The sequence below is a fragment of the Nesterenkonia muleiensis genome, from assembly GCF_003600155.1.
Classification (GTDB): domain Bacteria; phylum Actinomycetota; class Actinomycetes; order Actinomycetales; family Micrococcaceae; genus Nesterenkonia; species Nesterenkonia muleiensis.
The window spans coordinates 56,422-113,544 of record NZ_QWLD01000014.1 but is presented as its reverse complement, the minus strand read 5'-3'; the positions used below and the strand labels follow the sequence as shown (position 1 = coordinate 113,544).

General features: G+C 64.8%; 52 protein-coding genes (2 of these 52 cut by a window edge). 41 read left to right on the top strand and 11 right to left on the bottom strand.

From position 1 onward, the window contains the following. The 6 genes from DVO78_RS04740 to glmM all read left to right on the top strand — a co-directional run. A protein-coding gene (locus tag DVO78_RS04740) for a mannitol-1-phosphate 5-dehydrogenase (protein WP_120003663.1) crosses the window boundary here: on the top strand, positions 1-884 show its 3' portion. The gene continues 274 nt to the left of window position 1, outside the view; only the last 884 of its 1,158 coding nucleotides appear in the window; its start codon lies beyond the left edge, outside the window; its stop codon occupies positions 882-884. Between the two features lie 221 nt (positions 885-1,105). After that, positions 1,106-1,978, top strand: coding sequence for a DNA-methyltransferase (locus DVO78_RS04735; protein WP_120003662.1), 873 nt, complete (start codon positions 1,106-1,108; stop codon positions 1,976-1,978). A 337-nt stretch (positions 1,979-2,315) separates the two neighbouring features. Further along, on the top strand, positions 2,316-2,759 hold the full coding sequence (gene rplM, locus DVO78_RS04730; RefSeq protein WP_120003661.1) for a 50S ribosomal protein L13: 444 nt from the start codon (positions 2,316-2,318) through the stop codon (positions 2,757-2,759). A 34-nt stretch (positions 2,760-2,793) separates the two neighbouring features. Next, positions 2,794-3,291 carry a 30S ribosomal protein S9 gene (rpsI, locus tag DVO78_RS04725; protein ID WP_120003660.1) on the top strand — a complete coding sequence of 166 codons (498 nt, stop codon included), beginning with the start codon at positions 2,794-2,796 and terminating at the stop codon, positions 3,289-3,291. Between the two features lie 92 nt (positions 3,292-3,383). Continuing rightward, on the top strand, positions 3,384-4,022 hold the full coding sequence (locus tag DVO78_RS04720; protein WP_120003659.1) for a LysE family transporter: 639 nt from the start codon (positions 3,384-3,386) through the stop codon (positions 4,020-4,022). A gap of 99 nt (positions 4,023-4,121) precedes the next feature. Continuing rightward, positions 4,122-5,474, top strand: coding sequence for a phosphoglucosamine mutase (gene glmM / locus DVO78_RS04715; protein WP_120003658.1), 1,353 nt, complete (start codon positions 4,122-4,124; stop codon positions 5,472-5,474). A gap of 174 nt (positions 5,475-5,648) precedes the next feature. Here the strand turns inward: glmM and DVO78_RS04710 are convergent, their stop codons facing one another. The 4 genes from DVO78_RS04710 to DVO78_RS04695 all read right to left on the bottom strand — a co-directional run bounded on the left by DVO78_RS04710 (position 5,649) and on the right by DVO78_RS04695 (position 9,533). After that, positions 5,649-6,395, bottom strand: a complete 747-nt coding sequence (locus DVO78_RS04710; RefSeq protein ID WP_120003657.1) for an IclR family transcriptional regulator — start codon at positions 6,393-6,395, stop codon at positions 5,649-5,651. Between the two features lie 43 nt (positions 6,396-6,438). After that, entirely contained in the window at positions 6,439-7,911 is a 1,473-nt protein-coding gene (locus DVO78_RS04705) for a tripartite tricarboxylate transporter permease (protein ID WP_120003656.1), read from the bottom strand. Positions 7,912-7,977: 66 nt separating this feature from the next. Then, positions 7,978-8,523, bottom strand: coding sequence for a tripartite tricarboxylate transporter TctB family protein (locus DVO78_RS04700; protein WP_120003655.1), 546 nt, complete (start codon positions 8,521-8,523; stop codon positions 7,978-7,980). 38 nt (positions 8,524-8,561) lie between these two features. After that, positions 8,562-9,533: a Bug family tripartite tricarboxylate transporter substrate binding protein gene (locus DVO78_RS04695; protein ID WP_120003654.1), complete on the bottom strand. Its 972-nt coding sequence runs from the start codon at positions 9,531-9,533 to the stop codon at positions 8,562-8,564. A gap of 286 nt (positions 9,534-9,819) precedes the next feature. On the opposite strand from DVO78_RS04695, the gene DVO78_RS04690 reads away from it, so the two are divergent. Together DVO78_RS04690 and DVO78_RS04685 are read left to right on the top strand one after the other, a co-directional pair. Continuing rightward, entirely contained in the window at positions 9,820-11,040 is a 1,221-nt protein-coding gene (locus DVO78_RS04690; protein ID WP_120003653.1) for a CaiB/BaiF CoA transferase family protein, read from the top strand. Continuing rightward, a complete protein-coding gene (locus DVO78_RS04685) occupies positions 11,037-11,861 on the top strand; it encodes an enoyl-CoA hydratase/isomerase family protein (protein WP_120003652.1) in 825 nt (274 codons plus the stop codon). Before DVO78_RS04690 ends, DVO78_RS04685 begins: the two co-directional genes overlap by 4 nt. A gap of 203 nt (positions 11,862-12,064) precedes the next feature. On the opposite strand, the gene mscL is transcribed toward DVO78_RS04685, so the two are convergent. From mscL to coaA, 3 genes are all read right to left on the bottom strand, one after another. Beyond that, positions 12,065-12,595: a large conductance mechanosensitive channel protein MscL gene (gene mscL, locus DVO78_RS04680; RefSeq protein ID WP_120003651.1), complete on the bottom strand. Its 531-nt coding sequence runs from the start codon at positions 12,593-12,595 to the stop codon at positions 12,065-12,067. A 124-nt stretch (positions 12,596-12,719) separates the two neighbouring features. Then, entirely contained in the window at positions 12,720-13,598 is an 879-nt protein-coding gene (locus tag DVO78_RS04675) for a M15 family metallopeptidase (protein WP_157983877.1), read from the bottom strand. A gap of 2 nt (positions 13,599-13,600) precedes the next feature. After that, on the bottom strand, positions 13,601-14,641 hold the full coding sequence (gene coaA, locus DVO78_RS04670) for a type I pantothenate kinase (protein WP_420799052.1): 1,041 nt from the start codon (positions 14,639-14,641) through the stop codon (positions 13,601-13,603). Between the two features lie 96 nt (positions 14,642-14,737). On the opposite strand from coaA, the gene glmS reads away from it, so the two are divergent. The 20 genes from glmS (at position 14,738) to DVO78_RS04570 (ending at position 36,317) form a co-directional block, all read left to right on the top strand. Continuing rightward, complete coding sequence (gene glmS, locus DVO78_RS04665; RefSeq protein WP_120003648.1) at positions 14,738-16,603, top strand: glutamine--fructose-6-phosphate transaminase (isomerizing); 1,866 nt, start codon at positions 14,738-14,740, stop codon at positions 16,601-16,603. A gap of 148 nt (positions 16,604-16,751) precedes the next feature. Then, entirely contained in the window at positions 16,752-17,102 is a 351-nt protein-coding gene (locus DVO78_RS04660) for a holo-ACP synthase (protein WP_120003647.1), read from the top strand. Positions 17,103-17,141: 39 nt separating this feature from the next. After that, on the top strand, positions 17,142-18,833 hold the full coding sequence (locus DVO78_RS04655; RefSeq protein ID WP_120003646.1) for an NAD(P)H-hydrate dehydratase: 1,692 nt from the start codon (positions 17,142-17,144) through the stop codon (positions 18,831-18,833). 89 nt (positions 18,834-18,922) lie between these two features. Beyond that, complete coding sequence (gene alr / locus DVO78_RS04650) at positions 18,923-20,152, top strand: alanine racemase (protein ID WP_120003645.1); 1,230 nt, start codon at positions 18,923-18,925, stop codon at positions 20,150-20,152. Then, positions 20,149-20,922, top strand: a complete 774-nt coding sequence (tsaE, locus tag DVO78_RS04645) for a tRNA (adenosine(37)-N6)-threonylcarbamoyltransferase complex ATPase subunit type 1 TsaE (protein WP_120003644.1) — start codon at positions 20,149-20,151, stop codon at positions 20,920-20,922. The genes alr and tsaE overlap by 4 nt, the downstream gene beginning before the upstream one ends. A gap of 6 nt (positions 20,923-20,928) precedes the next feature. Beyond that, positions 20,929-21,630 carry a GntR family transcriptional regulator gene (locus DVO78_RS04640; RefSeq protein ID WP_120003643.1) on the top strand — a complete coding sequence of 234 codons (702 nt, stop codon included), beginning with the start codon at positions 20,929-20,931 and terminating at the stop codon, positions 21,628-21,630. Positions 21,631-21,752: 122 nt separating this feature from the next. Beyond that, positions 21,753-22,199, top strand: coding sequence for a phosphonate C-P lyase system protein PhnG (locus tag DVO78_RS04635; RefSeq protein WP_120003642.1), 447 nt, complete (start codon positions 21,753-21,755; stop codon positions 22,197-22,199). Then, positions 22,196-22,879 carry a phosphonate C-P lyase system protein PhnH gene (gene phnH, locus DVO78_RS04630; protein WP_120003641.1) on the top strand — a complete coding sequence of 228 codons (684 nt, stop codon included), beginning with the start codon at positions 22,196-22,198 and terminating at the stop codon, positions 22,877-22,879. Before DVO78_RS04635 ends, phnH begins: the two co-directional genes overlap by 4 nt. After that, on the top strand, positions 22,876-24,039 hold the full coding sequence (locus tag DVO78_RS04625; protein WP_120003640.1) for a carbon-phosphorus lyase complex subunit PhnI: 1,164 nt from the start codon (positions 22,876-22,878) through the stop codon (positions 24,037-24,039). The genes phnH and DVO78_RS04625 overlap by 4 nt, the downstream gene beginning before the upstream one ends. Continuing rightward, positions 24,036-25,850 carry an alpha-D-ribose 1-methylphosphonate 5-phosphate C-P-lyase PhnJ gene (locus DVO78_RS04620; RefSeq protein WP_120003639.1) on the top strand — a complete coding sequence of 605 codons (1,815 nt, stop codon included), beginning with the start codon at positions 24,036-24,038 and terminating at the stop codon, positions 25,848-25,850. Before DVO78_RS04625 ends, DVO78_RS04620 begins: the two co-directional genes overlap by 4 nt. A 15-nt stretch (positions 25,851-25,865) precedes the next feature. Continuing rightward, a complete protein-coding gene (locus DVO78_RS04615; protein ID WP_120003638.1) occupies positions 25,866-26,708 on the top strand; it encodes an ATP-binding cassette domain-containing protein in 843 nt (280 codons plus the stop codon). Then, positions 26,705-27,940: an alpha-D-ribose 1-methylphosphonate 5-triphosphate diphosphatase gene (locus DVO78_RS04610; RefSeq protein ID WP_120003637.1), complete on the top strand. Its 1,236-nt coding sequence runs from the start codon at positions 26,705-26,707 to the stop codon at positions 27,938-27,940. Before DVO78_RS04615 ends, DVO78_RS04610 begins: the two co-directional genes overlap by 4 nt. Positions 27,941-28,240: 300 nt before the next feature. Beyond that, a complete protein-coding gene (locus DVO78_RS04605; protein WP_120003636.1) occupies positions 28,241-29,248 on the top strand; it encodes a phosphate/phosphite/phosphonate ABC transporter substrate-binding protein in 1,008 nt (335 codons plus the stop codon). Positions 29,249-29,356: 108 nt separating this feature from the next. After that, complete coding sequence (phnC, locus tag DVO78_RS04600; protein WP_238385147.1) at positions 29,357-30,223, top strand: phosphonate ABC transporter ATP-binding protein; 867 nt, start codon at positions 29,357-29,359, stop codon at positions 30,221-30,223. Positions 30,224-30,259: 36 nt separating this feature from the next. Beyond that, complete coding sequence (gene phnE, locus DVO78_RS04595) at positions 30,260-31,975, top strand: phosphonate ABC transporter, permease protein PhnE (protein WP_202912085.1); 1,716 nt, start codon at positions 30,260-30,262, stop codon at positions 31,973-31,975. A gap of 5 nt (positions 31,976-31,980) precedes the next feature. Further along, entirely contained in the window at positions 31,981-32,817 is an 837-nt protein-coding gene (locus DVO78_RS04590) for an FAD-dependent oxidoreductase (RefSeq protein ID WP_157983876.1), read from the top strand. A 39-nt stretch (positions 32,818-32,856) separates the two neighbouring features. Then, positions 32,857-33,417, top strand: coding sequence for a hypothetical protein (locus tag DVO78_RS04585; protein ID WP_120003634.1), 561 nt, complete (start codon positions 32,857-32,859; stop codon positions 33,415-33,417). Between the two features lie 166 nt (positions 33,418-33,583). Then, a complete protein-coding gene (gene tsaB, locus DVO78_RS04580; protein ID WP_120003633.1) occupies positions 33,584-34,261 on the top strand; it encodes a tRNA (adenosine(37)-N6)-threonylcarbamoyltransferase complex dimerization subunit type 1 TsaB in 678 nt (225 codons plus the stop codon). Positions 34,262-34,402: 141 nt separating this feature from the next. Beyond that, positions 34,403-35,026, top strand: coding sequence for a ribosomal protein S18-alanine N-acetyltransferase (gene rimI, locus DVO78_RS04575; protein WP_120003632.1), 624 nt, complete (start codon positions 34,403-34,405; stop codon positions 35,024-35,026). 46 nt (positions 35,027-35,072) lie between these two features. After that, positions 35,073-36,317: a tRNA (adenosine(37)-N6)-threonylcarbamoyltransferase complex transferase subunit TsaD gene (locus tag DVO78_RS04570; RefSeq protein WP_120003631.1), complete on the top strand. Its 1,245-nt coding sequence runs from the start codon at positions 35,073-35,075 to the stop codon at positions 36,315-36,317. A gap of 136 nt (positions 36,318-36,453) precedes the next feature. Here DVO78_RS04570 and DVO78_RS04565 read toward each other — a convergent pair whose 3' ends face one another. Continuing rightward, positions 36,454-37,605 carry a glutamate--cysteine ligase gene (locus tag DVO78_RS04565; RefSeq protein WP_120003704.1) on the bottom strand — a complete coding sequence of 384 codons (1,152 nt, stop codon included), beginning with the start codon at positions 37,603-37,605 and terminating at the stop codon, positions 36,454-36,456. A 249-nt stretch (positions 37,606-37,854) separates the two neighbouring features. On the opposite strand from DVO78_RS04565, the gene DVO78_RS04560 reads away from it, so the two are divergent. Next, entirely contained in the window at positions 37,855-39,708 is a 1,854-nt protein-coding gene (locus DVO78_RS04560; protein ID WP_238385146.1) for a glycoside hydrolase family 3 protein, read from the top strand. A 122-nt stretch (positions 39,709-39,830) separates the two neighbouring features. Here DVO78_RS04560 and DVO78_RS04555 read toward each other — a convergent pair whose 3' ends face one another. Continuing rightward, entirely contained in the window at positions 39,831-40,277 is a 447-nt protein-coding gene (locus DVO78_RS04555) for a TA system VapC family ribonuclease toxin (protein WP_202912084.1), read from the bottom strand. 5 nt (positions 40,278-40,282) lie between these two features. Then, a complete protein-coding gene (locus DVO78_RS04550) occupies positions 40,283-40,540 on the bottom strand; it encodes an antitoxin (protein ID WP_120003629.1) in 258 nt (85 codons plus the stop codon). A gap of 123 nt (positions 40,541-40,663) precedes the next feature. On the opposite strand from DVO78_RS04550, the gene DVO78_RS04545 reads away from it, so the two are divergent. Together DVO78_RS04545 and DVO78_RS04540 are read left to right on the top strand one after the other, a co-directional pair. Beyond that, positions 40,664-41,350 carry a hypothetical protein gene (locus DVO78_RS04545; protein WP_120003628.1) on the top strand — a complete coding sequence of 229 codons (687 nt, stop codon included), beginning with the start codon at positions 40,664-40,666 and terminating at the stop codon, positions 41,348-41,350. Between the two features lie 80 nt (positions 41,351-41,430). Then, positions 41,431-42,111, top strand: coding sequence for a copper resistance CopC family protein (locus tag DVO78_RS04540; protein ID WP_157983875.1), 681 nt, complete (start codon positions 41,431-41,433; stop codon positions 42,109-42,111). 9 nt (positions 42,112-42,120) lie between these two features. On the opposite strand, the gene DVO78_RS04535 is transcribed toward DVO78_RS04540, so the two are convergent. Continuing rightward, positions 42,121-43,449 carry a class I SAM-dependent methyltransferase gene (locus tag DVO78_RS04535; RefSeq protein ID WP_120003626.1) on the bottom strand — a complete coding sequence of 443 codons (1,329 nt, stop codon included), beginning with the start codon at positions 43,447-43,449 and terminating at the stop codon, positions 42,121-42,123. Positions 43,450-43,589: 140 nt separating this feature from the next. Here DVO78_RS04535 and DVO78_RS04530 point away from each other — a divergent pair, with 140 nt between their 5' ends. The 10 genes from DVO78_RS04530 to glgX all read left to right on the top strand — a co-directional run. Next, entirely contained in the window at positions 43,590-44,669 is a 1,080-nt protein-coding gene (locus DVO78_RS04530; protein ID WP_120003625.1) for a siderophore ABC transporter substrate-binding protein, read from the top strand. A 119-nt stretch (positions 44,670-44,788) separates the two neighbouring features. Beyond that, positions 44,789-45,832, top strand: coding sequence for an ABC transporter permease (locus DVO78_RS04525; RefSeq protein ID WP_120003624.1), 1,044 nt, complete (start codon positions 44,789-44,791; stop codon positions 45,830-45,832). Then, complete coding sequence (locus DVO78_RS04520; protein ID WP_120003623.1) at positions 45,832-46,923, top strand: iron chelate uptake ABC transporter family permease subunit; 1,092 nt, start codon at positions 45,832-45,834, stop codon at positions 46,921-46,923. The genes DVO78_RS04525 and DVO78_RS04520 overlap by 1 nt, the downstream gene beginning before the upstream one ends. Next, on the top strand, positions 46,920-47,678 hold the full coding sequence (locus tag DVO78_RS04515; protein ID WP_120003622.1) for an iron ABC transporter ATP-binding protein: 759 nt from the start codon (positions 46,920-46,922) through the stop codon (positions 47,676-47,678). The genes DVO78_RS04520 and DVO78_RS04515 overlap by 4 nt, the downstream gene beginning before the upstream one ends. A gap of 130 nt (positions 47,679-47,808) precedes the next feature. Further along, on the top strand, positions 47,809-49,248 hold the full coding sequence (locus tag DVO78_RS04510) for an MFS transporter (RefSeq protein WP_120003621.1): 1,440 nt from the start codon (positions 47,809-47,811) through the stop codon (positions 49,246-49,248). Positions 49,249-49,331: 83 nt separating this feature from the next. Continuing rightward, a complete protein-coding gene (locus DVO78_RS04505; protein WP_120003620.1) occupies positions 49,332-51,767 on the top strand; it encodes a glycogen/starch/alpha-glucan phosphorylase in 2,436 nt (811 codons plus the stop codon). A 4-nt stretch (positions 51,768-51,771) separates the two neighbouring features. Further along, positions 51,772-53,640, top strand: a complete 1,869-nt coding sequence (gene glgB / locus DVO78_RS04500) for a 1,4-alpha-glucan branching protein GlgB (RefSeq protein WP_120003619.1) — start codon at positions 51,772-51,774, stop codon at positions 53,638-53,640. Between the two features lie 25 nt (positions 53,641-53,665). Then, positions 53,666-54,940, top strand: a complete 1,275-nt coding sequence (glgC, locus tag DVO78_RS04495) for a glucose-1-phosphate adenylyltransferase (RefSeq protein ID WP_120003618.1) — start codon at positions 53,666-53,668, stop codon at positions 54,938-54,940. Between the two features lie 7 nt (positions 54,941-54,947). After that, positions 54,948-56,405, top strand: a complete 1,458-nt coding sequence (gene glgA, locus DVO78_RS04490; protein WP_120003617.1) for a glycogen synthase GlgA — start codon at positions 54,948-54,950, stop codon at positions 56,403-56,405. Then, positions 56,402-57,123, top strand: the start of a protein-coding gene (glgX, locus tag DVO78_RS04485; RefSeq protein WP_120003616.1) for a glycogen debranching protein GlgX. Its footprint extends 1,393 nt past the window's final position; the window shows 722 of its 2,115 coding nt (coding positions 1-722); the start codon lies at positions 56,402-56,404; its stop codon lies beyond the right edge, outside the window. Before glgA ends, glgX begins: the two co-directional genes overlap by 4 nt.

The following is a 57,123-nucleotide window of genomic DNA, read 5'->3' as shown; positions in this document are numbered from 1 at the left end:
CAATCCTGAAGTTCATCGCCCCGCATGTGGTGGCGGGTCTGCGGCAGCGCTCTGCAGGCTCGCCGCCGCTGCAGGTGATGGCCTGCGAGAACGCTGTCGGCGCCACGGACACCCTGCGCGCCGAGATGGAGCAGCTCGTCGGCAGAGACTGGGCCCAGCTTGGGTCCAGGGCGGTCTTCGCCAATACTGCGGTGGACCGGATCGTCCCGGGGCAGGCGCCGGCGGCCGGAGTAGACGTCACTGTGGAGCCGTTCTACGAGTGGGCCATCGAATCCGAGCCCTTCGGCGAAGAGCGTCCCAACATCCCTGGTGCGCACTTCGTGAAGGACCTCAGCCCCTACATTGAGCGCAAGCTGTTCACCGTCAACACCGGCCATGCCACGGCCGCCTACCTGGGTCACGCCGCATCGATCAGCACCATCGCCGAGGCCCTGGCCGCCCCCGAGGTTTACGCGGGGGTGGAGGCGGCTCTGGAGGAGACCTCGTCGTTGCTGATCGCTAAGCACGGGTTCAGCGCCCTGGAGATGGCTGACTACCGCGAGACCATCCTGGAACGGTTTCGCAACCCTTTGCTGCCGGACACCACCGCCAGGGTCGGGCGGCAGCCCCTGCGCAAGCTCTCCCGTCACGAGCGGTTCATCGGCCCGGCGGCCCAGGCTGCCGAGCGCGGTCTGGAGGTGGAAGGGCTGCTCGCCGCCGTTGGCGCGGCCCTGCGCTTCGACTTGCCGGAGGACGAACAGTCAGTCGAGCTGCAGAAGAAGCTGGCCGAGGTCGGCGCAGGGTCGCTGAGTGCGGGGAATTTCACCGCCGAGGTGACCGGGCTGGAACCGGAGCACCCGCTGCACAGTCAGGTCGCAAGCGTCGTCGCCGCCGGTTCGTCCTGAGGGCGACTGGATCTGCTGCTTTGCCCCTTCCGCCTGAGGCATTGCCCCTGCGTTCTCCCGCCGTGACCTCACCTCGCTGCCAACCCTTTTTCCCTGCTGCCAACGTGATCCCCGTTGGCAGCGAGAACAAATGGTTGGCAGCACAGAGTGACAGGGTGCGGTGCGAGACAAAAAGGTTGGCAGCACGGATGGCAGGGGCTCTGGGCCGCTAACATAGAGCGGTGACCCAACCGCTCTGGAGCCCGGAGGCGCCCAACACTGTGATCGCCGGGGACAACCTGCCGGTGCTCCAGGCGTTGCCGGGGAGCTCTTTCCAGCTGATCTGCATCGACCCGCCCTTCAACACCGGCCGGCAGCAGCGCGCTCAGCCGATGCGTACCGTGCGCGACGCTGCGGGAGACCGTGTCGGGTTCAAGGGACTGACGTATCAGACCATCAGGGGAGTGCTGACCGCCTACGACGATGCCTTCACCGACTACTGGGACTTCCTGGCACCTCGGCTGGAGGAGGCCTGGCGGCTGCTGAGCCCTACCGGCACGCTCTACCTCCACCTGGACTACCGCGAGGTCCACTACGCCAAGGTGATGATGGACGCGCTCTTCGGCCGGGAGTGCTTCCTCAACGAGATCATCTGGGCCTATGACTACGGTGCCCGCTCCAACCGGAAATGGCCCACTAAGCACGACAACATCCTGGTCTACGTCAAGGACCCCAAAAGCTACTACTTCAACAACGGCGAGGTGGACCGGGAGCCGTATATGGCCCCGGGACTGGTGACCCCGGAGAAGGTGGCCCGGGGGAAACTGCCCACCGATGTCTGGTGGCACACCATTGTGGCCCCCAACGCGCGGGAGCGCACCGGGTATCCGACCCAGAAGCCGGTGGGAGTCGTCAAGCGCATGGTGGCCGCCTCCTCCCGACCCGACGACTGGGTGCTGGACTTCTTCGCCGGCTCCGGAACACTCGGGGCGGCAGCAGCGGAGCTGAACCGGAAGTACCTGCTCATCGACTCCAGTGCGGAAGCCGTGAACGTCATGCGCCGCCGGCTGGACAGCACGACGGCGCCCCCGCAGTTTCTCCGGCACGCAGAGTGAGTTGGCGGCGTCGTCGTCAACCCGGTATAGTTAGTCGCTGTTGTGCGTGTCCAGTTCTGCCTGGATTCGTGTCGAGGCGGTCCAGTTGCATGGCCACCGAAGCCTCCACGGAATCCAGCGGGAGACAACGGGCCCCGAACCTTCCCGGCCCTCACCCGGGAATCGGGCAGCGCGCTGAAAACAGCAGTCGCCCAAGGCGGCTGCGACCTGAAAGACGCGGAAGCCGGTGGTTTCCGCATCTGAGACCAAGTGCATCATGCGCTGGCCGGCAGTGAATCTCACACTCTGCCGAACAGCAGTATGAACCGTAGAAGACCGACCGTAAGGCATACCAACCGTGCGTACGTACACCCCCAAAGAAGGCGACGCCGACCCGCAGTGGCACATCATTGATGCCACCGATGTGGTCCTGGGCCGTCTGGCGACCCACGCAGCCCAGCTGCTGCGCGGCAAGCACAAGCCCACCTTCGCCCCGCATCAGGACATGGGCGACTTCGTCATCATCATCAACGCTGAGAAGGCCGCCGTCACCGGCGACAAAGCAGCCAAGAAGACCTACTACCGCCACTCCGGCTTCCCGGGCGGCATCAAGTCGATCACCTTTGAACAGATGGTCGAGCGTTACCCCACCCGAGCAGTGGAGCAGGCCGTCAAGGGCATGCTTCCGCACAACAAGCTCGGCGCCGCACAGCTGAAGAAGCTGCGCGTCTACGCAGGCAGCGAGCACCCGCACGCCGCCCAGCAGCCGAAGCCGTTCGAGATCACCCAGGTCGCCCAGTAATTCGGGCCCGACTCTAGAGACTTTTAGGAGAACCGTGGCTCAGAACACTGAAGAGCTCACCGAAACCGAGGAGCTGACCAGCTACACCTCGGAATCTGCCCAGACCACCACCGAGGAGCCTGCCGCCGAGCGCGCTCCACTGACCGTCCCCGGTGCGGCCATCGGCCGGCGCAAGCGTGCCCGTGCCCGTGTCCGCATTGTGCCCGGCACCGGCACCTGGACACTCAACGGCCGCAGCCTGGAGGACTACTTCCCCAATAAGCTGCACCAGCAGGAGGTCAACGACCCCTTCACCCTGCTCGGCCTGTCAGGTGCCTACGACGTCATTGCCCGCATTGACGGCGGGGGCCCCTCCGGCCAGGCCGGAGCCCTGCGCCTGGGCATCTCCCGTGCGCTCAACGGCATCGACCGTGACCACAACCGCCCGGCCCTGAAGAAGGCAGGATTCCTGACCCGTGACGCCCGTGCGGTGGAGCGGAAGAAGGCCGGCCTCAAGAAGGCCCGCAAGGCCCCGCAGTACTCCAAGCGTTAATCACGCTGCTCATACAGAGCTCAGACAGAAGTTGCCCCGCTCGGTACTCCAGGCGGGGCAATTCTGCATCATAGCTCCGGTGCACTGCTGACATGCTGAACATCATCCTCACCGGGCTCTGGATCGGCCTGGTCTTCAACGTCGCCCCCGGCCCGGTCTTCACCGAATCACTGCGCCGCGGTGTGCGCGGCGGATTCCGGCCCGCCCTCGCCGTACAGATTGGCTCACTGGTCGGAGACACCTTCTGGGCGGTCCTGGGACTGGCAGGTGCTGCGGCGTTGCTGACTCAGCCTCAGCTGCACATCCCCATCACTCTGGCAGGCTGCCTGGTGCTGCTGTTCCTCGGTGGGCAGGGAGTCTATGCGGCGCTGAAGCCCCCGGTGGCGGACGACGCGGCGCAAACAGTCAGTGCCACCAGCACCGCAGCGGGTGGCCCGCTGGTGGCCGGGGCGCTCATGTCCCTGGCAAGTGTCTGGAACGTCGTCTACTGGGGCGGGGCAGGTGGAGCCGTCGGCGGTGCATTGGGAGAGAACGCCGCGTTGGGCTCACTGCTGATCTTCTTTGCCGCCTTCATGGTGACCTCACTGGCCTGGTGCTTCATCTGTGCCGGGTTCATCGCCGGACTGCGGCGGGCCATGAGCCAGCGGTGGACGAGGCTGGTCGAAGGCGGTGCCGGTGCAGCGCTGATCGTCATGGCCGTCCTGTTGGTAATCCCGGTCTTCGAGGCCTAAGCCTGCGGCGGCCCCATCGTCACAGATCCATACCGAATTGCACTACTCCGGCTCTGAGCGGGGAAATTTTATGCCACGGGCATTAGACTCACGTTCGATATGACCAGATTGTTTGGAACCGATGGGGTTCGTGGTGTGGCCAATGGGCTGCTGACTGCGGACCTTGCCCTTCGTCTCTCTCAGGCCGCCGCAGTGGTGCTGGGACACCGTCGCAGTGCTGAGGGGAAGCGTCCGGTGGCGGTGCTGGCCCGGGACCCGCGCCTCTCAGGGGAGTTTCTCTCTGCTGCGGTGGAGGCCGGTCTGGCCTCCTCCGGCGTCGATGTCTATGACGCCGGAGTGCTGCCGACTCCTGCCGCGGCCTTCTTGGTGGCAGACTTCGAGGCCGATTTCGGTGTGATGATCTCGGCGTCGCACAATCCGGCCGCCGACAATGGGATCAAGTTCCTCGGTGCCGGCGGGCATAAGCTCAATGACGCGGTGGAGGACGAGATCTTGGCGCAGATGGGTCAGGCGCCGCTGCTGCCCACCGGCGCGGACGTCGGCCGGGTGAGGCGTTTCTCCGATGCGGAGGACCGCTATGTGGTCCATCTGCTGCAGTCTCTGGGCGGGGTGAGCCTGGAAGGCCTGAAGATCGTGCTGGACTGCGCCCACGGTGCTGCCTCCGGCTGTTCCCCCGAGGTCTTCGCCGCCGCAGGAGCCCAAGTGGTGGTGATCGGGGCCGACCCTGACGGTCTGAACATCAATGAGGGGTACGGCTCCACCCATGTGGAGAAGCTGCAGGACGCTGTGGTGGCAGAGGGAGCAGATCTGGGGATCGCCCATGATGGGGATGCTGACCGGTGTCTGGCGGTGGATCACACCGGTGCGGTGATCGACGGCGACCAGATTATGGGTGTGCTGGCCTTGGCGCTGAAGGAGGCCGGCTCGCTGCGTGATGACACTCTGGTGGTTACCGTGATGAGCAACCTGGGGCTGAAGCTGGGGATGGCAGCGGCCGGGATTCAGCTGGTGGAGACCGCCGTCGGGGACCGTTACGTGCTGGAGGCGATGCGTGCTGGGAGCTACTCCCTGGGCGGGGAGCACTCAGGACATCTGATCTTCGCCGACTATGCGACCACCGGCGACGGCGTGCTGACCGGTCTGCAGCTGGCCGCCCGGGTCGCTGCCACCGGCCGGTCCTTGCATGTGCTGGCCCAGGAGGCGATGACCCGGCTTCCGCAGGTGCTGATCAACGTCAAAGGGGTGGACCGGGCCAAGGTCAAGACCCATCAGGCGGTTCAGGAAGCGGTGGCGGCGGCCGAACTGCGCCTGGGGGAGGACGGCAGGGTGTTGCTGCGGCCCTCGGGCACTGAGCCGGTGGTGCGGGTAATGGTCGAGGCTGCTACCGCTGACCTGGCGCAGACCGAGTCCGAAGCACTGGCCGAAATCGTCAAAGCTGAACTTGCGCTGTGACGCTCCTCCCCACCCTCAATCGGAGGTGTGGAGCCGGTGGTGCTGCCGGGGGAGATTTGTCCCGCGGTACTGGGGCCCGTGTAAACCTCATGGACCGTCTGCGTGGCGTTGCCTCGGAGTGCACCGGCCCGTGGGTGCCGTTTCGGCTCAGAACTCAGGGAAGCTCAGAGTGGATCAGCCTGGAAGGGCCATGCTGATCTGACGGGCCGTCGCAGCAACAGCTGTGCCGTACTCCTCGAACTTGTCGGGTGTGATTCTGCTCGACGGACCGGATACTGATATAGAACCCACAGGGCCGAGCTCTCGGCTGATCAGGGCAGCGCCGATGGCGGTGATTCCCGAACTGAGGCCACCGGGGTTGATGGAGTATCCTCGGCGGCGAACAACATCGAGCTCGGCTCGTACGTCCTGGGGGTCGACCATGGTGTCAGGCGTCGACGCAGCTAAAGGACGTTGCAGATAGGCGTGGACAAACTCATCCGGTGAGTGCGTCAGGAAGGCGAGTCCGGTGGCCGAGGCATGCATGGGGATTCGCGATCCCAGGGCGAGAAATGCGCGCAGAACATGGGGAGTGTCCAGCCGCTCGATGACCACCATGCGAAAATCATCGGGCACTGCAAGGTGAATGGTTTCCCCCGTCTCAAGCTGCAGAGCGCTCAGGGGCCCAATAGCCACATCACGAATGCGGGAACCGCTGCTGCCCCGGCTGGTCACCGCATAGGCATGGACGGCGATAGACCATTTTCCGCTGTCCCGCTCTGCTCGTTCGATCCATTGAAGTTCTTCCAGAGTGACCAGGATGCGTTGGACCGTTGCCTTCGGCACCTCAACGGTCCTGCTCAGCTCGGAAAGTCCGACAGGTTGGAGTTCGGCTACGGCTTCTAGTACACGTATGGCAGTGGTCACACTTCGTGTACTCATCGGTTACTCCTAGCGGTTGCTGTCCCACAACCTAACAGATTCTTCATGCGTCCAAGGCCTTGGAAGTCCTCGGTGTCACCAGGCGCGATACAAGTGGCTTGATGAAGGGATAGACCAGGATTGCTGCCGCGATCAAGATGATGGTCAAGGAGATCGGCCTGGTGAGAAACACGGTGGCATCGCCACCGGACATCATCAGTGCGCGGCGGAAATTAGATTCGGCAATGGGCCCCAGGACGAAACCGAGGACGATGGTCCCCACCGGAAAGTTGTACTTCATGAGGAGGTAGCCGACCACGCCGAAGAGCAGCATAACCCATACGTCGAAGACAGAGTTCCGCAGACTGTAGGACCCAATGATGCAGAAAATCACGATCGCGGGCCCCAGCAGTGCATAGGGGATGTTCAGGACGTTGATGAGAACTCGGATCAGAGGTTTGGCGAAGATCAGAGCAAGAACATTCGCCACCAGGATCGCGGCGAAGATGGTGTAGACGAATGTCGACTGGGTAGTCATTAGGTTGGGGCCCGGTTGAAAGCCGTGCAGGATAAAGGCCCCGATCAGGATCGCGGTGGTGGCGCTGCCTGGGATGCCGAGTGCGAACAGGGGCACCAAGGAACCTACCGCGCCAGCGTTGTTCGCGCTCTCTGGCCCTGCCACGCCGCGGGGATCCCCTTTGCCGAACCTGGACTTGTCCCGGCTGAAGCGAACGGCCTGGGTGTAGCCCAGGATCGCGGCGGTGACTGCTCCGGCGCCAGGCAGGATGCCGATTGCTGTGCCTATCACGCCAGAGCGTCCCACCGTCGGGCCCACTGATGTGAGGTTTCGCCGGCTCCACACCTCCACTTTGCCGTACTTGGTATTGAATGTGAGATTGGTGTCCAGACGTGACCGGCGCAGCACTTCAGGGATGGCGAAGAGTCCGATCATCACGGGGATCAGCTCCAGTCCGGCACCGAGATCAGCAACGTTGAACGTCATGCGCTGGGTTGCTGTCATCGGATCATTCCCGATGCTGGCCAGAAGCATACCGAGGCCCACGCCGAAGACGCCCTTGGACACCTGGCCCGAGGACAGGGAGGCGACGATGGAAAGGCCCAGCAGCGCGATGGCAAAGAACTCCGCCGAGGAGAAGTTCATGGCCAGGGCAGCCAGCGGGGGAGTCAGCAATATCATGGCCAGGGTAGCGATGATCGCGCCGGTGCCGGAGGCGAGGATGCCGACGCCGAGGGCGCGCCCGGCTTGCCCGTTCTGTGCCATCGCATAACCATCGAGGACCGTCATCGATGACTCTGGGGTGCCCGGTGCCCGAAAGAGAATCGCCGTGACCATTCCTCCGTAGACTGAAGCCGCATAGATCACGGTAAGGAGAATGAACGCCTGTGTGGGTTCGAAAGCGTAGGTGATGGGAAGGAATACCACGACCATCATGGGGCCGCTGACGCCGGGAATCACGCCTCCGAGCAGACCGATAAGAGTTGCCAGGACGAGGATCAGCAGGTTCTCCAGACTCATCAGAGCCGAAAATCCTTCTGTGACAGACGATAGAAGTTCCATGAGGTGTGGACTACTTTCCTTGAACTAGAAGAAGAACGTGCTGATCTCGACGAAAGGCCCGCGTCCGCGGGGCAGCGGCACGTTCATCAGAATGCCGAAGATCACCGTTGTCAGAGCGACGTAGGTGATGCTCGCCAGAGTCGCCGAGAGAATCTTGCGGACACCGATGGTCCAGGCAAGCACCCATGCCATGACAAAGGTTGCGACCACGTACCCGAGGTAGGGCAGTGCTGCGACGTATGCGGCGATGATCCCTATCAGAAGTAAATGGTTGTACCTCCGCAGGACCTCCGGATCTGCTGCGGCAGGCTTCCCTGATGAGTCCTGAGGCTGAGCTGCCACAGGGTCGGAAAGGGCTCGCCGACTGCCTGCCAGCGCATTCGACGCGATCAACAGTCCTGCCACAAGCATGATGACCGCCGCTGCAGTGGGCCAGAAGCGAGGAGTTTGCAAGGCGGTGGCCGTCGATGCCGGAACCCCGGCGATGACGACGATGAGCGCCACGACGCCAAGCCCTGTCCACACCAGCGGCTCCAGCTGCAGCCTCTGTCTTCGTGAGGTGCGGTTCATAGGTGATCTGTCTGTGGTGGGGGAGGGAGAGGAGTGCACTACTGACCTGACTGTTCCAGCAGAGAGGACACTCGGTGGTAGTGCTCCTCCACAGACTCCTCATACTCCTGGTGGTCCAGCCATCCCTCACGCAGGTGGATGAACTGAGACTCCTCATGCTCCTTGTACTCCTCAGAGTCATAGACAGCCTGGAGAACTTCTTCGATCGCGACTACGGTCTCATCATCGGTGTCGGCGTGGACCATGATTCCCCGGGTTCCTCCGGTGGTGACGTCGTAGTCGTGTTCTAGAGAGGTCGGGATGTCCTCGAACCCCTCAATCCTCTCCTCGTTCATCGCAAGGACCGGAAGGACCTCTCCGGAATCGATTTGGTCCACCCAAGCCCCGATCTCCTCGGAGGCACCATGGACATTGCCGCTGAGCAGAGCCGCCAGCAGCTCTCCGGCTCCGTCAAAAGGCACATAAGAAATGTTCAGGCCGCTCTCTGCTGCCAGTTCCATAGTGGCGATATCAGCTTGGGCGCCCACACCCACGCCGCCAAGGCGAATCTCTTCCTCCTCAGCCAGATCGGCGAGCTCCTCCCAGCTCTCGTAACGATCGGGGTCGACCATCACGTGGACGATCTCATCTTGGAAACGGGCCACAGGCCGCAGGAAGTCGTACCCTGGATCGCCGAACTCTCCCTGCGCGGCAAGGGCGGCTAATGAGACGTCGATGAGCCACGTGTAACCGTCGGAAGCTCGGTTGTCTGCCTCCCGGATAGCGTTTGCGCCGCCGGCACCCTCCATATTGACGACTTGGACCCGCACCTCGTTCTGGTCTTCCACGATTGCGGCCACTTGGCGAGCGAAGACGTCAGCGCCGCCACCTGGACCGAAGCCCACCAGAATCTCGATGTCCTGCTCAGGATATGCCGCTGGGTCCCCGCCAGCCTCCTCGCCGCAGGCGGTGGCAGCAAGGATGCCTGCGATTCCTATCCCGGCACAGAGCCGTGCAATGGAAGATTTCATGGTTACTCCTTTGATCGCTCAGGTGAGCGTTCATGACGCTCATGATCGGTCCACTCTGTGAACCATCGTCTCATTTATATCGAACGAATGTAACGTACACCACAGATGAGGGCGTGACAATCCCCTGTTTTCGAGCAAAATTACCAGTTGCTCCAGCATGTGGAGTGATGTAGCTTACTGCTGTCATAAGATAATGATCCATCGGTTCATTCAGTGGACCAAACGCCTCTGGAGGCGTCGCCCGGTGAGCTTGACCAAGCGTCGTCTGATTCAGTGAAAGGGAACTATGAACTTACCTTTGTCCTCGGTGCGAGTTCTCGACCTCAGCCGGGCCCTCGCGGGACCGTACTGCACAGCCCTCCTAGCGGATATGGGCGCCGACGTTGTGAAGGTGGAGAGCATCCGGGGTGGTGACTCGGCGCGTCAGTGGCCGCCGTTCGAGGAGGAGCACAGCCTCTACTTCGACTCGACGAACCGGAATAAGCGCTCCATTGCGCTGGATCTGTACTCCGCTGAGGCGAAGGACCTGCTGCAGCGGCTTGTGGCTTCCTCCGATGTGTTGGTGGAGAACTTCCGTCCTGGAACCTTGGCCAAGATGGGTTTGCCAGAAGAGAAGATCCGGGCGCTTAATCCCGACATAGTGGTCGCTTCCATCTCGGGGTTCGGAGATGTCGGACCGCTGCGCAACATGGCCGGATTGGACCAGGTGATCCAGGGAATGAGCGGGTTGACCTCTGTGACGGGTCCGGATCGAGATCATACCTATCGGACCGGTGTCTCCATCATTGACATCACCACCGGTATGATCAACGCCTTCAACGTCGTGACTGCTTTGTTAGGACAGCGCTTTGGCTCCCCTGTGGGCAGGATGTCCACTTCGCTTCTGGAGACCGGACTTGCGCTCTCCGTCTTTCAGGGCCAGAGAGCCTTGAGCCTTGGCGCTGATCCTGAGCCGCAGGGCAACGATCACCCCACCATCACCCCGTATGGTGTTTTCGACACGGGATCTGTTCCCATCACGCTAGCTGTTGCGAACAATAAAGCCTGGGCGCGTTTCTCCGCATTGATCGGCTCGCCCGATCTTGCTGCCGACGATCGCTTCAGCAATGGTCAGCTGCGATCCGAAAACCGACACGCCCTCAAACCTCTGATCGAAGAACAGCTGATTCGCCGCAGTGCAGAAGCGTGGGTGGAGGACATACGTGCCTTAGGCATTCCCTGCGGCCCCATCTATACCTACAGTGAAGCTTTCGCAACAGACCAAGTTGCTGCGCTGAATATGGTCCACAAGGTTCAGCGGTTCGACGGTTCGGCCCTGCCTTTGCTGCGTGGTCCCATCACTGTCGACGGTGAGCCGGCCCCAGTCCGCATGCCACCGCCGGCTCTGGGAGAACACACTTTTGAGATTCTCCAGGAGATCGGTCTGAGCGATGATGAGATTGAGGCCCTCGAAAACAAAGGGCTTGTTCACGCGCCGGCGGCCGGAAGGCTGGTGGAACGAAAGTGAGTGCTGCGGGCGTTTCCCCAGCGGATCAAGGTGTTGTCGAGTGTACTGTCACCGACCGAATTGCTCATGTTGTCATCAGCAATCAGTCCAAGCGGAATGCGCTGACACAGCACATGTGCCTCGAGCTGAAGGATCTGATGCACTCCCTGACTGATGATCCCTCAGTGGCTCTCGTTGCGGTCAGCGGGGCCGGACCCGACTTCTCGGCAGGAGCGTCAATCGAGGAGCTTCCTTCGATCCTTTTTGAGCAAATGCCAGATGGTGGCTATGTAGACCACTTCTCAGCTGCAGACTCAGCGCTCACCCAGGTGAAGAAACCTACGGTGGCTCTGGTTCAGGGAGTGTGCATGGGAGGTGGGTGGCAGATTGCCTCAGCCTGTGACTTTATCGTGGCTTCGTCGAACGCCACGTTCGCCGTTACCCCTGCCAAAATCGGCATCCTGTACCCTCGTTCTGGGGTCGACCGGCTGGTCCGGCACGTTGGACCAGCCCGCGCCAAATACATCCTGATGACGGGAAAGACCTTCACGGCATGTCAAGCCCAAGACCTCGGCCTGATTGCTGATGTGGTGAAGCAGGATGAGTTCGGGGCCCGAACCAACGAGCTTTTGGAGGTGCTCCTCAAACGGTCACGCTTCACGCAGATCAAGACCAAGGAGTACATCGATGCCCCCTCTCCCGCTGCGCAGCAGGCCGACGCAATCTGGTCTCGAAACTGGAGCGAAATGATCGAGGGAGAGGACAGGCAGGTGGGAGTCGAGGCATTCCGGCAGCGAATCGAACCCCGGTTCACCTGGACTGCTCCCGCAGAGCAGCGATAACTGTCCGTTGTGAGACCCCGGTGAGCTCACCCTGGGAGGCAAACATCGTTCTTCTTAGGGGTGGGGAAAGGGGGCGTTGGGGTCGGTGGCTGGTCTTTTGGCAGCCTGGTGCAGTTGCTTGGTGCCTTCGTCGGGCTCCCCCGGTCAGCCGCTTCTACGATTGCTGGCTGCGAGCACAGCGATGATGGAGGCTCCTCAGGTCTTTAGTCCTTGCCCCAAAGGATGCCCTTGGCCCTGCCCAGCACGGACTTGTCCTTTGCCGCTGCCTCGGCCGCTTGTTGCGCCTGTTCCTCCAACTGGCGCTCTGCCTCCACAGCGGAGGCGAAGGCTGCGGGGTTGACCACCTCGGTCTGGACCTTGAGCTGGTCGCGGATCTCCTTCAGGAGGGTGACGTTCTCATCCTCTTCCTCTTCCGGGTCGCCGAAGGCCTTGTTCCGGGCCTCGATCATCTTGTTCATCGGCAGGATGACGAAGAAGTAGATCGCAGCGGCGATCAGCAGGAAGTTGACCACTTCGGTGACCAGCATGCCGAATCGGATCGGCGGGCCGTCCAGCAGAGTCACCGCCCAAAGATTGTCGAAGTCCGGCTCATCGACCAGGCTGGCGATCAGCGGCATCAGCACCGATTCGACCAGAGCGTTGATCACCGCTCCGAAGGCGGTGCCGATGACCACCGCTACGGCAAGGTCAATGACATTGCCCTGCCTGATGAAGGCGAAGAATCCCTTGAACATGTGCCCATCTTAGACCTGTGCTGCCCCTGTCCGGCAGGTATGCGGAAAACGACGCCGTGTCGGCACCACGGTGGAGATCACCACCAATCACTGCGCGGCCAGTTCGCGCTCTCCGCACCAGCTCTCAGGGGCTCAGATGCTCGGGATTCGGCTCGGGCTCGTCATACTCTGGTGCCGGGTCCTGCTCCCAGTACTCCTCCAGGGTGAGCTGTTGGTCAAAGACCTCCGCTGCAGTCTCTTCACCCACATAGCGCAGGTGCCAGGGCTCATACGGATAGCCGGTGATGTGCTCCATACCGTCGGGGTAGCGGATGACAAAACCGTGCTCATGGGCGTATTCGGCCACCCACTGCCCCTCCGGGGTATCCGCGAAGCACTCACCCAGCATGCAGTCCTGGTTGGCGATGGAGATGACATCGGCGGCCAGGCCCGTCTGGTGCTCAGAGTACCCGGGACGGGCCATGTAGAGATCGGTCTGCTCGGTGCCCACTTCAGCGTGCCGGGCGCCATAGATCTGCACCTGATAGTCGAAGGAGCGGTATCCGCTGACGAATCCCAGATGCATATCCTCCTCCGCCCCGGCGGCGAACAGCTCCTCCAGGGAGTCTGCGGCCTCCTGACGCAGCATCATCGCATCCTCTGGACCGTACTGCGGCACCTCCGGGTAGACGAGGTCCTCCGGGGCGTAATCCGGCGGGTCGAGGCGATTCTGCCGGTTGGCCAGCACATGAATCGAATCCGGGTCCCAGCTGGGGTCCGAGGCGCGGGTAGGGGTCGGGCTCGGCTCAGGGCTAGGGGTGTGCGGTGCCAGCGTAGTACTCGATCTGCCCGGTGTGTCGGTGGCTTCCGGCCCTGTGCTTTCCGGCCCTGAGACGTCAGGCCCTGTGATGTCCGGACCCGGGATCGTCGGCTCCGGATCCGCCTCAGCGCTGCAGGAGGCAAGCCCGAGTGCGCCGAGGCAGGACAAGAGCACGACGGCGCCCGCAGGTCGTCTGTGATCCACGCTCACACTTTCCTCAGCAGCACCCGGGAGACGCTGTGGTCATCGTCTTTGGACATCACCAGCCGGGCCCGGGAGCGTGTGGGCTGGATGTTCTCCCGCAGGTTCGGCCCGTTGGTCCGGTTCCAGATATCGGTGGCCTTGGCCACCGCCTCACCGTCGGTCAGCCGGCTGAACTGGTGGAAATACGCATCGGGATTGGCGAAGGCGCCGTGCCGCCAGCGCATGAACCGGTCGACGTACCACTGCTGGATATGGCGCTGCTTGGCGTCGACATAGATGGAGAAGTCGAAGAAGTCGCTCAGTGCCAGCCCGGCAGTGCCGTCGGCGCGCACCCGGGCGGGCTGAAGCACATTGAGCCCCTCCAGGATGAGCACATCCGGGCGGCGCACTGTGTGCTCTTCGCCGGGGATGATGTCGTACTTCACGTGGGAGTACACCGGTGCGGACACCTCAGGGCGGCCCGACTTGACCTCGGCGACGAACCGCAGCAGGCGGCGCCGGTCGTAGGCCTCAGGGAAGCCCTTGCGGTCCATCATGCCCCGGCGGTTCAGCTCTGCGTTCGGATAGAGGAAGCCGTCGGTGGTAACCAGCTCCACCCGCGGGGTGGAGGGCCAGCGGCGCAGCATCTCCTGTAGCACCCTGGCGGTGGTGGACTTGCCCACCGCCACTGAGCCGGCCACACCGATGATGAACGGTGTGCGCCGGGTCGACTCGCCGAGAAAGTCATTGGTGGCTGCCCGCAGCCGAGCGGCGTTCTCCACATAGATGTTCAGCAGCCGGGACAGCGGCAGGTAGACCTGGGCGACCTCATCTAAGGAGAGGTGCTCTCCGATGCCGCGGAGGCGGTCGACGTCGTCCTGGTTCAGCGGCTGCTCAATGGCCTCGGCGAGCCTCGCCCAATCCTTACGTCCCAATTCCACGAACGGGGAGAACGAGGAGGGGTCGTTGCCCACCGGCGGCGAACCGGCCCAAGGAGCGGTTCCGCTGACCTCCGGAGGCACGGGCACAGGGGAGGTAGGGGTGTCATCAAGCGGCGAGTGCACAGACCACACCATACAGGGCTGAGGCACCGGCCTTCATGCGTGAACGTGACGGCGATGTGCGCCGGACACTCATCTGCGGACGGTATTGTGTGCCGCATGTGTGGAATCGTTGGTTATATCGGTGTGCCGGAGAAGATCGCTGAGCATCAGGCGTTGGATGTGCTGCTGGAGGGTCTGCGGCGGTTGGAGTACCGGGGGTATGACTCTGCCGGGGTGGCGACGGTGGCCGGAGGCAGGGTCGAGGCGCGGAAGAAGTCTGGGAAGCTGACGAACCTGGTCCAGGAGCTTGAAGACGCCCCCCTGGCCCCGGCTTCGGTGGGGATCGGCCATACCCGGTGGGCCACCCACGGGGGGCCCACTGATGCCAACGCCCATCCGCATTTCGGTGATCAGGGCAGGCTGGCGGTGATCCACAACGGGATTATCGAGAACTTCGCGGAGCTGAAGGAGAAGCTGGCTGCTGCCGGGCATGGTTTCGAGTCGCAGACTGATACTGAGGTGGCGGCGAAGCTGATCGGTGATGCCTACCAGGGCACAGGGGATCTGACGGAGGCGATGCGGCAGGCGGTCAATGAGCTCGAGGGTGCGTTCACCTTGTTGGCGGTCCATGCTGATCAGCCTGACCGTGTGGTGGCCGCCCGGCGGAACTCCCCTCTGGTGGTAGGACTCGGTGAGGGAGAGAATTTCCTGGGCTCTGACGTCTCCGGGTTCATCGACTTCACCCGGGAGGCGGTGGAGCTGGAGCAGGACCAGATCGTGACGATCACCACCGATGAGGTCGCCATCATCAGTTTCGACGGCGCCCCGGCCCAGGGCAAGCGGTTCCACATTGACTGGGATGCCTCGGCGGCGGAGAAGGGCGGGTACGCCTCCTTCATGGAGAAGGAGATCAACGAGCAGCCCAAGGCGGTGGAGGACACCTTGCTGGGCCGCACTGATGCCTCGGGGAGGCTGACCCTCGATGAGCTGCGGATCAGCCCGGATCAGCTGAAGGACACCACGAAGATCATCGTGCTGGCCTGCGGGACCGCGGCCTATGCCGGGACGGTGGCCAAGTATGCCATTGAGCACTGGACCAGGATTCCGGTGGAGGTGGAGCTGGCCCATGAATTCCGGTACCGGGACCCGATCATTGATGAGTCCACCTTGGTGGTCTCGATTTCCCAGTCGGGGGAGACGATGGACACGTTGATGGCGGTCCGCTATGCCAAGGAGCAGGGGGCCAGGACCCTGTCCATCTGCAATACCAACGGGTCCACGATCCCGCGGGAGTCTGATGCGGTGCTGTATCTGCATGCCGGCCCGGAGATCGCGGTGGCCTCCACCAAAGCGTTCTTGGCGATGATCGCCGCCAGCTACCTGCTGGGCCTGTACCTGGCGCAGCTGCGCGGTCAGCTGTTCTCCGGCCAGATCAGTGACATTCTGGCCGATCTGCATAAGATCCCGGCCAAGATCCAGACCATCCTGGATGGGGCTGAGGCCATCAAGGAACTGGCCCGGAGCATGGCCCAGACCCCCAGTGTGCTGTTCCTGGGCCGTCATGTCGGTTTCCCGGTGGCCATGGAGGGCGCGCTGAAGCTCAAGGAGCTGGCCTACATCCATGCCGAGGGCTTCGCCGCCGGTGAGCTCAAGCACGGCCCGATCGCGCTGATCGAGGAGGGCCAGCCGGTGTTTGTGGTGGTGCCCTCCCCGCGGGGCCGGGACTCCCTGCACAGCAAGGTGGTCTCCAATATTCAGGAGGTCCGCGCCCGCGGGGCCAAGACCATCACCGTGGCCGAGGAGGGCGACGACGCGGTCGGTGAGTTCTCCGAGAACGTGTTCTTCGTGCCCGAGACCCAGCCGCTGCTGATGCCGCTGCTGACCACCGTGCCGCTGCAGATCTTTGCCTGTGCCCTGGCCACGGAGAAGGGCTACGACGTCGATCAGCCGCGCAACCTCGCGAAGTCTGTGACTGTGGAGTGATGAGTCGCACTACACCTGCTCCGTCATGTCCCTCCAGCGGCCCCAAGTTTCCTACTCCTCTTGAGCAGTCCGACTCTCATGGCAGTAGGAGAGGTCAACTAGAATAGGACCAGTCAACTGGATGAGGTCAATTCGGTCAGGAGGCAGGGTGATTATCGGAATCGGCGTTGACGTGGTGCTGGTGACTCGGTTCGGGCATCAGCTGAAGAAAGCACCGGCGTTACGGAACCGGCTGTTCGTCTCTGCCGAGCGTGAGCTGAGTACCCGGTCCCTGGCCGCCCGGTTCGCCGCCAAGGAGGCCGTGGCCAAAGCCCTGGGCGCACCGGCGGGGATGAACTGGCAGGACTGTCAGGTGGTGCTCGACGCCGCAGGCGCACCCACGGTGCACGTAGAGGGAACGGTAGCCAGGGTTGCAGAGGCCAAAGGCGTGAAGCGCTGGCATCTGAGCCTCTCCCACGACGGTGATGTCGCCACCGCCATGGTCATCGCCGAGGGCTGATGCGAGTTCGGTGACTAGAGTAGTCACCAGGAGGTGCCGATGCTCGTCCCTGTCTACACCGGAGACCAGATCCGTGCGGCGGAGAAGCCCCTGCTCGACTCCGGCCACGGCCCAGCCCTGATGCGCCGAGCCGCCTACGGACTGGCCCAGCAGATCGCCGGGGTGCTGAAGGGCGCAGTCTACGGGGCGCAGATCACCGGGCTGATCGGTTCGGGGAACAACGGCGGGGACGGACTCTATGCCCTGGCGTTCCTGGCCCGGCGGGGAGCCGCGGCACGGGCGGTTCTGGTCCGCCAGAACGTGCATCACGAGGCCCTGGAGGCATTCCGCGCCGCCGGCGGTCAGGCGGCTGATGCCGTCCCGGCCGGCACCCAGGTGCTCATCGATGCAGTCCTGGGCACCGGCTTCCGCGGTGAGTTCAGCACACCGGAGATCCCCGGGCTGGCCGGGGCGCTGAACACCCATCACGACGCCGCGGCACCGCCTCCTGTGGTGGTCGCCTGTGATCTGCCCTCCGGAGTCAACGCCGATACCGGGGCAGCCGGGCAGGGGGTGATCCGCGCAGACCACACCGTGACCTTCGGCGGGCTGAAGCAGGGGCTGCTGGCAGGGCGCGGAGGGCTGCTCAGCGGCCAGCTGCACAGTGTGGACATCGGGCTCGGTGAACACCTCCCCAGGACGCCTGTGCACTGGGCCGCCGGGCCCGCGCAGCCCACCGGGCCGACTGCGGCGGACCACAAGTACTCCCGCGGGGTCGTGCACGTGGTGGCAGGCTCCCAGGCATACCCCGGCGCGGCCCAGCTCACTGCGGGTGCGGTGCTCAGCACGGGTGCCGGAATGGTGACCCTCCAAGCACCGGTCTCTGTCCGTGAGCAGGTGATTGCCGTGCATCCAGAGGTCGTCGGCGTCTCAGGACCCGCCAGCTCAGGGGCAGTGAGCCGAGCCTCCTGCGTCGTCGTCGGTCCTGGCATCGGCGAGGATCCGGAAAGGCTCGAGGAAGCAGAAGGAGTGTTGGAGCGGGCCCTGGAGACCGGCACCGCCTGCGTGCTGGACGCCTCAGGGTTGGGACTGATCCGGGGGCAGCTGCGCCGGGGTGGGGGACTGAACAAGAACGTGCTGATCACCCCCCATCTGGGTGAGGCCAGGCAGCTGGCAGCAGTGATGCGCGACCGTCTGCTGAGCAGCATGCTGGAGAGCGCCTCGCCCAAAGCCGATCCGGTGGAGGTGGCACGGCGGATGGCCGGCAGACTGGACTGCACCGTGCTGCTGAAGGGGGCCTCCACAGTGATCGCCTCACCGCAGGGCGAGGTGGTCCTGCACCGGGCTCAGGCACCCGGGCTGGCCACCGCCGGCACTGGTGATGTGCTCAGCGGGATCCTCGGTGCGCTGGCCGCCAGCAGTGCTGGTCCCGCCGGCGGAGAAACCCCGCTTGGTCCACGACGTGGCCCGCGCAGCCGCGAGGCGCCTCCACGGGTCCTCCCTGACATGGCCCCCTCGGATACCGACGCGTCCGTGCGGGTCCCGGATGTCAGGAGCCCCGACGCCGCGGCTCCCCTCGGCTCGGGGGCAGCGGCACCGGCCTTAGCGCCTGAAGCGGACTGGCTGCAGGTGGCAGCGTTAGGGGTCGGGATGCACACCGCAGCAGCGAAGCATATCGACCCGGACGGGCGTGGCCGCTTCGGCGCCTCCCAGCTCATCACCGCACTGCATACCGCCGGTGATCCTGCATAGAGGCATGGAACTGCGCCGAATCAGCACCTGTAGGCCAACAGCTGCGGGCAAACATCTGCAGCAGAACCGTCACCGGTAACCTGGAGCCTATGGATCTCCCGGAGCGTGCAGCCATCATCGATGCCTCAGCGATCGCCCATAACGTGCGGACCATCGCCAATTATGTCCGCCCCAGCAAGGTGCTGGTCGCCGTCAAGGCCGACGGCTACGGACATGGTCTGGTCACCGCCGCGCACGCAGCTCTGGCCGGCGGCGCCGACTGGTTGGGTGCTGCGCATATCGCCGAGGCCCTCGAACTGCGCGCAGCCGGTATTGACGCACCTCTGCTGGCCTGGCTGCACACCCGGACCTCCGACTTCGCCGCCGCGCTGGAGGCGCATATCGACCTGGGAGCCTCCGGGTGGGAGCTCGAACACATTGCGGAGGCCGCCAACACCCTCCACGAACCGGCCCGGGTGCACCTGAAAGTCGACACCGGACTGGGGCGCAACGGCGCGACCATGAGCCACTGGCCAGAGGTGGTCCACCGTGCTGCCGAACTCCAGAACCAGGGGCTGATCAGTGTGGAAGGCGTCTTCACCCATATGGCGGTGGCCGATGAGCCTGATCGTAGGGAGACCGATGAGCAGCTGGCAGCCTTCCGGGAGGCCCTTGCCGTCGCTGAGGAGCACGGCGTAGTCCCTGACCTGCGGCATATGGCCAACACCCCGGCGGCCCTTTCCCGGCCCGATGCGCACTTCGACATGGTGCGGGTCGGGGTTGGGGTCTACGGGCAGAGCCCCTTCGCCGACCGGACTGCGGCCGAGCTGGGGCTCAAACCCGCAATGGAGTTGCGCACCACCGTGGCCAACGTCAAACACGTCCCCGCCGGCCAGGGCGTCAGCTACGGGCTCACCCACCGGGTCGAGACGCCCACCCATCTGGGGTTGATCCCGCTGGGATACGCCGACGGCATCCCCAGGATCGCTGTGGGAGCCCCGGTCCTCATCGGCGGACGCCGTTACTACTCCGCCGGCCGGGTGGCGATGGATCAGTTCGTGGTGGACTTAGGTGAGCACACGGAGGTGCAGGTCGGTGATGAGGTCACCGTCTTCGGCGGGGACTCCGGCATCGAGGCCGCCGACTGGGGAGCCGCCGCCGGAACCATCAACTACGAGATCATCACCCGTATCGGCACCCGCGTTCCGCGGGTGGTGATCAACGCCGCCTCGGACCGGCCGGACTCGGCGGAGACCCCGGCTGGCGCGGTGACCTCCGACCCGATGCGGAAAGTGAGCCGGAGGCTCGCCGACGCCACAGTTCAGGAGCCGAACCGGTGAGCGCTGCCGACTCACTCGGTGCGCCTCTGCCCGGCGAGAGCTGGCAGCGGGAGACCACACTGGCTGACCTTGAGGCCACCGCAGAGTTCGCCCATGATCTGGCTGAGCATCTGCGCCGCTGGGACCTTGTTGTGCTCACCGGCGGCCTTGGGGCAGGTAAGACCACCTTCGTCCAGGCGCTGGGGGAGGCGCTGGGGGTGGAGGGCCAGATCAGCTCGCCGACCTTCGTGCTCTCGCGGATCCACCGCGCCGTCGCTGACGGGCCAGATCTGGTCCACGTGGACGCCTACCGGACCGATGCCCAAGGGCTGGAGTCCCTGGACCTGCTGGCCACCCTGCCGGGATCTGTCACCGTGGTCGAATGGGGCCGTGGGCTGGTGGAGCATGCGCTGGTTGGCAGCGGCGGCTCCTGGCTGGACCTGGAGCTGAGCAGTATTGGTCCCAGCGGCCAGGGAAGCGTACTCGCCTCTCGGCCAGCTGACGCTGGTCATCGCCCCCTGAAACCGGCTGCCAGCGGAGCGGGCGAAACTCAATCGCCTCAGGATGTGCCGCGCGAGCGCGACGTTCCGCGCGGCTCAATCGGGTCCCGCTCATTTTGCTCCGAGCCTCACAGCGCCGGCACTCCTGAATCGGAGGCAGCAGGTATGGTTGCGGGAATCCAGACCGACTTCAGTGAGACTGACCAGGACACCGACGGCACTCCGCGCCGGGCAGTGCTGCGCGGATACGGGCCGCGCTGGCCGGAACCCCGCTCAGGTACGATGAGTTGAACCCTGGTGGCTGATCCGACTGTCGCCGACATCGCCGCCGCGCTTGCCGCCGAGCACGCGCAGGCGCCCGACGGGGACAGGATTCCCGGCGAGAACCAGCTCGCGGCCTTCTTCGGTGTCACCCGTGCCCGCATCCGCACGGCGCTCACCCTGCTGGAGGACAGACACCTCATCCGCCGGGTCCGCGGAGCCGGCACCTTTGTCAACCGTCCTTTTGACTATGTGATCGCCGGGAACCTGCCGCCGTCGCTGACCTCCACCGTCACAGCGGCAGGCGGGCTGGTCAGATTCGACCTGCGCGACGTCGTCGAAGTTCCTGCGCCTGCGGACATTGCCCCGCTCTTGGGCTGTGCACCTGAAGATCCGCTGATGATGACCTCCCGGCGGAGTTGGATCAACAATCGCATCGCCACTTGCGGACATGTCTGGTTCCGCACCGAGGTGCTTCCGGAGGCCGAAACCGCGCTCCGCACGGTGGACTCTCTCTACGAGACGCTCCGGCTGGCCGGCTACCACCCGGTACGCAGCCGTTGCCGAGTCTCTACTGCGCTCCCGCCTGTGGAGATCGAGCAGCTGCTCGAACTGACCAAACCCGCCCCGGTTTCGACAGTCGAGACGCTCAGTGCAGAGTCGACCACCAGCGCTCCGTTGATTCTCTCCCGCAGTTGGATGCGACCGGATGCGATTCGGGTCACTGTTGAATGGTGAACCTTCCCGGCGCCTCCACTTGTTGAGCTATCGCAACAGGTGACGGGAAGTTTACGAGTTCGTTCACCCTCCGTTCGCCACTGCTTATCGGCGGTGTCATCGGACAAGGGTGTCATAGCCTCATGACTCATGGAGAGAACATCGCCGAAGGCCTCGCGCTGGCTGAGTCGCAGGCCGTCATTGAGGTGGCCGACCGGATTGTGGCGGGTGCAGAGTCAGATGGCGTGGTAGTCCACGTGGTCAAGCCACCAGAGACCGGCATCGTCGTCGCCCAGATTCGCGAGCCGCTGGCACAGAAACGGTTCATTCTCGCCGATGTCCAAACCGTCCAGGCGGAGGTCGAGATCGCGGGCGTGCGCGGATGGTCGATGCGTATGGGATCGGATAGGCATGCCGCAATGGCCAGCGCTGTCTGCGAGGCAGAGTACTTCCGCAACGGACCGCACAGAGGCCAGGTCCAGGATCTGGCGGCCAAAACCCTCAGAGCCCGGGAGCAGAAGCGCGCGCAGCAGTGGCGCAGCCTTGTCCCGACCATCGTCGAATTCGAAGAGGTGTTGGAGAGGTCATGAGTCAGAGCACTCTCGCCCCTGCCCCCGCGGTCTGCCACCAGAAGGAGCAGCAGGACATCACCCCGGGCCAGAGGCCCTCTGCTCCGCTGTCCCCGGCAACGCCCGCCCAGGCTCAGCGGATCTACCGGGCTGTTCTGCAAGCCACCGCCAGGCCGGGAAACATCGGGAGTCTCCCTGACACCCTCGCGCTGGGAGAGCGCCCGTCTGCTGCGGCGCCACTGTGGGTCCTTGCAGATCTGATGAGCACGCTGGCTGCCGCAGACGATGAGGCCGGAAAGACTGTCACCGAACTGGCTGTGGTCACCGGGGCGCCTGTGGTCTCCGTCCATCTGGCCCGCCTCATCCTGGCACTGACCGAAATCGCACCCGAGGACCTGATGTCGCTACACCGTGGAACGGCCCGGGAACCACATCTGGGCGCGCTGCTCGTGCAGCAGGTGCGAGGCATCGGCAGAGGCTTGACCTGTGGTCACAGCGACCAGGCCGTGGGGTTGCGCATGACAGGCCCAGGCATCGACGGGTCAGCGGAGATCCACCTCTCAGGGGTCAGTGCCGAATTCTTCATAGCACGTCAGGCGGCAATAGCGGACTTCCCGCGGGGGATCGATCTACTGCTGGTCAACGGCGACGGGCGGTTCATCGCTATTCCGCGCACCACCGGGCTGGAGGTCTGCTCATGAGCTACGCAGGAGGAAACCGTGGCGGAACGGAGGCCATCGTGGCAGCGGAGGCTCTTCGCGCAGAACAACGCACCGTCCACCAGAGGACGCTGAGTGTCGAAGCAGTCCTCGGGGCATTACCAGAGGCCGTCGACCGAGTCATGGGGGAGGCTGGCCTCTGGGACGAGGAGACCGCAGCCGTGGCGTTCCTTCAGGCTGCCGGGGACAGTGCTGAGGCCGTTCATCTGCTGCGCGCCCACCGGTCCACACTCACACGGTTCGCTTTCAGTGAGCCCATTGAGCCGGACGCCATAGTGCTGGACCGTCGCATCTGCTCGGCACATCGCAGTCCGGACGGTCCTCAGCTGCTGGGCTCCACAGTCGACTATTCACCCCGGCTGTTGCGCAGATCCGGTGAACCTGACCCGCTTCCGCCCAATGATGAACTGCTGGCGGCGATGGCCTCCGCAGAGGCCCGGACCTCAGCGGAGCACCCGGACCGCACACCTCAGCGTTTCACCCGGTATCTGGCAGAGAACAATCTGCTGAGCCCTCACTCGGAGTCGGGAGTCGACGCTTCGGGTCTTGAGGATCCCGAGCCCTATGACCTGGCTCTGCAGCCGGTTCGGCTGCCGGCCTCCCGCTCAGCGCTGCTCTCAGCCATGGCGCTTGCCGAGACCGGTGCCCTGGTGGGCATGTGGTACCGCTCAATCACCGGCCCAGACGGTTACACCGATGAGACGGTGACCGTCGGGGAAGTTCGGCACGGTGAGGTTGATCTGTCTGTCCGGCACCCGCACACCGGGGAAGCACTGGTCATTGGGCAGGTCAGGATGACCGAATGCGAGGCCATCGACCACCTCAACGACCGTGGTGAAGACCCTGGGAAGTTCACCGCCGGTTATGGGCTGGCGCTGGGCCACAATGAGCGCAAAGCCATCTCGATGGCGGCCCTGGACTCAGCGGCTCACCGCATTCGCGGCACGGCGCTGGGTGATGAGATGGAGCAGTCCATCATGCTCACCTTGGACGGATTGGCAGCCAACGGATTCCTCGAACATCTCAAGATGCCGCACTACGTGACCTTCCGGTCGATGATGGAGCGCGCTGAAGCCGCCCAGGCCGTCGCTGTTCCCCCTGTGAGCACCGAGGACGACACTCGAGAGGATTATGCCGAATGAGCACCGCAGCAATACTCGACAAGCTCGACCACGACGCCGGGGCTCGGCAGAATTCTCCGCGCCCCACCGTGATGGATGAACAGGGCAAGCGCGAGGTGCGCAGGGCCAGCCTCGCCGCTGTCGCCATCCCTGGCCACCAAGTGCCTTTCGGCTCTCGTGAAATGCCGGTTGCCCGCGGCTGGGGCTCGGGTGGGCTGCAGGTGACCCTCGCCGTCGGGGGAGAGGACGATACGGTCAAAGTCATCGACCAGGGAGACGAGGAGGGCGTCAACGCCGTCAATCTGCGCCGGCTCATCCGCGGTGCCCTGGGCTGCGCGGGCACTGGAGACACCCGAGAAGCCACTATCGTTCAGTCCCGCCACCGCATCCCCGAGGACCGTATGCGCGTGGGACAGACCCTGGTGCTGCAGGTCCCTGTCTCCGAGCCGCTGCGCAAAGTGGAGAAGTCCGTGCTCGAATGTCAGCGGATGCATGCTGAGGCCGATTACTCCCGGATCTGGGTCGCCATGTACGAGGAGCTCGCCGTCGGTGGCATGATCACCACTGGAGCCAGCTATCCGGTGATGGTCAACCACCGCTACCTCATGGCACCCAGTCCGATTCCGCGTTGGGACATCCCGCGACTGAACCACAGTGAGCACCTGACTATTCTCTGCCACGGCCGGGACAAGAAGATCTACGCGGTTCCGCCACACACTCCGGTGGCACCTGTGGTCTTCGACGACGTTCCCTTCGAAGTGGAGCACACCCCCGGAAGTCGTTGCGAACTCTGCGGATCGGAGGACACCTATCTGGTGCCCGTCCAGGGCGGAAACTTCCTGTGCAGCGACGTTGAATGGTGTTCTCGGGTCAGGCACAGAGATGTCGATGCTGTAGAGCACGCCGCCCTGGCGCCTCAACAGTACTACCCGGACGCCGCCCGGAGACAGAGCCTACGGACCATCGGTGTCAGCGACCCCGACCGGCAGGCGCTCACTGTGGGGGGCGCCCAAGCCCAGACTGCACTGGGACCTGACGGCACCCGCCAGGAGTGGTCGCTCAAGGTTAGCGGGCTGACCAAGGTCTATCCCGGAAGCTGGGGCTCCAGCGAGGTGGTGGCCGCCGCCGACGTCAGCTTCGACGTCGCACCGTCTGAGGCGCTGGGCATCATCGGTGAATCCGGTTCCGGGAAGTCCACGGTGATGCGCTGCATCATCGGCGATGAGACTGCCAGTGCAGGAGAGGTCCGGCTGGCCGGACTCGAGGACGGACGACGCAACGTGTTCGACCTGGATCTTTCGGCCCGGCGAAGGCTGCGTATCGGCACACTCGCGGTGGTCTATCAGGACCCGTCACACGGCCTGGACATGGGGATCTCCGCAGGCGGCAATATCGCCGAACGGCTGACCGCAGCCGGCTGGCGGAAGTATCACGAGATCCGCAGCCGTGCTGCGGCCCTGCTGGAGCGAGTCGAGGTGCCATTGGACCGCATGGACGATGTCGTAGGGCAGTTCTCCGGAGGTATGCGCCAGCGGGTACAGATCGCCAAGGCTCTGGCCACCGATCCTAAAGTGCTGCTGTTGGATGAACCCACCACCGGGCTGGACGCCTCTGTCGCCGCCGGAGTGCTGGATCTGCTGCGTGAGCTGCTGGCGGAGCGGAACATCGCCGTCGTCGTGGTCAGTCATGACTTCTCGGTGGTCCGCGCACTGACCGATCGGGCCATGGTCATGCACAGGGGCCAGGTCGTCGAAACCGGGTTGACCGACCAGCTCTTCGCCGACCCGCACCAGGCCTACACCCAGCGACTGGTCGCTGCAGCAAGGAGCTAGGGAGGAACATTCACCATGACGTTACCGATTCTGACGGTGGTCGATCTGCGCAAGAGCTTTACCCTCCATGGGCTGGGCGGGCAGGTGATTGACTCTCTGCACGGGGTCTCACTACACCTGGAGGAGGGTGAGCATGTGGCGATCGCCGGTTCCTCCGGCGCCGGCAAGTCCAGCCTGCTGCGCTGCCTGATCCGCAACTATCTGCCGGATGCGGGTCAGGTCCTGCTCCACAGTGCTGGTCCCGCGGGCGGGGAGACCCCGCCACGCTCTCGGCCGGCTGCGGCGGTGCCTGCCTTCGCGCCTGAGAGTGTTCCCGGCGGCGCGACGATCGAGCTCACTGCCCTCGACGATCGTTCCATGGCCCGGCTGCGCGGTCGCGAGATCGGCTATGTCTCCCAATTCCTCAGTGCTGGTCCACGGAACTCACCGAGGCAGCATGTGCTCACCTCCGCCCGACGCCGCGGTCTCGAGGGAACGACGGCGGAGCAGGCCGTGGGTGAGGCGCTCACCGGGCTGGGGCTCGAGGAGGAGCTCTGGGGCGTGGACTGCTCTGTGCTCTCCGGGGGTGAGCGCCAGCGGGTGAACCTGGCGGCCGGCATCGTCAGTCCACCCCGGCTGCTGCTGCTGGACGAGCCAGTCTCAGCGCTGGACCCGTATAACCGAGAGAAGGCCCTGGTGATGATCGAGCGGCTCGCCTCCCAGGGAGTGAGTGTGCTGGCCGTCTACCACGATATGCGTATCATCCGGCGCGTGGCCAGCCGGGTCCTCGTCATGGCGAAGGGACGTATCGTGGACGAGGGAACTCCCGGCGCTGTGCTGGAGAAACATCACGCGGCACTGGAGGAGGCAGCAGCATGACTGTCCCGGTCACCGAAGCTCAGTCACCGGGCAGGCCACAGGTCTCGGAGCAACTTGTCGGTTGGCCGCTGGGTGCGCCACCTGCTGACTATGCCATCCGTGGTGTGCGGGCGGTGATGCCGGACCGCATCCTCGACAATGCCACCGTCGTGGTGCGTGAGGGGCGGATCGCCGGCGTTGTCGAGAGTCTCGTCGATACCGCGGCGGATCTCGACGGTTGTGATCTGCTGCTGACGCCTGGGTTCATCGACGTGCACAGCGACGCCCTGGAGAAGGAGCGCAGCCCGCGCGCCAATGCCGAAGTCCCTGTCGAATTCGCCATAGCCTCCTATGAGGGTCGTATCGCCTCGGCAGGGATTACCACCATGTTCCACGGAGCTGCCTTTCAGCACCAGACTGCCCGCGGCATTATGCGCAGCACTGGGAGGGCAGTGCAGACCTGTCACACAGTGGACGCCACGGATTCCTACCGGGTGGATCACCGGGTGCTGCATCGGCTGGATGTCTTCTCCGAACAAGGAGCACAGGCGCTGAGCCGCCGTTTGGAGCAGCTCGGCGCTGACGCGACGGTCCAGTTGGTCTCCTATGAGGACCACACCCCGGGGCAGGGACAGTACGCCGACCCTGAGGTGATGCGCCGGGCATTGATCGATGGAGACGGACTGACGCATAAGGAGGCCACGGTCCAGGTGGAGAGGTTGATTGCCGAGCGAGCGGAGAAATGGGGCGTTCGTGAGGCCAATATGTCCTGGCTTGCCTCTGAGGCTTCCGCCGGCCGGATCCGGCTCCTCGGCCATGATCCGGACTCTGCCGAAGAGATTCTCGCGCTGCAGGGACGCGGTGGGACAGTCGCAGAGTTCCCCACCACTCTGGAGGCCGCGAGCTCTGCCCGGGAGGCGGGAATGACTATTGTGGCTGGCGCTCCGAACGTGCTGCGCGGGGGTTCACACTCTGGGAATATCTCGGCACGTGAACTTGCACGAGAGGGCCTAGTGGACGCTCTGGCTTCGGACTACTTGCCCAGCAGTCTGCTGGCCGCCTCCGTTCTTCTCGCACAGCTCGGGATCATCCCACTGCCGGAGGCGATCGGGCTGGTCAGCTCTGGTCCGGCTCGTGTGGCGGGACTGGCGGACCGTGGGGCTCTGAACGAAGGAATGCGTGCGGACTTCGCCCTTATTGACGACCGGATCGGCGCATGGCCCCGTGTGGCCGCCACATTCCTCGCATCGTGATGAGCTTCGGATCGCTGTCTTGACATCACTTCTTTCGGCGGGGGCGCGTCTGGAGCGGCCCACACCTCTGGGCAGTGTGACGGATGTTACTCGTCATGTTCGACTGAGGAGGGAAACATCAGCTGAGTTTGTCCACAGTTCACTTGTGTTTCGCCTGGTTTTATTCCACCTGTACCCCAGGGTCAACCTTCACCGAGCAGTCTTGAGGAGGTCGCGGCTGGCATGTGCCCAGAGCCTCAGCCAACGCCCGGAGTACTCGCTTGTGATCAACCTCTGATGTGAAGGACTAAGCACCCCAAAATGGCACGTAAACCTACATTCCCTGCGGCGATCGCAGCACTTGCGCTGATGCTCTCCGCCTGTGGCGACGACGATAATGGTGGAGACGGTGGCAGCGGCAACGACGAGAACGGTACCGTCGAAGCGGCGGACGCCGGTGGCAACGAAGACTGGCCCGACACGCTGGAGTTCATCTCCATCCCGTCCGAGGACTCCATTTCTTTGGTCGAGGAGTACGGGCCGCTTCTGGAGAGATTCGAAGAGGAGCTGGACGTGTCGATCAACGACACCCAGGTGACCTCCTATTCTGCCGTGATCGAAGCTCTGGGCGCAGGGCAGGCCGACATCGCGAACTTCGGTCCGTTCTCCTACGTACTGGCCGCTGACACTGCCGGAGCTGTGCCCGTAGCAGTTGCCATCGACGGCCCTGAAGAGCCCGCCTCCTACGTCTCCTACCTGGTCACGATGGACGATCGTGCTGATCTCAACGGAATCGAGGATTTGGAGGGTCAGCGCGTCTGTTTCGTGGACGAGGTCTCCACCTCCGGGCGGCTGTACCCGCTGGCAGGCATGATGGAGGCCGGCCTGGATGAGGATGCCGGTGACTATGAGCCGGTGTGGTCAGGCGGTCACGACTCCTCGGTGCGCTCGGTCATCAACGATGACTGTGACGTCGGCTTCGTCTACGACACTATGTTCGATGTGCAGCTGAGCGACGAGACCGACGGCATGAAGGTCATTTGGGAGTCTGAGGATATTCCGTCTGCTCCCTTCGCTGCCAGCGGTGACCTTCCGGAGACCATGGTCGCGGCCATGCAGGAGATCATGCTTGAGGACTTCAACACCGATGTTTTGGCCGAGGCGGGCCACTGCGACAACCCGGAGCCAGGCGATGACGAGGCCAATGACTGTTCGGCCCTGATCCCCGGCGGCGCCCAGTGGGGTTACATCGAAGCCACCGACGATGTCTTCGACGGCATTCGTGCTGTCTGCGACATCACTGAGGCCGAGGCCTGCGACCCGGACTGATCCGTATTCCCGTGACATGTTGTTGTCCGCACCCCGTGTGGAGTTCAGGCGGGGTGCGGACGCCATCAATCCCGCCACTTTGGAAGCATCTACAGAGAGACCACAAATATGGCACAGTACATGACCACACACGGCATGGCCGCAAAGGGCGTTGCTTTCAGCGCGCCCGAGGAGCGTTCCATCCAGTTGCGCAACGTCACCAAACGCTTCGGTGGCGTGACTGCGCTCAATGGCATCAACATTGACTTTGCGCCGCAGAAGATCAATGTTCTGCTGGGCCTCTCCGGTTCGGGAAAATCGACACTGCTGCGGCAGATCAACGGGCTGCACAAACCCACCAGCGGTGAGGTCATCACTCTTGGCACCGACGTTCACACCGCAGGTGCAGGACGGCTGCGCAAGCTCCGCCGCAACGTCGGCATGATCTTCCAGCACTTCCATTTGGTGGAATCCATGTCGGTGCTGGAGAACGTCTGCACCGGAAAACTGGGCTCGCTGGGCGGACCCCGGCTGGGGTTGTTCAGCTACCCCCGTGCGGTCAAGGAGCAGGCGATGGAGCAGCTGGCACGGGTGGGTCTGGCCGATAAGGCATTCCAACGCGCTGATGCGCTCTCCGGAGGTCAGATGCAGCGGGTCGCTATCGCCCGGGCACTGATCCAGGAGCCTCGAGTGCTGCTGGCCGATGAGCCGGTGGCAGCATTGGATCCCGTTTCCTCGGCCACAGTCATGACTCTGATCGGCAATATCGCCAAGGAGGACAACCTTACTGTGGTCTGCTCCCTGCATCAGGTGGAACTGGCGCTGGAATTCTCTGACCGAATCATTGGCCTGCGAGGGGGCGAGCTGGTCATGGATCGCGAGTCCCATTCGCTGAGCCTGAAGGAGGCCCACGAGATCTATGAAGCCGTTGCCGTGGTCTCCGAGACGGAGCTCGCCCAAGAGACGTCTGAGCTGGCTGCTGTACACCAGTCCTGAGCTGCGAGTCCGGATTTCTTCTGAGGGGAATACGCCATGACCGCGACAATGGAACGTCCTGCCCAGCCGCCGCGTACCTCTGTGCTGCCTCCTGTCCCTAAGCGGCCGGTGCCGAACCCACATGTCGTCGCCGTCTGGGGCATCATGATCATGCTCCTTGGCGGCGGTGCATGGTCACTCTGGGAGCTAGAGGTCACTCCGGCCAACGTCTTCGGACACTTCGACAATGCAGCCCGTTTCATAGAGCGGGCGTTTCCGCTGAACTGGCCGCCGCTCAGCGAGTTGCTGGCCATGACGGCCGAGACGCTGGGCATTGTCTTCCTTGCCACCGGCTTCTCGGTCTTCGTCTCAACGCCGATCGCCATCATGGCGGCGGCCAGCACCACCAGCGGCAGGTTCTCCTGGACCGTCTCGCGTTTGGTGATCATCTTCTGCCGCGCAGTCCCAGACCTCGTCTTCGCCATCATTCTTTTCCGGCTCTTCGGGCTCGGCGCGCTGACCGGCATCCTGGCGATGGGCATCAGCTCCATCGGCATGATCGGCAAGCTGTACGCCGACGCGATCGAGGAACTCGACCGGGGTCCCTCGGAGGCCGTCGAAGCCGCCGGCGGCGGACGCTGGCAGTGGATCCTCTCCACGGTGATCCCACAACTGATACCCCAGATGATCGCCACCGGCCTGCACCGCTATGACATCAACCTGCGTACTTCGGTGATCCTGGGCTACGTCGGTGTTCCTGGTATCGGCTACTACCTCTCCGGAGCCCTGGAGACCATGCAGTGGCAGCGCGGTATGGCCTTGGCGCTGTGGGTGCTGATGCTCTGCATCGTGGTCGAGCTGATCTCCATGGGCATCCGTGCGGCCATTATGAGTCCCAGCAGTGGGGATCGCAGTTTCCTCGGCCTGATCAAGGCGGCCGACCGCAGCGGCTGGGCCACCCACGAGCCGGTGCGCACCCGCTCCGGTGCCGTACGAGTCAGTCCTCCCTGGACCGGTGCACGCTGGATGCGGTTCGGCGGCATCGGAATCCTGGTGGTGCTGCTGGTGGCTTCATTGATCGCTTCCAACATCCGCTGGGAGCAGATTCCTCGCGGAGTTGAACGGTTCATACCTACCATCTCAGAGTTCATTCCCGGGACCCAAGGCAGGTTTGTCGACTACTGGCTTCCCGCGCTGATCGAAACGGTGCAGATGGGCTTGGCGGCCACACTACTGGGGCTCGTGCTGGCCCTACCGGTAGGTGCGATGGCCGCGCGGAATGTGGCGCCTACGCCCACTGTGGCATTGTGCTTCCGCATTTTCATCGTCGTCAACCGCGCGATCCCGGAACTGATCCTGGCCATCGTGCTGCTGGTCATTCTCGGCTTCGGACCCGTACCGGGCGTTCTGGCGCTGGCCTTCGGCACTACCGGTCTGTTCTCCAAGCTCTTCGCTGACTCCATCGAGGAGACCGACGTCCGGGTGCAGAACGCCCTGCGAGCCGGGGGCGCAACCCGGATTCAGGTTTTCTTCGGTTCTACTCTGCGGCAGGTCGCCCCGGCGATGGTTGCTCACATCATGTACCAGGTGGACAACAACGTCAGAAACTCTACCCTGCTGGGCATCGTCGGCGCCGGCGGCATCGGCTACTGGCTGATGCAGACCCAAGCCCAGTTGGCCTACGACGTGCTCAGCTTCCTGATCCTCAGCGTCCTGCTCATCGTGATCGTGCTGGAAGCGATCGCCGTCTACATCCGAAACGTGATCCGGTAGCGGCAGTGGCAGGTTCAGGGGCGCCCTATGACCTCACCGTAGTGGGCGCCGGAATCGTCGGGCTAGGCGCTGCGGCGGCAGCGGTGGAGTGTGGTCTGCGCGTGGTGGTCATCGACGCCGCGGCCGAACCCCGCGGAGCCAGCATCCGAAACTTCGGCCATCTAGGATTCACTCTCCAGTCCGGATTCGCCCGCCAGCTAGCCCAACGCTCCCGGGCCCGTTGGAGGCAACTGGACGCCCAGGCGGGGCTGGACCTGCGGACTGACGGCGCGGTTGTCGTCGCACGTGCAGAGGACGAACTCTCCGTGCTGCGGGAATTAGCGGCGGCCCATGATGACGACGCCGCGATCGTCCCGTTGGGTGCCGAGGACGTCGCTGGGCGCACCGGAACATGCGGGGCACTGGGCGGAGTCTGGCTGCGGGAAGACTGCCAGGTGAGTCCACGCATCGCCGCCCCTAGGATCCGTTACTCGCTGGCGGCTCAGGGTGTGGACTTCCGCTACCGGACTACAGCGCTGGGTGCAGAATCCGGCCTGCTGCACACCAGCAGAGGGGACATCCCGGCGGTCAGGACGGTGTTCGCCGTCAATCAAGACATCGACCGGCTCTGTCCGGAGCTGGCTGAGCAGCGCGCAGTTCGCCGCTGCGGCTTGGACATGCTCCGGGTGCGAATCCGCCGCGGAGGCCACACCCTCGCGCCTGTGGTGCCCACGCTGACCGGATGGTCGCTGCTGCGCTATTCCGCAACAGCCGTACTGCCTGCCACAGAGGCCCTTCGTCAACGGTTGCACGCGCAGGACCCACCAATGGCGACCTGGGATGTGAACCTGATGTGCACCTAGCTCTTCGAGGGCGGCAGCGGGTCCGAGACCGAGCCGACGGTGCTGCTGGGCGATACCCACTACCGAGACGAGGCCCTGGCACCCTTCCAATCCGAGGCGCTCTTCGGCCTGCTTCTTGACGCGGCCGCGAAGCTCTTCGGCACCGGGGACGTGGACGTCGTTGAGCGATGGCAGGGAATCTACGCCACGGCACCGGATCAGTTTCTCCTGGAGACCGCATCTGACGGCGTCGTCGTAGTCACCGTGACCACAGGTATCGGTGCCTGTGACGTGCTGCTGGAACTCTCCGGGAAATCCAGCGCACTGCATGATGGCCTGGGAGCCCTCGATGTTCTCGGCACAGCGGTTATCGCCGGATCAGGGGCCCCGGACGGACGGATAGCGGTGGACCCCGAGCAGATCGCGCGTCGAGACCTGCAGATCCAGGGCTCGCACAATGATGAACCTCGGCACCTGGTGGAGGCTCTGGACTTTTTGGCCGGAACACTCGACCTCTACCCGTGGCAGGAGCTGGTGGCACCAGCACGTCCGCTTGAGGACCTCAGGGAGCTCCTGCTCGGAGTTCCCGGACCAGCCCTGCGCTACGCCGTGACGCCTTGAGGCACCTCTGGCCCATCCCCTTCTCTGTTCGTCTGCTCGGGCACATGCGCCGCGACTCTTGGCTCGCTCAACTGGGTGCGGCACCGTCTGGGCCCCTGAGGTCATGGCATCCATTCATTGCGGCGTGGATATGCCAGGCACGCCCTAGCGCCGATACCATAGACAGGTGCTGCTGCTCTCCATCGACTCATCCGCCGGGGCCTCGGCCGCGCTGACCGGCGACGGTGAGCCTCTGAGCAGTTGGCAGACTGAGCAGACCACCTCCCACGCCGAAGTCCTGGCCCCGGCCGTTCATCAGCTGATCTCTGAGGCGAGTGTGACCGGGGAGGAGCTCGGCGGCGTCGTCGTCGGGGCGGGGCCGGGCCCCTTCACCGGCTTACGAGTGGGACTGGCCCTGGCCCATGCGCTCGCCGAAGCCTGGGACAAGCCGCTCTATGGTGTCTGCAGCCTGGACTCACTGGCGCTGCGTGCCACCGATGCCGGAATCGCAGGCGAGTTCCTGGTGACTACTGATGCCCGGCGTCGTGAGGTCTACTGGGCGCGCTATGAGAGCGACGACGTCGGTTCCCGGCTCATTGAGGGGCCTTTCGTGGGACCTGCCGCCGAGCTTCCGGCCTTACCGGCTGTGGGATCAGGGGTGCAGCTCTACCCTCAAGATCTGAGCGTTCCGGAGCTGCTGCCCGATGCCGCTGCGTGGCTGCCCGATGCCGCTGAGCTGGGCCGGCTGGCCCACGGGGCGGTCACCGGAGAGCTCACCGGGGTGCTCTGCCCGCCGCTGCCGCTCTACCTGCGGGGCTCAGACGCCAAGGTTCCTCAGCAGATGCTCAAGGGGGCAGCCTCATGAGTCTGCAGAGAATCGAGTGCGGTTGTTTCTTGATGAACCGGGCGGATTCTGGCCTCATAAGCCAGAAACAGCCGCACCCACGGGGATCGGCGGTCGACTGTGGCTAACACCTGGCCCTCACCTGGGGTTGCGGTGCGGCAGATGACTGGCGCCGATGTGCCCGAGGTGCTGGCGCTGGAGCAGACACTGTTCCCGCACGACGCCTGGCCTGAGCGGTTCTTCTTCGACGAGCTCGCCCAGGCGGAGCCGAACCTCGAGCCGCACCGTGCCACCAGGAAGTACTGGGTGGCAGAGACGTCGCCTCTGCCGACCTTCAATCCCCTCGGAACAGATCGAGCACGCTCGACTCTTCGCTCGCCTCAATCGGGCCCGGTCCCGCGCATTATTGCCTACGCCGGGATGATGTGCGTGCTGCCGCTGGCCGATGTGCAGACCCTGGCGGTGGCCCCGGAGGCCCAGGGCCAGGGTCTGGGCAGCCGGCTGCTGGCACTCATCGAGGAGGAGTCGCGGCACCGTGGGGCTGAGGACCTGCTGCTGGAGGTTCGGGCGGACAACCCCGGAGCTCAGCGGCTCTACCGGCGCAACGGCTTCGAGACCATTCGCCAGCGGCGGCAGTACTATCCCGACGGCGGCGACGCCCTGATCATGCGCAAACGGCTCAAGCAGCGCGGGCGCTCCTCTGCGGCAGACCTGCGGAACCCGGTGCCAGATGGCCCCATCACCCCGATCGCCGACGCGAAATCTGCACTTGGGGGCGGATCATGAGCACAAGTGCAGAGAACCCACCGCCGATCCTCCGGGGAGGCCCCCGATGAACGCCACCGCTGCTGCGGCTGAGCCGCTTGTGCTGGGCATCGAGACCTCCTGTGACGAAACCGGGGTCGGCATTGTGCGCGGCACCCGGCTGCTGGCCAATGAAGTGGCCTCCTCCATGGAGGAGCACGTCCGTTTCGGCGGGGTGATCCCGGAGATCGCCGCCCGCGCCCACCTGGAGGCCTTCACCCCGACGCTGCGCAAAGCGTTGGCCACTGCCGGGGTGCAGCTGCAGGAGGTCGATGCCATCGCGGTCACCGCAGGTCCCGGTCTGGCCGGGGCGCTGATGGTCGGCCTCTCCTCGGCGAAGGGCCTGGCGCTGGCCACCGGCAAACCCCTCTACGGGATCAACCACCTGGTCGCCCATGTGGCGGTGGGGCTCCTGGGCGGCGGCGACCCCGGGGCGCCGGGACCTGAAGAAAGTGGTGGCACCGCCGTCTCAGGCTCGACAGCATCGACTGCCTCCCCGGCCCTCCCTGGGCAATGGAGCCGAGCGAAGACCGGTGCCGGCACCAGATGCTCCGAGCCGGTGGAGACTGGCGAAAGCCGCAGGCGCTCGCAAGCATCGCCCTCAATAGGTGCGCTGCTGGTCTCCGGGGGGCACACCGAGATTCTGCGGGTCGGCTCGCTGACCGATGATGTCGAGCTGCTGGGCGCTACGATCGACGACGCCGCCGGGGAGGCCTATGACAAGACCGCCCGGCTGCTCGGCCTGGGCTACCCCGGCGGCCCCAAGATCGACGCTGCCGCCGGCGAAGGCGACCCCACGGCTTTCGCCTTTCCCCGCGGCCTCACCAGACCCAAGTTTGAAGGCACCGCCGAAAACCCCGGCAAGCACCGGCACAACTGGTCCTTCTCCGGGCTGAAGACCGCGGTGGCCCGCGCGGTGGAACAGTTCCAGCTCGCCGGGTTGGAGGTGCCGGTGGCAGACATAGCCGCCAGCTTCCAGGAGGCTGTGGTGGATGTGCTGACCTCAAAAGCGGTGCGCGCCTGTCAGGAACACGGGCTGAACACTCTGCTGCTCGGCGGGGGAGTGGCGGCCAACTCGCGGTTGCGCGGACTGCTCGCCGAGCGTTGTGCCGCCGCCGGGATCGAGCTCACCGTCCCGCCGATCCCGCTGTGCACCGACAACGGGGCCATGGTGGCCGCGCTGGGAGCGCAGCTGGTGGCATCAGGGGCGCGGGCGTCGTCGTTGGCGATCCCTGCCGACTCCAGCCTGCCGGTGCACCGCATCAGCCTCTGACGAGCAGAGTCCATTGCCGTTGCCGTTCGGTGACCCCCTGCGACCACATACTTCGCTGATCCGAGCCCTACATGTCGTCACACGAGGCCACCGCACACGCTGGTGGGCTTCACAGGCCCGGAGCAGGCAGCGCCGGCTATCCGTTGATGGAGGTGCGGGTCCGGGCGGCTGAGTCCAGCACCACCTGGCGGAGATCGCCGTCGTGGGCTTCGGCCACCCGCTGCTGGCGCTGGTAGCCCGCGCCGTCCTGCATCATCCGCTCCACCAGCCGCAGCTCATCGGCGCAGCCCAACCGCTCGGCCACCGGCTCGAGCCGGTCCAGCTCGCGTTCCAGGTGGTCGGTGACCAGCTCCTCGTCCCCCTCGGCGTTGAGGATGATGATGGCCTCCAGCCCGTACCTGGCGGCGCGCCACTTGTTCTCCTGGATATGCCAGGGAGGCATCGTCGGCACCGTGCTGCCCGCCTCAATACTCTCCACGATGGAATGGACCAGGCACTGGGTCAGGGCGGCGATCCCGGCGATCTCCTCCAGGGTGGCCAGGCCGTCGCAGACGCGCATCTCCACCGTGCCCAGCCGCGGAACGGCACGGATGTCCCAGCGCACTTCGGTGACATCGTCGATCACCCCGGTGTGCTGCATATCGGCCACGCAGCCCTCGAACCCGGCCCAGTCGTCGAACTGGAAGGGCAGCCCCGCGGTGGGCAGCTGCTGGAACATCAGGGCGCGCTGGGAGGCGTAGCCGGTGTACTCGCCGCCCCAGAACGGCGACGACGCCGAGAGCGCCTGGAAGTGCGGATAGTAGTTGAGCAGTCCGTCCACCACAGGCATGGCCTGGCGCACATCGTCTAGCCCCACATGGACGTGCACCCCGTAGATCACCATCTGCCGGCCCCACCACTGGGTGCGGCGGATCAGTTCGGCATAGCGCTCCTTGTCGGTGACCGGCTGCTTGGTCGGCGGGGCGAACGGGTGGCTGCCCTGGCAGTAGAGGTCCACATCCAGCGGTTCGCAGTGCCGCATGACGTTCAGGGCGGTCTCGCGCAGCTGGCCAACACCCTCGTCGACGCTGCCGCAGACATCAGTGATCAGCTCGATGGTGTTCAGCAGCAGCTCCTGCTTCACATAGGGGTGCTCGTCGTCGCCGGAGAGCTCAGGATGCTCGGCCCGGCTGGCCTCCAGGATTCGCTCGGCCACACTGCGCAGGTCGCCGGTCTGCCGGTCCACCAGAGCCAGCTCCCACTCGATGCCCAGGGTCGAGCGCTTCGACTCGGCGAATGGAAGTCCCATCAGCATCTCCTCATCATCGGCGGAACTGGAATGTTCAGCCAACCCTATCGGCAGGCAACTGGGTGGATCCTGCTGATCTGCTCGATGCAGACAGTGTGTTTCACTGGCAAGGGTGAAGGAGGAAGACCATGCCAAAGGTACCGAAGCGCTTTGACCATATGACTCCGCGGCTCTGGTGGTGTGCACCGCTTTGGACCAGCGGCGTCGAAAGCAGCTCGAAAACCAGCAGTAGACCGTACCCTTGTGGGGATGTCTCGATTTCCGCGCCTCCTGATTGCTGCCGCCCTCACGGGCATCGTGATGGTGACCTCCTGCACCGGGAACGACGGCGCCGGCGCCCCCGGCACTGATGCCCCCGGTTCTGAGAGCACGGAGCCGACTGAGGAGGAGATCGCCGAGCAGGAGCGCGCCCAGAGGGAGCAGGACGTGCGCGATGCGATCGATGAGCAGGAGGATGCTTTGGCCGGACCCGGTGACCAGCACCGGGATCAGGCCGCTGAGCTGGTGGCGGATATGACACTGTCCCAGCGGGCAGGCCAGGTGCTCATCGGTGAGTACTCAGGCACGGACGCGGACTCTGCCGCCGGGATGATCGAGGAGCTTCACTTGGCCGGGGTGATCCTGATGGGGCACAATATTCCCGGCGGCTCTGACTCCGTGAACACCGAGGCGCTGGCCGAACAGATCGAGACCGTCTCCGCGGCAGGTTCCGCCGACGACGAGGAGGAAACCGGCCGTGCGGTGCCGCCGATCGTCTCCGTGGACCAGGAGGGCGGCCTGGTGACCCGCGTCGGCGCGCCGCTGACCGAATGGCCCACACCGATGGCCCACGGCGCAGTCCACGAGTCAGGGGCGGGGCAGCACTCCGGCGGCGGGCTCTGGAGCGCCGGCCAGGCCCACCGGCATATGGGCGAAGACCTTGCTGACCTCGGCTTCACCATGGCCTTTGCTCCCAACGCCGATGTGACCATCGGGGCGGCGGACCCCACGATCGGATCACGCAGCTTCGGCGCTGAGCCGGACAGTGTCAGCGCGCTGGCTCTGCAGGGGCTGCGCGGGCTGGCCGTGGCCGGGGTGGCCGGATCGGCGAAGCACTTCCCCGGGCATGGGTCGGTCACCGACGATTCTCATGACACGCTGCCTGTGCAGCCACAGAGCCTCAGTGAGCTTCGGGACCGTGACTGGCTGCCGTTCGCGGAGGTGATCGAGGCAGGCGCCCCGATGGTGATGATGGGGCATATCGAGGTTCCGGCGTTGGAGGACGGTGTCCCCTCCTCGTTGTCGGAGGCTGCCTACGCCGAGCTGCGTGAGATGGGCCATGACGGGGTGATCGTCACCGACGCGATGAACATGGCAGCCATCGCCCACCGCTTCGGCGGTGACCAGGCGGTGGTCGAGGCCCTCTCCGCCGGGGCTGATCTGATTCTCATGCCACATTCGGCCCCCAGCGCGCACAGTGCGATCATCGCCGCGGTGGAGACCGGCGAACTGGAGGAGTCCCGGCTGGAGGAGGCCGCGGAGCGCGTCGTCGCCCTGGTGCTGTGGCAGCAGGATCTGGCCGCAGGGCTGCTGGCCGCAGGTCCTGGAGTACCAGTGCCCGAAGATCTTGCCGAACGGATGAACTACGGCCCTGCGGATTCCGAGTACGACGGCGCCTTGTGGGAGGGCACTGGAGACTCTGGTGACAGCGGCCTCACCGATGTCGACGCCGCCACAGTCGCCGAGCAGGTGGCCGCTGCTTCGATCACGGTGGTGGAGGGGCAGTGTCAGACCGAGCTGATCGACGGGTCGCTGCAGATCCAGGGCGGCACCCAGCAGGACCGGGACCGCCTGGCCGCCGCCGCGCAGGAGGCGGGTCTGCAGGTGGGCAACGGTCCGGTGGTGACCCTCCTGGGCGGGAGCACGCCTGGCTCGGGCGATGTGGTGGTGTCCCTGGACCGGCCCGAGGCGCTCGCCGACTCCGCTGCTGATGCCAAGATCGCCCTCTACGGCCGCTCCCCTGAGCAGTTCGAGGCGCTCATCGAGGTTCTTACCGGCGCTGAGGCATCCGGTGCGCTGCCGGTGGAGGTGGGCAGCTACCCGGTCGGTCACTCTGCCTGCTGAGACCTCTTGAGCTGACCGTCGCTCTCCTGGTCTTTCAGCTCTTCTTCGAGCTCCTCGGTGAGTTCCTGAAGATCGCTCGGGATCCTCTGCCTCGTTCCACTCGGAAGAACATCCAGAGGCCTTCAAGCCTCTCGCGGAGCACCATCCCGGAACTCCCTTGGGCGGGCCCAGCGGACGCCCGTGAACCGTCCGAAATCTGAGTCGAAGGTTGCGACTGTGGCCTGGTGGGTGAGAGCGATGGAGGCCAGGTGTGCATCATTGGTCAGGTTGCCTCCCGTTCCGGCCTCATTCAGGAATTGAGTGAGAGCGGGGAGCACCTCGGCTCCGACGCCGGGGACTGAAGATGCGGGGCTGTTCAGCCACTCTGAGACGTTTGCCAGGGCATCGGAGACTGGCAGTGGGCTCTCAAAGATGCGCGGGTGGGTGGAGATGCGCAGAAAAGCGATCAAGGAGACCCAGGGCAGGAGCACTGTTCGGCCTCCATAGAGGGCAGGATCAAGCCAGTCTCGGGATTCATCGTGATGCTCAGCGTCCTCGTCCACCGCGTAGAGCAGAACGTTTGCGTCCACCAAGATCATTTGTTCAGCTTCATCTTGTCGAGAATGGCTTCGTCCTCGAGCTCTCCGGACAGCTGCAGTGCCTTCTCCAGGGAGACCAAGGGCCTCCCCATTCTTGCGGTGCGAGTGACAGGTCGTTTGATCCCGTCACGTGGAACACTCGAGCCCTGAATGATCGCGATGTTGACCGCGTCCTTGAAGCTCAGGTTGCGCTCCTGCATGAGGCGCCTGATCGAAGACTCAGCCTCAGGAGTAAGAGTGATAGTCGTCCGCATGGTTGCATCATAGCATCATTAAAATTGATGACTTGATGTCAGACGTATCAGAGCCAGTGTGCTCTTCGCTGAAAACGCGAGGGGGACCAGCGGGTCATTTCTACGCGTTGTAGAATCCATGGTGTGGCTCCTGAACAGCGCCGGATCACCGGTTCCGCCAAGCTGATCCGTGGGGCCCTTGCCGCCATGGTGGCAGTGGGCGCAGCGGTGCTGGCGCACGTTGCGGCGGGCCATCAGGCTCCCCATGCGGTGGTGATTCTGCTGGCAGTCACGGTCAGCGTGCCCCTCTGCGTCCAGCTCTCCGGGGTCACGCTCAGCCGTGCCCGATTGGTGGCGGCAGTGCTCAGCAGCCAGGCGGCCCTTCACATTCTCTTCGCGCTCTTTCCTGCCTCCTCGGCCGGAAGTTCGGGGCTGGTTGCCGACTCTCACACCCACCACGTCGAGGCGGCGCTGCTGCCGTTTGGCGGCACCGGGGCCAGCAATGAGCTCGCTGTGTCCCCGGCGGTGGGGGAGGCCGTGCACAGTTCGGTTCCGGGCATCGCCGCTCAGACCGGTTCGTCGATGCTGGCCACCCACCTGATGGCCGCGGCATTGGCCTATCTTCTGCTGCGGCGTGGTGAGGTCCTGCTGCACGCCATCGCAAAGCGGCTGGTGATCACACCGGTGCTGATCCTCCTGGAGCGCCAGCCGGCTCCGCACTCTGCACCGCGGCGCATCGCCTTTTCCGTCCGGCACCCGGAGAACGAGGACGACGCCTGGCTCGGCTCCGGACCGCGGAGCCTTCGTGGTCCGCCCGCTCTTGTGACGTAAACAGCACCATCCAGATGCTGCGGCATTGCCTTCGAAGGCACTTGCCGCTCTCACACTTCACAAGACAGAAAGACTTGACGATGCCTACACACACCATTGCCCCTGCGCGCCTGCGTCTCGGCGCCCTCGCCGGATGCGCAGCACTGACCCTGGGGGCGCTCACTGCAGCCCCCGTCTCCGCTCATGACACGCTGATCGCCTCGACTCCAGAGGCTGAGGAGGTGCTGGCCGAACTGCCGGATCAGGTCGTCCTGGAGTTCTCCGGTTCCGGTCTGACCACAGGTGATGGAATCACCAACGACATTTTGGTGCTTGACTCGGAGGAGCAGAACTGGGCCTCTGAGGATCCGGCCGAGGTGGACGGATCCAGAATGAGCACCGATCTCCCCGAACCACTTCCCAATGGCGAGTATGAGGTTCACTACCGGGTGGTCTATTCCGACGGCCACAGCGAAGAGAGCAGCTTCGGCTTCGAGGTTGATGTGCCGGCGGCTGAAGAGGACGACGACGCCCAGCTCGCTGAGACCGAGGAGACGGAGTCGACTGCTGAGCCCACTGATGCCGAGCCACTGGACACCCCTGCTGCAGATGATCAGGCGACTGACGCCGAGCTGGTGGAGACGGACGGCGACAACGCTGAGGAGTCAGCCCCATGGGGTGGAATCCTCAGCTGGGGGGCCCTTGCCCTGGCCGTTATCGGGTTAGCTGTGGCGGCCGGCTATGCACTGCGCCGGCGCAGCCGAGCCCCCGGGACGGACTGACGCTGAGGATCAGCCCAGGGGCTGGACCACTGCTGCCAGCCGGTCATCGCCCAGACGTGTGATGATCACCGTCGCGTGATGGCCCGCGGCTTTGGGCTGTCCCTTGGGCCTCTTCGGCAAGATCTGCTTGCGCAGCTGCTCCGGCACCACATCGACGCCGCGCTTCTTGATCTCGACGCTGGTGATCTCGTGTTCCGCACACCACTGCTTGAGCCGCTTGGCGGAGAACCCCATCACCTCCAGAATCCGGTATCCCCGCGCCAGCGGGGTCCCCCCGCTGCCGGGACTATCAGTGCAGAAATACGCGATGCGCTCATCGAGCAGCCGCCCGCCGAGCTGTTCGCACAGCTCGGCCACCAGCCCGGCCCGGATCACCGCCGGATCAGGCTCCCAGAGGATTCCAGACAGGCCGTCTGGACCTGAGGCCGTCAGCCGGGCCCCATCCCCGAAGTCTGAGGGGGTGGCCAGTTCCGCTGAGGCGGGGGTGGAGCCGGGAGCAGAGACGCCGGTTCTCAGCACCGTTGCTGCCCGGCGGACTGGGGCGCCGTCGGCGTTGCGCCGGGTCAGAGCGTTGAACCATAGGACCACCTCCACCAGCTCCCCATCCATGCTGACCCATTCGGCCTCGCAGTCGGTGGGGACCAGTTCATGCGGGATGCCCGGCCCCAGTTTGACCCCCAGGGGGATGCCGGTGGACGCCAGTTCGGTCACAAAGCTCAGTGGTGGGCTGAACTCCTCCGGGTCCCATAGCCGAGAGCGTTGGTTGCGCCGGGCCGGATCCAACCATAGACCTAACCCCGCATCCTTGAAGCGGCTCTCGGCTGAATGCGCCGAGACGATGTGTGAATCTGGGGCAAGATATTCTTCAGCCCATTCTTGCGCAGTGGAATGGACGACCTGCGCTTCTGGGAACGGGTGCAGGTTGATATGGGCCGCAGCGGCCGTGGTCTCATCGGCGTCCACCGCGGTGACGCGCATTCCCAGCGAAGCCAAAGCGAGAGCATCCGCACCCAGTCCGCAGCCCAGGTCTGCCACATGCTCCAGCCGGGCCTGCCGGAAACGCCGCGCATGCCGAGCGGCCACAGCCAGCCGGGTGGACTGCTGCAGTCCCTCAGGAGTGAGCAGCATCCGGGAGGCGAACTCTCCGAACTTCGCCTGCGCATCACGGCGCAGTCGCGACTGGGTCAGCGCCGCAGCCACGGTCGCTGGATCCCAGCCCTCCTTCCGCAGCTGAGCATTGAGCGCAGCCGAGCTGGCCGAATCATACTCCGGAAGTGAGTTCAGCAGCTCCCAGCCCCGCGGAGTGAGCACGGGCTTGAGCGCATCGGGGGAAGCCATGGAACCAGGGTAGCGGGCGCCAGCACCTCATATTCTGAAACGTGGGCATGAGGTATTTGCTAACCCCATTCAGTCCCGCGTAAGCTTCTGGTCAGCTTAGGACAGGCTAAGTAGAAAACAAACGAGGAAGGTACCCCTTCATGACTCTCTCCATCACGGCACCCGAAGGCGAGGGGAGCCCGCTATTCAAGCTCCTCTCCGTGGGCGCGATTGCCGCCCTGGCACTGACGGCATGCGGCGACAACGGCGATGAGGCTGAGGACGACGCAGACAACGGCGAGGCCGAGACCAGCGAGGAGGAGAACGGCGACGCCGAAGACTCCGAGGCCGGCACCATCACCGTCGAGGACGACCACGGCACCCACGAGATCGACCCCGAGGCGATCGACTCGGTGGGCGCCTTCGACAACCGCACCTTCCGTGTTCTGGAGGATCTCGGTGTGGAGCTCAGCGTGGCCTCGCGCGGCCTGATGCGCCCCCACATCCACGAGACCTATGCCGAGGACGAGGGTATCCTCGACACCGGCAACCACCAGGAGCCGAACTTCGAGGTCTTCGCCGCTGCAGAGCCCGATCTGGTCATCACCGGCCAGCGCTACTCTCAGTACTACGACGAAATGGCCGGTCTGATGCCTGAGGATGGCATCATCCTCGAGTGGAACGAGGCCGTCTCCGACCCCGAGACTTTCTTTGACGGACTGCGTGAACAGGTCGAGAGCATTGGACTGATCTTCGGCGCCGAGGCTGAGGCCGAGGATCTCATCGCCGACCTTGACGAAGCCATCGACCGGGTGTCTGAGGCATACAACGGCGAGGACACCGTCATGGGCCTCATCACCTCCGGCGGCGACATCAACTACGCCGGGCCCACCGAGGGCCGCGCCATCGCCGAGATCTTCCAGGAGTTCGACCTGGTGCCTGCCCTGGAGGTCGAGGACGAGTCCGGCGACCACGAGGGTGACGACATCTCCGTGGAGGCCATCGCCGACTCCGACCCCGAATGGATCATCGTGCTGGACCGCGACGGTATGAACCCCGAGGACCCGGAGTACACCGCTGCGGAGGAGCTCATCGCTGACTCCCCAGCTCTGCAGCAGACCGCGGCGATCGAGAATGAGCAGATTGTCTACATGCCGCAGCACATGTACCTCACGGAGGATATTCAGGCCTACACCGAGTTCCTCAACAACTTCGCCGACCAGTTGGAGGCAGCTGAGTAGCTGGCCGCTGTGCTGATGGGAGGTGGACATTGAGACTTGGTCTCTTTGTCCATCTCCCATAGCATTGCAAAACCGCATTAAGTCACGCACTCCTTGTCCATCCACGTTCTGAGGTTCCCATGACCACCACCCTGCGGCAGGACGTCTCGCAGACCAGCCGCGACATCCTCGTGGAGGACCCTCGGACCCGTCGTCACCGCCGGCTCTGGACCCCGGCATTCCTGGTTGCGATCCTCATCACGCTCGCTCTGGTGGTCGCCTCCCTGCTGGTCGGCCAGTTCGACGTCTTCGGCGGCGAGGACTGGGAGAACTTCTGGATGTTCGGCATCACCCGGGTGCCGCGCACCGTCGCGCTCATCCTCGCCGGAGCCGCCATGGCCATGTGCGGGGTCATCATGCAGCTGCTGACCCAGAACCGGTTCGTGGAGCCCTCCACGATGGGCACCACCGAATGGGCCGGTCTCGGCCTGATCCTGGTGATGTGGCTCTTCCCCTATGCCACCCTCTTCGAGAGAATGATGGGCGCCGTCGTCATGTCCTTCATCGGCACGATGGTCTTCTTCCTCTTCCTGCGCCGGGTCTCGCTGAAGTCCAGCCTCATCGTGCCCATCATCGGCATTATGCTCGGGGCTGTTGTGAGCTCCTTCAGCACCTATCTGGCGCTGGTCACCGACCGTCTGCAAACCCTGAGCATCTGGTTCCAGGGCTCCTTCACCGGAGTCATCCAGGGCCGCTACGAGCTGCTGTGGATCGTGCTGATCGTCACCGTGCTGGTCTTCATCACCGCCGACCAGTTCACCGTGGCCGGGCTCGGCAAGGACATGGCCACCAATGTGGGCCTCAACTACGCCCTGGTGCTGTTCATGGGAACCGCCATGGTCGCAGTGGCCACCGGCGTGACCGCCACCGTGGTGGGCGTGCTGCCGTTCCTGGGGCTGGTGGTGCCGAATATCGTATCGCTGTTCCGCGGCGACGACCTGCGCACCAACCTGCCCTGGGTGGTGTTGGTGGGCATCTGCACCGTGACGATCTGCGACCTCATCGGCCGGCTCATCATCGCGCCCTTCGAGATCCCGGTCGGCATGGTGCTGGGCCTGGTGGGAGGTGCGGTCTTCCTGGGCCTGCTGCTGCGCCAGCGGAAGAAAGGGGGGCTGGTGACATGATGTTCAAAACCGCCGAGCGGGACTTCCCGGACTCGCCGCCCCCGGAACCCCGGTCCCCAGGTGCCTCCGCCGCCGGCCCCGCCCAGGCAGACCGCCGCTCCGGGCCCATCACTGACCGGCGTCACATGCGCCGGTATATCCTCATCATGACGGCCCTGGGCCTCCTCGCCGTCGGGGTCACCTTCGGCATCATGACCTGGGACAACCCGGGTGAAACCGGCACCCGGCCCTGGTGGCTCATCGTGGCAATGCGCCGGGACTCCCTGATCACCATCGCGGTGGTCGCCGTGTGCCACGCCGTGGCGACGGTCGCCTTCCAGACCGCGGTCAACAACCGCATCCTGACCCCCGGCATCATGGGCTTCGGCAGCCTGTACACCGCCATCCAGACCACTGCGGTGTTCCTGCTCGGCGTCGGAAGCGCCACCGCGCTGGTCGGCGTCGGCCCCTTCCTCATGCAGATGGCGGCCATGGTGGTCCTGGCCACCATCCTCTACACCTGGCTGCTGAGTGGCCGGTTCTCCAATATCCACATCATGCTGCTGGTCGGCGTCGTCATCGGCGGGGTGCTGGGGTCGCTGTCGAATTTCATGCAGCGCATGCTCACCCCCAGCGAGTTCGACGTGCTGCAGGCACGGCTCTTCGGCAATATCTCCAACGCTCGCGCCGACTACCTGCCCTACGCCATCCCGATCGTGCTGGTCGTGGTGGCCCTGCTGTGGCTCCGCGCCAACACGCTCAACGTCATCGCCCTGGGCCGCACCACTGCGCAGAACCTGGGCGTGGCGTACCGACGGGAGCTGATCATCATCATGGCCCTGGTCTCTGTGCTGGTGGCCACCGCCACCGCCCTGGTGGGCCCCATGATGTTCCTCGGATTCCTTGCCGCGATCCTCGCCTACCAGTTCTCCGACACCTACTCCCACCGGATGCTCTTCCCCATGGCGGTCCTCTTCGGGTACACCATTCTGGCCGGCAGCTACTTCATGCTGCGCCACATCTGGGACGCCGGCGGGGCAGTGACCATCATCGTCGAGCTCATCGGCGGGCTCGTCTTCCTGATCGTTCTGATGAGGAAGGGGCGACTATGAGCATCACCCTGACCGACGTCACCAAGGACTACTCAGACAAGGTCAAGATCGGTGCTGTCACCACCGAGATCGAATCCGGGGGAGTGACCGCGCTGGTGGGGCCCAACGGCGCGGGCAAGTCCACCATCCTCACCATGATCGGCCGGCTGCTGGACATCGACCAGGGCACCATCGAGGTGGCAGGGCACGACATCGTCAACACCCCGTCGAAGTCCATCGCCAAGATCCTGTCGGTGCTGCGCCAGGAGAACCACTTCGTCACCCGGCTGACGGTCCGCCAGCTGGTCGGCTTCGGCCGGTTCCCGCACTCGCGCGGCCGGCTGACCATCGGGGACGAGAAGTACATCTCCGAGGCCATCGACTTCCTCGACCTCACCGAGCTGGAGAACCGCTATCTGGACCAGCTCTCGGGCGGCCAACGGCAGCGGGCCTATGTGGCGATGGTGCTGGCACAGAACACCGACTACGTGCTGCTGGATGAGCCGCTGAACAACCTGGACATGCAGCACGCTGTGCAGATGATGCAGCAGCTGCGCCGCGCCGCCGACGAGCTCGGCCGGACCATCGTGATCGTGCTGCACGACATCAACTTCGCCGCCCACTACTCCGACAAGATCCTGGCGATGAAGCACGGCCAGGTGGTCAAGCACGGCACTCCTGCGGAGATCATGCAGGACCATGTGCTCTCCGAGATCTTCAACACCGACGTCAACGTGATCGAGGGTCCCAATGGCCCCCTCGCGGTCTACTACTGAGCTCTGTCATCTCAGTTGTTGAGATAAAGCTGATGCTAGACAGGCTGCCTCAGCTGCTACGTCTAAAATTCTGGAGCTTGCCCTGCCTCCGCGGGGCCACCTCGCCTCAATACCCCGACGAAAGACCAGGATGTCCACATCAGTCGATGCCGCTGCCGCCCCTGCCCCTGAGCCGAAGAATCCGAATCAGGGCGACGAGATCGCCGATGAGAACCTGACGGTTCCGCGGCACCGCATCATCATCGCCTCGCTGATCGGCACCACGATCGAGTTCTACGACTTCTACATCTACGCCACCGCCGCAGTCTCGGTCTTCCCGATCCTCTTCTTCATCACCGAGGACGATGGCGCTGCCCTGCTGGCCTCCATGGCCACCTTCGGTGCCGCGTTCGTAGCCCGGCCGCTGGGCGCGGTGCTCTTCGGTCACCTCGGTGACACCATCGGGCGGAAGGCCACTCTGGTCGGGGCGCTGCTGACCATGGGCATCGCGACGTTCCTGATCGGACTGCTGCCCACGATCTACCAGATCGGCATCTGGGCTCCGCTGATGCTCACCGTCTTCCGGTTCTGCCAAGGATTGGGGCTGGGCGGCGAATGGTCCGGCGCGGCGCTGCTGGCCTCGGAGACGGCCAAGCCCGGCAAGCGTGCCCAGGCGGCCATGTGGCCGCAGCTCGGCGCCCCCTTCGGTTTCATCCTGGCCAACGGCCTGTTCCTGCTGCTGGCCACCCTCTACAGCTACGACTCCGCGGCCGTCCAAGCATTGCCGGTGGAAGAGGCACTGCAGGACCCGTTCCTGGTGTGGGGCTGGCGCATCCCCTTCCTGCTCTCGGTGGTGATGGTCGTCGTCGGGCTCTATGTCCGGCTGCGCATCGAGGAGACCCCGGTCTTCGCCAAGGCCATGGAGAACAAGGAGAAGGCCAAGGTCCCGGTGGGCGAGGTCTTCCGCAAGAACTGGCGCGAGATCATCCTGGGCACCTTCATCATGCTGGCCACCTACGGTCTCTTCTACCTCATGACCACCTGGATCCTGTCCTACGCGATCGCCGGGGCAGCCGCAGGCGGCTTGGCCTACGGATACCAGTCCTTCCTCGTGCTGCAGGTGATCTCGATCGTGCTGTTCGCCATCTTCATTCCGATCGCCGGCCGCCTGGCCGACAGGTTCGGACGCCGGCGCATGCTGATGACCACCACCGCCGCGATCATCGTCTTCGGCCTGAGCTTCAATGTCTGGCTCAACCCGGACTCGATCGGCTCCGGCGCGGACATGAACGTGTGGCAGATGCTGATGTTCCTCTCGGTCGGCATGTCGCTGATGGGCCTGACCTTTGGCCCGATGTCCGCCTACCTGCCGGAGCTCTTCCCCACCAACACCAGGTACACCGGTTCCGGTGTGGCCTACAACGTCTCATCCATCCTGGGTGCGGCACTGACCCCGTTCGTGGCCACCTGGCTGGTGCAGAGCTACGGTGTCTGGGCGGTCGGCCTCTACCTGGCCTTCCTGGCGGTGCTGACCATGATCAGCCTGGTCCTGTCCCCGGAGACCAGCCAGAAATCGCTCTATACCGAGTAGTCCCGCCTGGGTGCTCCCCACCAACCGGGCTGACGATCCTGCTAAGCTGACGGCACTGAGACCCTTCGTGAGCTTGGAGCCGCATGGCTGAACGCGTTGATGTCCCCAATGGTTTCAGTACCGTGCCCGATGTTGATGTCGAATCGTTCAGCCTCGAACTCGTTGAGCACCTCCGCACCACCTTCGCCGTCACCCCGGCCGAGGCGACGGTCCAGCAATGGCGGACGGCACTCAGCCTGACGATCCGCCACCGGGTGATGGAGATCTGGCTGCGATCGCGCCAGCACGCTCAGCATTCCGGGTCCAAACGGGTTTACTACCTGTCGATGGAGTTCCTGGTCGGACGGCTGCTCGACGACGCCGCGATCAACCTGGGCATTCAGTCTCTTGCCCGATCGGCGGTGGAAGGGCTCGGCCTCGACTATTCGGCTCTCGTCCACGATGAGGCTGACCCCGCGCTGGGCAATGGCGGACTGGGCCGGCTCGCGGCCTGCTACTTGGAGTCGACTGCCACGCTGGGGTGCATCGCCACCGGCTACGGCATCCGCTATGAGAACGGACTGTTCGAGCAGCACTTCGACGCCGGTCAGCAGGTTGAAGTCCCGGAGAGTTGGCTGCGGGAGGGCACGGTCTGGGAGGTTGACCGGCCTGAGTCGGCATTTCGCATCGGATTCGGCGGTCATATCTCAGAGGACGGCTGGCAGCCGGAGCGGCATATTGTGGCGCAGGCCCATGACCTGCCGGTGGTCGGCTGGCGCAGCAACTGGGCGAACACGCTACGGCTGTGGTCAGCCCACGCCGAGGAGCCGCTGGACCTGGCCCGGTTCAACTCCGGAGACTTCACCGGCGCCGTCGAGGCCCAGACCCTGGCCAGGTCGCTGAGCCGGGTGCTCTACCCCGATGACAGCACAGACGCCGGCAAGGATCTGCGGCTGCGCCAGGAGTACTTTCTGACCGCTGCCGCCATCGCCGACATCCTGCGGCAGTTCGGCGAGCATTCCTCAGACTTGAGGACGCTGCCGTCCCATGCCGCGATCCAGCTCAACGACACCCATCCGACCATGGCCGGCCCGGAACTGCTGCGCCTGCTGCTGGACGAGCACGGCTACGACCTGGCCGAGGCCCTCGACATCGTCACCGCCACCCTGGCCTACACCAACCACACCCTGCTGCCCGAGGCCCTGGAGCGCTGGCCGGTCGAACTGCTCGGCCGGGTGCTGCCGCGCCACCTGCAGATCATCGAGGCGGTCGACCACTGGCACCGTGAGCAGGCCCCCGCTCTCGGAGAGGCTTCACGCATCATCACCGACGGTTCGGTGCAGATGGGCAACTTGGCCTTTATCCTGGCCCACCGCATCAACGGCGTTTCCGCTCTGCACACCGAAATGGTGCGCCGGGAACTTTTCGCCGAGCTCGACGCCGCCCATCCGGGGCGCATCGTGAACCAGACCAACGGCATTACGCCGAGGCGTTGGCTGCGGGCCGCCAACCCAGCGCTGTCCCGGCTCATCAGCCAGGCCATCGGCCCCGGCTGGGAGACTGATTTGGACCGGCTGCGCGGACTCGAGCCGTTCGCCGAGGATCCGGCGTTCGGTGATGCGTTCGGGGCCACCAAGCGGGAGAACAAGCTCGCCGTCGCCGAGTGGCTCAGCCAGCAGACCGGCCACCCGGTCAACACCGAGGCCCTGTTCGACGTGCAGGTCAAACGCATCCACGAGTACAAGCGTCAGCTGCTGAACATCCTCCACACCATCGCGCAGTGGCAGCGCATCAAAGCCGACCCCGGCGGTGACTGGGTGCCGCGGGTGAAGATCTTCGGCGGGAAGGCGGCCCCGGGCTACGCGGTCGCCAAGCAGATCATCCGGCTGATCAACGACGTCGCCGCCGTCATCAACCGTGACCCGGACACCAGCGAGCTGCTCACCATCCATTACCCGGCCAACTACAACGTGACCATGGCCGAGCGGCTGATCCCGGCCGCAGACCTCTCCGAGCAGATCTCTACCGCCGGCATGGAGGCCTCCGGCACCGGCAATATGAAGTTCGCGCTCAACGGCGCACTGACCATCGGCACCCTGGACGGGGCCAATGTGGAGATCCGCCAGTTAGTCGGTGAGCAGAACTTCTTCCTGTTCGGCCTGACCGCCCAGGAGGTGCTGGAACGGCGCGCGGTCCCTGAGCACTCCAAGCTGGCGATCGAGGGCAGCGACCACCTGCCGCCTGTGCTGCAGCTGCTGGCCGAGGGGTTCTTCAGCCCTGAGGAGCCAGAGCGCTACCACGGACTGCTCGACCTGCTCTGGCACCACGACTACTTCTTAGTCACCGAGGACTTCGACGCCTACGACGCCGCCCAGGCCAGCGTCGAGAAGACGTTCAAGACACCAGCGGTCTGGCGGCACCAGGCAGTCCTGAACACCGCACGGGTCGGCTTCTTCTCCGCAGACCGTGCGGTGCGCGGCTATATGGACGAGATCTGGTCGGTCGGCTCGGCGCTCCCGGCCACGGTGACAGGACGGTGAGCCGATGGCAGCCTCCCTCACTGATGCCGCTGCTCCACTATGGCATCGCTTCGGCGCCCACTTCGTCGATCTGCCCGAAGGTGAAGCCGTCCGGTTCGCCGTCTGGGCACCGCATGCACAGCAGGTCAGCGTCGTCGGCGACTTCAACGACTGGAACCCCAACGCCTCGGTGCTGGACCCGGTCGGCTCAACCGGCATCTGGACGATCACCGTGCCCGGCATCGCCGAAGGCTCCCTCTACAAGTACCAAATCATCAGCGCGCAGGGTCATGCACTGCCCTGGAAGGCCGACCCGGTGGCCTTCGGCTCGGAGCACCCGCCGCGCAACGGCTCAGTGGTGCGCCGCATCGACCAGCACCTCTGGGGCGATGACAGCTGGATCTCGCGCCGTGCAGCGGCCCAGCGGTTCGATGCCCCGATCAGCATCTACGAAGTGCACCTGGGCTCCTGGCGGTGTGCCGAAGGCGGCCGGCCGCTGTCCTATCCGGAACTGGCCGAGCAGCTGGTGGAGTACGTGGCCGATCTCGGCTTCACCCATATCGAGCTGATGCCGATCACCGAGCACCCGTTCAGCGGCTCCTGGGGGTACCAGCCGGTCGGGATGTACGCGCCGACAATCCGGCACGGCACTCCTGAGGAGTTCGCCGCTCTCATTGACGCCGCCCACCAGGCCGGGCTCGGCGTCATCGCTGACTGGGTGCCGGCGCACTTTCCTGCCGACGAACACGGGCTCAGCCGGTTCAACGGCGGACCGCTGTATGAGCACGCGGATCCGCGCGAGGGGTTCCACCAGGACTGGAACACCCTCATCTACGACTACGGCAGGCCCGAAGTCGCCGACTATCTGATCTCTAACGCACTGTACTGGCTGCAGGAGTACCACCTCGACGGCCTGCGCGTCGATGCGGTTGCGTCCATGCTCTACCGGGACTACTCGCGGGAAGACGGCGAGTGGATTCCGAACCGGGACGGCGGACGGGAGAACTACGAGGCGATCCGGCTGCTTCAGGAGATGAACACCCGCGTCTACGGCGAGGTTCCCGGGGCGATCACCGTCGCCGAGGAGTCGACGTCGTTCCCGGGGGTCAGCCGGCCGGTGGACCACGGCGGGCTCGGCTTCGGCTACAAGTGGAACATCGGCTGGATGAACGACGCGCTGACCTACCTCGGCGCCGATCCGGTGCACCGCAAGTATCACCACCACGAGCTGACCTTCCCGCTCACCTACGCCTTCACCGAGAATTTCATCCTCCCGATCAGCCACGACGAAGTCGTCCACGGCAAGGGCTCACTGTACGGCCGGGCACCGGGGACCCATGAGGAGAAGCTCGCCAGCGTCCGTGCCTTCCTGGGCTATATGTGGGGCCATCCGGGCAAGAAGCTGCTGTTCATGGGCCAGGAGCTCGCTCAGCGCAGCGAATGGGACCACGAGGGCACCGTTGACTGGGACGCACTGGCAGACCCCGGTCATGCCGGCATCCAATCGCTGGTGCGTGACCTGAACGCGCTCTACCGCGAATACCGTGCATTGCACGTCCGCGACACCAGCGACGGCGGCTTTCGGTGGGTTGTCGTCGACGACGCGGACAACAGCGTCTTCGCCTGGATCCGGTGCGGTGAGGATGAAGATCGGCCGGTTCTCGTCGCGGTCAACTTCACCCCGGTGGAGCGCAGCGGATACCGGCTCGGCCTGCCGGCAGGCGGCTGCTGGAGAGAGGCGCTGAACACCGATTCGTCCCACTACGGCGGGCAGAACCGAGGCAACCTCGGCTCGTTCGGCGCAGAAACCTCGGGCTCACACGGCTGGCCGTTCTCCGCAGAGGTCGTGCTGCCACCACTGTCGACAGTCATCTTCACCCCGGACCTCAGCTGAAGTCCCCACCCGATGAGGAGCAACCATGGGCACCACCGGAGCACCCACCCGACTCTCATCCCACACCATGGCCTTCGTCCTGGCCGGCGGCCGGGGAAGCCGGCTCAAGGAGCTGACCGCCCGGCGGGCCAAACCCGCAGTCCACTTCGGCGGCACCAGCAGAATCATCGACTTCGCGCTGTCCAACGCCCTGAACTCCGGTATTCGCAAGATGGCCGTCGCGACGCAGTACAAGGCGCATTCGCTGATTCGGCATATGCAGCGCGGCTGGGGCTTCTTCCGCGCCGAACGCAACGAGTACCTGGACATCCTTCCGGCCAGCCAGCGGGTCGAGGAGACCAAGTGGTACATGGGAACCGCAGATGCCGTCACCCAGAACATTGACATCGTCGACGACTACGGCGTCACCTATGTCATCGTGCTCTCCGGCGACCAGGTGTACAAGATGGACTACGAGGTGATGCTGCGCCAGCATGTGGACACCGGCGCCGATGTCACCGTCGGCTGTCTGACGGTGCCCCGGGCCGAGGCGACCGCCTTCGGCGTGATGCACGTCGATAAGACCGGCCGCATCCTGGACTTCCTCGAGAAGCCCGACGACCCGCCGTGCATACCGGACCGTCCTGACGAGGCACTGGCCTCAATGGGCATCTACGTCTTCGAATGGTCCTTCCTGCGCGAACTGCTCATCGCCGACGCTGAGGATCCCAGTTCCGGGCACGACTTCGGCTACGACGTCATCCCCTCGATCGTCCGCGGCGGCAGCGCCTACGCGCACCAGTTCTCCGAGTCATGCGTGATGAACGGTCTGGAGACTGAACCCTACTGGAGAGACGTCGGCACCATCGATGCCTTCTGGCAGGCGAACATCGACCTCACCGATTTCGTCCCGCCGTTCGACCTGTATGACCGCGCCTGGCCGATCTGGACCTACGCCGAGCTGGTGCCGCCGGCGAAGTTCATCCACGATCAGGAGAACCGGCGCGGGATGGCGGTGCAGTCACTGGTGGCCGGAAACTGCATCGTCAGCGGCTCTGAGGTCTATCACTCGGTGCTGTTCACCGGCGGGCGCACCCACTCCTACTCCTCGCTGGACCAGGTGGTGGCGCTGCCGCAGGTGACGATCGGCCGCAGCGCACGGCTCTCGCGCTGCGTCATCGACAGCAACGTCGAGATCCCCGAGGGCCTGGTCGTCGGGGAGGACGCCGAGGCTGATGCCCACTGGTTCCGGCGCACCGACGACGGCGTGGTGCTGATCACCCAGCCGATGCTCGACCGGCGTGCCGCAGCCCTGGACTGATCCTCAGATGTCTCCTCGCAAGCCACGCCGTGCGGTGCTGTCCGTCGCCTCCGAATGCGTGCCCCTGATCAAGACCGGGGGTTTGGCAGACGTGGTCGGGGCCCTGCCGAAGGCTCTGAAGGAACTCGGCTGGCAGACCCGGGTGCTGATGCCGGCGTATCCGGGCGTGGCCGACCGGCTTCGCGCGGTGACCGAGGTCTGGTCGGACCCCGATCTGTTCGGCGGCCCTGCGGCAGTGCTGTCCGGCACCGTCGGCGGTCTCAGAGTGCTGGCGCTCTCAGCATCGCATCTCTACGACCGGGCCGGTGGGATCTACCAGGGGCAGGAGGGCGATCACCCGGACAACGACCTGCGGTTCGCCGCGCTCTCCTGGGTCGCTGCGCGGCTGTGCGCCGAAGGCACTCGAGATGGCTGGAAGCCAACGCTCCTGCACGCCCACGACTGGCAGGCTGGACTGGCACCTGCCTATCTGCGGTTCGCCGAAAGCAGCACGCCCTCGGTCATGACAATCCACAATATGGCCTTTCAGGGCATTGCCCCCGCTGATCGGCTTGAGGCGCTGCGCCTGCCGCGTCAGGAGTTCCACCACTCATCGCTGGAGTACTACGGCCAGATCAGTGCTCTGAAAGCCGGCCTCGTCCACGCAGACCGCATCACCACGGTCAGTCCCAGTTACGCCGAAGAGCTGATGCGGCCGGAGTTCGGCTTCGGCCTGGAAGGGGTCATCATCGAGCGTTCGCAGGCACTGAGCGGAATCGTCAACGGCATCGACACCAGCGTGTGGAACCCTGCCGAAGACGCTGCCATCCCGCAGAACTACGACACTGCGCAGCTGGGGAACAAGCAGGCCAACCGCGAGGCTCTGCTCGAGGAGTTCGGCCTCGGGCCCACGCCGGGTCCGCTGGCGATCGTCGTCAGCCGGCTCAGCCACCAGAAGGGCATCGATCTGCTGGTTGAGGCGGTTCCGGAGTTCATCCAGCTCGGGGGATCGTTGGTGCTGCTCGGCGCTGGCGATGCGGATCTGGAGCACCGGCTGCGCACGCTCGCAGACCACTACCCGGACCGGGTCGGGGTGCGTATCGGCTACGACGAGCCGCTCAGCCATCGGATGTTCGCCGGCGGGGACGCGGTGATCGTCCCCTCGCGGTTCGAGCCCTGCGGACTGACCCAGCTGTACGGGCTGCGCTACGGCACGCTCCCGGTGGTCGCAGCGACCGGCGGGCTGCGGGACACTGTCATCGACGCGAGCGTCGCCGGGCTGGCCGGCCAGGCCGCCACCGGAATCGCATTCTCCCCCCTTGACGCGCTGGCCCTGGGCCGGGCTCTGGCGCGGCTGGTGGCCCTGTACGCGGACCCTCCCACCTGGTGCCAGATCCAGCGTCGGGCGATGATGGCCAATGTGGGATGGACGCTGTCGGCCGAACACTATGCGGAGCTGTTCGATGAGCTGGTGGCCAGCCGATGACCCATCTGGTGACTCGTGGCCGGTCATGGCCGCTGGGGGTGCACCCTGACGGCGACGGCGTCAACGTGGCGGTCTTCTCCGAGCACGCCGAGCAGATCGAGCTGTGTCTGGTCGGCCCCGGCGGAACGTCCAGGATCGAGCTGCCCTACCGAGACGGCCAGATCTGGCACGCGCATATCGGAGGCGTCGGCCCCGGCGCCAGGTATGGGCTGCGCGCCCACGGCCCGTTTCTGCCCGCCGAGGGGCACCGGTTCAACCCGCACAAGCTGCTGATCGACCCCTATGCCCGCCGGCTGGACCGCCCGGCTCGCTGGCATCCGGCAATGTCCGGAAGCGTCATCACCGACGGCGGTGAATCGCTGGAGACCACCGACAGCGCCGAGGTCGTGCCGCTGGGAATCGTCGAGGCCGGCGATTTCGACTGGGGCGGTGGAGCACGTCCGCGGCATGAGTTCGCCGACAGTGTGATCTACGAGGCTCATGTGAAGGGCCTGACCGCCGGGCATCCGGAGGTGCCCGAAGAGCTGCGTGGCAGCTACCTGGGGGTGGCCAGCGAGGTGATCATCGACCATCTGGTCGGCCTGGGTGTCACCGCGGTGGAGCTGTTGCCGGTGCAGGCGTTCATCGACGACCGGTTCCTGGTCGAGAAGGGCCTGCGCAACTACTGGGGGTACCAGACGATCAACTACTTCTCCCCGGATTCGCGCTACGCGATCGA

What these genes read in the sequence shown, in the direction of transcription:
- alr (WP_120003645.1), top strand. Translation starts at nt 18,923, where the DNA reads ATGGATCTCCCGGAGCGTGCAGCCATCATCGATGCCTCAGCGATCGCC.
- DVO78_RS04535 (WP_120003626.1), bottom strand. Translation starts at nt 43,449, where the DNA reads ATGGCTTCCCCCGATGCGCTCAAGCCCGTGCTCACTCCGCGGGGCTGG.
- DVO78_RS04635 (WP_120003642.1), top strand. Translation starts at nt 21,753, where the DNA reads ATGACTCATGGAGAGAACATCGCCGAAGGCCTCGCGCTGGCTGAGTCG.
- DVO78_RS04705 (WP_120003656.1), bottom strand. Translation starts at nt 7,911, where the DNA reads ATGAGTCTGGAGAACCTGCTGATCCTCGTCCTGGCAACTCTTATCGGT.
- glmS (WP_120003648.1), top strand. Translation starts at nt 14,738, where the DNA reads ATGTGTGGAATCGTTGGTTATATCGGTGTGCCGGAGAAGATCGCTGAG.
- phnE (WP_202912085.1), top strand. Translation starts at nt 30,260, where the DNA reads ATGACCGCGACAATGGAACGTCCTGCCCAGCCGCCGCGTACCTCTGTG.
- DVO78_RS04655 (WP_120003646.1), top strand. Translation starts at nt 17,142, where the DNA reads ATGCTCGTCCCTGTCTACACCGGAGACCAGATCCGTGCGGCGGAGAAG.
- DVO78_RS04700 (WP_120003655.1), bottom strand. Translation starts at nt 8,523, where the DNA reads ATGAACCGCACCTCACGAAGACAGAGGCTGCAGCTGGAGCCGCTGGTG.
- mscL (WP_120003651.1), bottom strand. Translation starts at nt 12,595, where the DNA reads ATGTTCAAGGGATTCTTCGCCTTCATCAGGCAGGGCAATGTCATTGAC.
- DVO78_RS04720 (WP_120003659.1), top strand. Translation starts at nt 3,384, where the DNA reads ATGCTGAACATCATCCTCACCGGGCTCTGGATCGGCCTGGTCTTCAAC.
- DVO78_RS04695 (WP_120003654.1), bottom strand. Translation starts at nt 9,533, where the DNA reads ATGAAATCTTCCATTGCACGGCTCTGTGCCGGGATAGGAATCGCAGGC.
- DVO78_RS04510 (WP_120003621.1), top strand. Translation starts at nt 47,809, where the DNA reads ATGTCCACATCAGTCGATGCCGCTGCCGCCCCTGCCCCTGAGCCGAAG.
- rimI (WP_120003632.1), top strand. Translation starts at nt 34,403, where the DNA reads ATGACTGGCGCCGATGTGCCCGAGGTGCTGGCGCTGGAGCAGACACTG.
- DVO78_RS04570 (WP_120003631.1), top strand. Translation starts at nt 35,073, where the DNA reads ATGAACGCCACCGCTGCTGCGGCTGAGCCGCTTGTGCTGGGCATCGAG.
- DVO78_RS04520 (WP_120003623.1), top strand. Translation starts at nt 45,832, where the DNA reads ATGTTCAAAACCGCCGAGCGGGACTTCCCGGACTCGCCGCCCCCGGAA.
- DVO78_RS04710 (WP_120003657.1), bottom strand. Translation starts at nt 6,395, where the DNA reads ATGAGTACACGAAGTGTGACCACTGCCATACGTGTACTAGAAGCCGTA.
- DVO78_RS04525 (WP_120003624.1), top strand. Translation starts at nt 44,789, where the DNA reads ATGACCACCACCCTGCGGCAGGACGTCTCGCAGACCAGCCGCGACATC.
- glmM (WP_120003658.1), top strand. Translation starts at nt 4,122, where the DNA reads ATGACCAGATTGTTTGGAACCGATGGGGTTCGTGGTGTGGCCAATGGG.
- glgC (WP_120003618.1), top strand. Translation starts at nt 53,666, where the DNA reads ATGGGCACCACCGGAGCACCCACCCGACTCTCATCCCACACCATGGCC.
- DVO78_RS04515 (WP_120003622.1), top strand. Translation starts at nt 46,920, where the DNA reads ATGAGCATCACCCTGACCGACGTCACCAAGGACTACTCAGACAAGGTC.
- DVO78_RS04505 (WP_120003620.1), top strand. Translation starts at nt 49,332, where the DNA reads ATGGCTGAACGCGTTGATGTCCCCAATGGTTTCAGTACCGTGCCCGAT.
- phnH (WP_120003641.1), top strand. Translation starts at nt 22,196, where the DNA reads ATGAGTCAGAGCACTCTCGCCCCTGCCCCCGCGGTCTGCCACCAGAAG.
- DVO78_RS04610 (WP_120003637.1), top strand. Translation starts at nt 26,705, where the DNA reads ATGACTGTCCCGGTCACCGAAGCTCAGTCACCGGGCAGGCCACAGGTC.
- DVO78_RS04550 (WP_120003629.1), bottom strand. Translation starts at nt 40,540, where the DNA reads ATGCGGACGACTATCACTCTTACTCCTGAGGCTGAGTCTTCGATCAGG.
- DVO78_RS04540 (WP_157983875.1), top strand. Translation starts at nt 41,431, where the DNA reads ATGCCTACACACACCATTGCCCCTGCGCGCCTGCGTCTCGGCGCCCTC.
- DVO78_RS04625 (WP_120003640.1), top strand. Translation starts at nt 22,876, where the DNA reads ATGAGCTACGCAGGAGGAAACCGTGGCGGAACGGAGGCCATCGTGGCA.
- phnC (WP_238385147.1), top strand. Translation starts at nt 29,357, where the DNA reads ATGGCACAGTACATGACCACACACGGCATGGCCGCAAAGGGCGTTGCT.
- DVO78_RS04560 (WP_238385146.1), top strand. Translation starts at nt 37,855, where the DNA reads ATGTCTCGATTTCCGCGCCTCCTGATTGCTGCCGCCCTCACGGGCATC.
- glgA (WP_120003617.1), top strand. Translation starts at nt 54,948, where the DNA reads ATGTCTCCTCGCAAGCCACGCCGTGCGGTGCTGTCCGTCGCCTCCGAA.
- DVO78_RS04620 (WP_120003639.1), top strand. Translation starts at nt 24,036, where the DNA reads ATGAGCACCGCAGCAATACTCGACAAGCTCGACCACGACGCCGGGGCT.
- DVO78_RS04530 (WP_120003625.1), top strand. Translation starts at nt 43,590, where the DNA reads ATGACTCTCTCCATCACGGCACCCGAAGGCGAGGGGAGCCCGCTATTC.
- DVO78_RS04615 (WP_120003638.1), top strand. Translation starts at nt 25,866, where the DNA reads ATGACGTTACCGATTCTGACGGTGGTCGATCTGCGCAAGAGCTTTACC.
- glgB (WP_120003619.1), top strand. Translation starts at nt 51,772, where the DNA reads ATGGCAGCCTCCCTCACTGATGCCGCTGCTCCACTATGGCATCGCTTC.
- DVO78_RS04605 (WP_120003636.1), top strand. Translation starts at nt 28,241, where the DNA reads ATGGCACGTAAACCTACATTCCCTGCGGCGATCGCAGCACTTGCGCTG.
- DVO78_RS04690 (WP_120003653.1), top strand. Translation starts at nt 9,820, where the DNA reads ATGAACTTACCTTTGTCCTCGGTGCGAGTTCTCGACCTCAGCCGGGCC.
- DVO78_RS04565 (WP_120003704.1), bottom strand. Translation starts at nt 37,605, where the DNA reads ATGGGACTTCCATTCGCCGAGTCGAAGCGCTCGACCCTGGGCATCGAG.